The 57,671-nt window shown below is 45.9% G+C and carries 47 protein-coding genes and 2 tRNA genes (1 of these 49 running past the window's edge); 43 read left to right on the top strand and 6 right to left on the bottom strand.

Annotated elements, in window-relative coordinates; genetic code table 11:
• From ACTNDQ_RS02885 to ACTNDQ_RS02760, 26 genes are all read left to right on the top strand, one after another.
• Window positions 1–3,222 carry the 3' portion of a phosphoribosylformylglycinamidine synthase gene (locus tag ACTNDQ_RS02885; protein ID WP_441063637.1) on the top strand. Its footprint begins 534 nt before the window's first position, so only the last 3,222 of its 3,756 coding nucleotides appear in the window; its start codon lies beyond the left edge, outside the window; its stop codon occupies window positions 3,220–3,222.
• Between the two features lie 193 nt (window positions 3,223–3,415).
• Window positions 3,416–3,488: transfer RNA gene (locus tag ACTNDQ_RS02880), tRNA-Val, on the top strand.
• A 16-nt stretch (window positions 3,489–3,504) separates the two neighbouring features.
• Window positions 3,505–3,578 (top strand) — tRNA-Met (locus tag ACTNDQ_RS02875).
• A 179-nt stretch (window positions 3,579–3,757) separates the two neighbouring features.
• Entirely contained in the window at window positions 3,758–4,723 is a 966-nt protein-coding gene (locus ACTNDQ_RS02870; protein ID WP_278796004.1) for a diacylglycerol/lipid kinase family protein, read from the top strand.
• A 93-nt stretch (window positions 4,724–4,816) separates the two neighbouring features.
• Window positions 4,817–6,934 (top strand): glutamine synthetase III family protein, encoded by a 2,118-nt coding sequence (locus ACTNDQ_RS02865; RefSeq protein ID WP_110102533.1) that lies wholly within the window; start codon window positions 4,817–4,819, stop codon window positions 6,932–6,934.
• Between the two features lie 204 nt (window positions 6,935–7,138).
• Window positions 7,139–8,056 (top strand): AAA family ATPase, encoded by a 918-nt coding sequence (locus tag ACTNDQ_RS02860; RefSeq protein ID WP_441063634.1) that lies wholly within the window; start codon window positions 7,139–7,141, stop codon window positions 8,054–8,056.
• Entirely contained in the window at window positions 8,049–9,848 is a 1,800-nt protein-coding gene (locus ACTNDQ_RS02855; RefSeq protein WP_441063632.1) for a cobaltochelatase CobT-related protein, read from the top strand. The genes ACTNDQ_RS02860 and ACTNDQ_RS02855 overlap by 8 nt, the downstream gene beginning before the upstream one ends.
• 216 nt (window positions 9,849–10,064) lie before the next feature.
• On the top strand, window positions 10,065–11,963 hold the full coding sequence (locus ACTNDQ_RS02850; protein ID WP_278796008.1) for an OPT family oligopeptide transporter: 1,899 nt from the start codon (window positions 10,065–10,067) through the stop codon (window positions 11,961–11,963).
• Complete coding sequence (locus ACTNDQ_RS02845) at window positions 11,963–12,337, top strand: PqqD family protein (protein WP_021650789.1); 375 nt, start codon at window positions 11,963–11,965, stop codon at window positions 12,335–12,337. The genes ACTNDQ_RS02850 and ACTNDQ_RS02845 overlap by 1 nt, the downstream gene beginning before the upstream one ends.
• Window positions 12,338–12,528: 191 nt before the next feature.
• Window positions 12,529–13,398 carry a YitT family protein gene (locus ACTNDQ_RS02840; RefSeq protein ID WP_278796009.1) on the top strand — a complete coding sequence of 290 codons (870 nt, stop codon included), beginning with the start codon at window positions 12,529–12,531 and terminating at the stop codon, window positions 13,396–13,398.
• A 136-nt stretch (window positions 13,399–13,534) separates the two neighbouring features.
• Complete coding sequence (locus tag ACTNDQ_RS02835; RefSeq protein WP_015526970.1) at window positions 13,535–14,626, top strand: PucR family transcriptional regulator; 1,092 nt, start codon at window positions 13,535–13,537, stop codon at window positions 14,624–14,626.
• A gap of 456 nt (window positions 14,627–15,082) precedes the next feature.
• Window positions 15,083–15,766, top strand: coding sequence for a cell division ATP-binding protein FtsE (ftsE, locus tag ACTNDQ_RS02830; protein ID WP_278796010.1), 684 nt, complete (start codon window positions 15,083–15,085; stop codon window positions 15,764–15,766).
• Window positions 15,756–16,661, top strand: a complete 906-nt coding sequence (ftsX, locus tag ACTNDQ_RS02825; RefSeq protein ID WP_015526973.1) for a permease-like cell division protein FtsX — start codon at window positions 15,756–15,758, stop codon at window positions 16,659–16,661. The genes ftsE and ftsX overlap by 11 nt, the downstream gene beginning before the upstream one ends.
• 172 nt (window positions 16,662–16,833) lie before the next feature.
• A complete protein-coding gene (locus tag ACTNDQ_RS02820; RefSeq protein WP_441063628.1) occupies window positions 16,834–18,021 on the top strand; it encodes a S41 family peptidase in 1,188 nt (395 codons plus the stop codon).
• 21 nt (window positions 18,022–18,042) lie between these two features.
• Entirely contained in the window at window positions 18,043–18,966 is a 924-nt protein-coding gene (locus tag ACTNDQ_RS02815) for an AEC family transporter (protein WP_441063626.1), read from the top strand.
• A 206-nt stretch (window positions 18,967–19,172) separates the two neighbouring features.
• The gene (locus ACTNDQ_RS02810) at window positions 19,173–19,820 is read left to right on the top strand and encodes an L-rhamnose mutarotase (RefSeq protein WP_441063624.1); all 648 of its coding nucleotides are present in this window, start codon (window positions 19,173–19,175) and stop codon (window positions 19,818–19,820) included.
• A gap of 477 nt (window positions 19,821–20,297) precedes the next feature.
• Window positions 20,298–20,996, top strand: coding sequence for a phosphatase PAP2 family protein (locus tag ACTNDQ_RS02805; RefSeq protein WP_441063623.1), 699 nt, complete (start codon window positions 20,298–20,300; stop codon window positions 20,994–20,996).
• A complete protein-coding gene (locus ACTNDQ_RS02800) occupies window positions 20,996–22,018 on the top strand; it encodes a lysylphosphatidylglycerol synthase transmembrane domain-containing protein (RefSeq protein ID WP_441063621.1) in 1,023 nt (340 codons plus the stop codon). The genes ACTNDQ_RS02805 and ACTNDQ_RS02800 overlap by 1 nt, the downstream gene beginning before the upstream one ends.
• A gap of 110 nt (window positions 22,019–22,128) precedes the next feature.
• A complete protein-coding gene (locus ACTNDQ_RS02795) occupies window positions 22,129–22,812 on the top strand; it encodes a CDP-alcohol phosphatidyltransferase family protein (RefSeq protein ID WP_441063619.1) in 684 nt (227 codons plus the stop codon).
• Entirely contained in the window at window positions 22,809–23,675 is an 867-nt protein-coding gene (locus ACTNDQ_RS02790) for a phosphatidylserine decarboxylase (RefSeq protein ID WP_279199354.1), read from the top strand. Before ACTNDQ_RS02795 ends, ACTNDQ_RS02790 begins: the two co-directional genes overlap by 4 nt.
• Window positions 23,676–23,899: 224 nt before the next feature.
• Complete coding sequence (locus ACTNDQ_RS02785) at window positions 23,900–24,580, top strand: response regulator transcription factor (protein ID WP_015526981.1); 681 nt, start codon at window positions 23,900–23,902, stop codon at window positions 24,578–24,580.
• Window positions 24,577–26,094 carry a sensor histidine kinase gene (locus tag ACTNDQ_RS02780; protein ID WP_022426553.1) on the top strand — a complete coding sequence of 506 codons (1,518 nt, stop codon included), beginning with the start codon at window positions 24,577–24,579 and terminating at the stop codon, window positions 26,092–26,094. The genes ACTNDQ_RS02785 and ACTNDQ_RS02780 overlap by 4 nt, the downstream gene beginning before the upstream one ends.
• 146 nt (window positions 26,095–26,240) lie before the next feature.
• Window positions 26,241–26,870, top strand: coding sequence for an imidazole glycerol phosphate synthase subunit HisH (hisH, locus tag ACTNDQ_RS02775; RefSeq protein WP_021650803.1), 630 nt, complete (start codon window positions 26,241–26,243; stop codon window positions 26,868–26,870).
• Between the two features lie 2 nt (window positions 26,871–26,872).
• The gene (hisF, locus tag ACTNDQ_RS02770) at window positions 26,873–27,631 is read left to right on the top strand and encodes an imidazole glycerol phosphate synthase subunit HisF (RefSeq protein ID WP_059085355.1); all 759 of its coding nucleotides are present in this window, start codon (window positions 26,873–26,875) and stop codon (window positions 27,629–27,631) included.
• Between the two features lie 21 nt (window positions 27,632–27,652).
• Window positions 27,653–28,327, top strand: coding sequence for a uracil-DNA glycosylase (ung, locus tag ACTNDQ_RS02765; RefSeq protein WP_021650805.1), 675 nt, complete (start codon window positions 27,653–27,655; stop codon window positions 28,325–28,327).
• A 15-nt stretch (window positions 28,328–28,342) separates the two neighbouring features.
• Window positions 28,343–29,968 (top strand): putative polysaccharide biosynthesis protein, encoded by a 1,626-nt coding sequence (locus ACTNDQ_RS02760; protein ID WP_092069576.1) that lies wholly within the window; start codon window positions 28,343–28,345, stop codon window positions 29,966–29,968.
• A gap of 183 nt (window positions 29,969–30,151) precedes the next feature.
• On the opposite strand, the gene pepT is transcribed toward ACTNDQ_RS02760, so the two are convergent.
• Window positions 30,152–31,378, bottom strand: a complete 1,227-nt coding sequence (gene pepT, locus ACTNDQ_RS02755; RefSeq protein WP_279199374.1) for a peptidase T — start codon at window positions 31,376–31,378, stop codon at window positions 30,152–30,154.
• 188 nt (window positions 31,379–31,566) lie between these two features.
• Between pepT and uraA the strand changes: the two genes are divergently transcribed.
• From uraA to xerD, 6 genes are all read left to right on the top strand, one after another.
• Complete coding sequence (uraA, locus tag ACTNDQ_RS02750) at window positions 31,567–32,817, top strand: uracil permease (RefSeq protein WP_441063614.1); 1,251 nt, start codon at window positions 31,567–31,569, stop codon at window positions 32,815–32,817.
• 264 nt (window positions 32,818–33,081) lie between these two features.
• Window positions 33,082–34,134 (top strand): recombinase RecA, encoded by a 1,053-nt coding sequence (gene recA, locus ACTNDQ_RS02745; protein ID WP_015526986.1) that lies wholly within the window; start codon window positions 33,082–33,084, stop codon window positions 34,132–34,134.
• A 3-nt stretch (window positions 34,135–34,137) separates the two neighbouring features.
• Window positions 34,138–34,626, top strand: a complete 489-nt coding sequence (locus ACTNDQ_RS02740) for a regulatory protein RecX (protein ID WP_173722591.1) — start codon at window positions 34,138–34,140, stop codon at window positions 34,624–34,626.
• 140 nt (window positions 34,627–34,766) lie between these two features.
• Window positions 34,767–36,326 carry a ribonuclease Y gene (rny, locus tag ACTNDQ_RS02735; protein WP_021650814.1) on the top strand — a complete coding sequence of 520 codons (1,560 nt, stop codon included), beginning with the start codon at window positions 34,767–34,769 and terminating at the stop codon, window positions 36,324–36,326.
• A gap of 132 nt (window positions 36,327–36,458) precedes the next feature.
• Complete coding sequence (locus ACTNDQ_RS02730) at window positions 36,459–37,067, top strand: stage II sporulation protein M (protein WP_021650815.1); 609 nt, start codon at window positions 36,459–36,461, stop codon at window positions 37,065–37,067.
• 179 nt (window positions 37,068–37,246) lie between these two features.
• Window positions 37,247–38,131 (top strand): site-specific tyrosine recombinase XerD, encoded by an 885-nt coding sequence (gene xerD / locus ACTNDQ_RS02725; protein ID WP_015526990.1) that lies wholly within the window; start codon window positions 37,247–37,249, stop codon window positions 38,129–38,131.
• A gap of 139 nt (window positions 38,132–38,270) precedes the next feature.
• On the opposite strand, the gene ACTNDQ_RS02720 is transcribed toward xerD, so the two are convergent.
• Window positions 38,271–39,302 (bottom strand): 3-deoxy-7-phosphoheptulonate synthase, encoded by a 1,032-nt coding sequence (locus tag ACTNDQ_RS02720; protein ID WP_015526991.1) that lies wholly within the window; start codon window positions 39,300–39,302, stop codon window positions 38,271–38,273.
• A gap of 42 nt (window positions 39,303–39,344) precedes the next feature.
• Entirely contained in the window at window positions 39,345–40,679 is a 1,335-nt protein-coding gene (locus ACTNDQ_RS02715) for an oligosaccharide flippase family protein (protein ID WP_278796019.1), read from the bottom strand.
• 122 nt (window positions 40,680–40,801) lie between these two features.
• Between ACTNDQ_RS02715 and ACTNDQ_RS02710 the strand changes: the two genes are divergently transcribed.
• The 4 genes from ACTNDQ_RS02710 (at window position 40,802) to ACTNDQ_RS02695 (ending at window position 45,566) form a co-directional block, all read left to right on the top strand.
• Window positions 40,802–41,230, top strand: a complete 429-nt coding sequence (locus ACTNDQ_RS02710; protein ID WP_441063609.1) for an RrF2 family transcriptional regulator — start codon at window positions 40,802–40,804, stop codon at window positions 41,228–41,230.
• Between the two features lie 25 nt (window positions 41,231–41,255).
• A complete protein-coding gene (gene nifS / locus ACTNDQ_RS02705) occupies window positions 41,256–42,443 on the top strand; it encodes a cysteine desulfurase NifS (protein ID WP_021650819.1) in 1,188 nt (395 codons plus the stop codon).
• 28 nt (window positions 42,444–42,471) lie between these two features.
• A complete protein-coding gene (nifU, locus tag ACTNDQ_RS02700) occupies window positions 42,472–42,918 on the top strand; it encodes a Fe-S cluster assembly scaffold protein NifU (protein WP_015526995.1) in 447 nt (148 codons plus the stop codon).
• A gap of 89 nt (window positions 42,919–43,007) precedes the next feature.
• Window positions 43,008–45,566, top strand: a complete 2,559-nt coding sequence (locus ACTNDQ_RS02695; protein ID WP_441063606.1) for an HAD-IC family P-type ATPase — start codon at window positions 43,008–43,010, stop codon at window positions 45,564–45,566.
• Between the two features lie 142 nt (window positions 45,567–45,708).
• Here ACTNDQ_RS02695 and ACTNDQ_RS02690 read toward each other — a convergent pair whose 3' ends face one another.
• Together ACTNDQ_RS02690 and ACTNDQ_RS02685 are read right to left on the bottom strand one after the other, a co-directional pair.
• The gene (locus ACTNDQ_RS02690; protein ID WP_441063604.1) at window positions 45,709–47,823 is read right to left on the bottom strand and encodes an alpha-amylase family glycosyl hydrolase; all 2,115 of its coding nucleotides are present in this window, start codon (window positions 47,821–47,823) and stop codon (window positions 45,709–45,711) included.
• 75 nt (window positions 47,824–47,898) lie between these two features.
• Complete coding sequence (locus tag ACTNDQ_RS02685; RefSeq protein ID WP_278796024.1) at window positions 47,899–48,717, bottom strand: histidinol-phosphatase HisJ family protein; 819 nt, start codon at window positions 48,715–48,717, stop codon at window positions 47,899–47,901.
• A 304-nt stretch (window positions 48,718–49,021) separates the two neighbouring features.
• Here ACTNDQ_RS02685 and gap point away from each other — a divergent pair, with 304 nt between their 5' ends.
• From gap to tpiA, 3 genes are all read left to right on the top strand, one after another.
• Window positions 49,022–50,041, top strand: coding sequence for a type I glyceraldehyde-3-phosphate dehydrogenase (gap, locus tag ACTNDQ_RS02680; protein ID WP_118513051.1), 1,020 nt, complete (start codon window positions 49,022–49,024; stop codon window positions 50,039–50,041).
• 187 nt (window positions 50,042–50,228) lie between these two features.
• Window positions 50,229–51,425 (top strand): phosphoglycerate kinase, encoded by a 1,197-nt coding sequence (locus ACTNDQ_RS02675; RefSeq protein WP_278796025.1) that lies wholly within the window; start codon window positions 50,229–50,231, stop codon window positions 51,423–51,425.
• Between the two features lie 44 nt (window positions 51,426–51,469).
• Complete coding sequence (gene tpiA, locus ACTNDQ_RS02670) at window positions 51,470–52,219, top strand: triose-phosphate isomerase (RefSeq protein WP_015527001.1); 750 nt, start codon at window positions 51,470–51,472, stop codon at window positions 52,217–52,219.
• Window positions 52,220–52,335: 116 nt separating this feature from the next.
• Here tpiA and ACTNDQ_RS02665 read toward each other — a convergent pair whose 3' ends face one another.
• Window positions 52,336–52,614 (bottom strand): helix-turn-helix domain-containing protein, encoded by a 279-nt coding sequence (locus tag ACTNDQ_RS02665; RefSeq protein ID WP_278796026.1) that lies wholly within the window; start codon window positions 52,612–52,614, stop codon window positions 52,336–52,338.
• 101 nt (window positions 52,615–52,715) lie between these two features.
• Between ACTNDQ_RS02665 and ACTNDQ_RS02660 the strand changes: the two genes are divergently transcribed.
• From ACTNDQ_RS02660 to gpmI, 4 genes are all read left to right on the top strand, one after another.
• Window positions 52,716–52,937, top strand: a complete 222-nt coding sequence (locus tag ACTNDQ_RS02660) for a hypothetical protein (protein ID WP_021652279.1) — start codon at window positions 52,716–52,718, stop codon at window positions 52,935–52,937.
• A 183-nt stretch (window positions 52,938–53,120) separates the two neighbouring features.
• A complete protein-coding gene (locus ACTNDQ_RS02655; protein WP_288786823.1) occupies window positions 53,121–54,239 on the top strand; it encodes an Mbeg1-like protein in 1,119 nt (372 codons plus the stop codon).
• A 53-nt stretch (window positions 54,240–54,292) separates the two neighbouring features.
• Window positions 54,293–55,588 carry a homoserine dehydrogenase gene (locus tag ACTNDQ_RS02650; RefSeq protein WP_021652282.1) on the top strand — a complete coding sequence of 432 codons (1,296 nt, stop codon included), beginning with the start codon at window positions 54,293–54,295 and terminating at the stop codon, window positions 55,586–55,588.
• A gap of 211 nt (window positions 55,589–55,799) precedes the next feature.
• On the top strand, window positions 55,800–57,341 hold the full coding sequence (gene gpmI, locus ACTNDQ_RS02645) for a 2,3-bisphosphoglycerate-independent phosphoglycerate mutase (RefSeq protein WP_278796029.1): 1,542 nt from the start codon (window positions 55,800–55,802) through the stop codon (window positions 57,339–57,341).
• Window positions 57,342–57,671: the final 330 nt, after the last annotated feature.

The following is a 57,671-nucleotide window of genomic DNA, read 5'->3' as shown; positions in this document are numbered from 1 at the left end:
GATCTGAAGGAGCTGTACTCTTCTCTGAACCTCGCCATGACATTTAAGGACTTCCAGCATATCCAGAATTATTTCAGAAATGAAGAGAAACGCGATCCTTCCATGACAGAGATCCGTGTTCTGGATACCTATTGGTCTGATCATTGCCGTCATACTACTTTCTCCACAGAGCTTACCAGCGTGAAGTTTGACGAAGGTGATTATAAGACTCCTATTGAAAAAACATACAAAGAATATCTGGATGCCCATAAGGATATGTACAAGGGCCGTGATGATAAGTTTGTCTGCCTGATGGATCTTGCACTTATGGCAATGAAGAAACTGAAAGCAGAAGGCAAGCTTGCAGACCAGGAAGAGTCTGATGAGATCAATGCCTGCAGTATCGTGGTACCGGTGGACGTGGACGGGAAAGAAGAAGAGTGGCTGATCAACTTTAAGAACGAGACACACAACCATCCGACGGAGATCGAGCCTTTTGGTGGTGCGGCAACCTGCCTTGGCGGAGCTATCCGTGATCCGCTTTCCGGACGTACCTATGTATACCAGGCAATGCGTGTGACAGGTGCAGCAGATCCTACCGTATCCGTAAAGGAAACTCTGAAGGGTAAACTTCCGCAGAAGAAGCTTGTCCGCAGCGCAGCCCACGGCTACAGCTCCTACGGAAACCAGATCGGTCTTGCAACCGGTGCTGTAAAAGAAATCTATCATCCGGACTACGTTGCAAAACGTATGGAGATCGGTGCGGTTATGGGTGCGGCTCCGAGACGTGCGGTCATCCGTGAAAATTCCGACCCTGGAGATATCATCATCCTTCTTGGCGGACGTACCGGCCGTGATGGTATCGGCGGTGCAACCGGTTCCTCCAAGGTCCACACAGAGGCTTCCATCGAGGTCTGCGGCGCTGAGGTGCAGAAAGGTAACGCGCCTACCGAGCGTAAGATCCAGAGGATGTTCCGCAGAGAGGAAGTCAGCCATATCATCAAGAAATGTAACGACTTCGGCGCAGGCGGTGTTTCCGTTGCCATCGGTGAGCTGGCACCGGGACTTCAGATCGACCTCGACAAAGTTCCGAAAAAATACGCAGGTCTTGACGGCACTGAGATCGCCATCTCTGAGTCTCAGGAGCGTATGGCTGTTGTAGTTGACCCGAAAGATGTGGATACTTTCCTGAAATTTGCAAATGAAGAGAATCTCGAGGCAATTCCGGTTGCAGTTGTAACGGAGGAGCCACGCCTTGTCCTTAACTGGAGAGGAAAAGAGATCGTAAATATCTCCCGTGCATTCCTGGATACCAACGGTGCACATCAGGAGACCTCCGTTGAGGTTGAGATCCCGTCAAAGGACGGAAATCTTTTCGAGGAACGTCCGGATATAACAGATGTAAAGAAAAAATGGATGGATACTCTTGCTGACCTGAATGTATGCTCACAGAAGGGTCTTGTGGAGATGTTTGACGGCTCCATCGGCGCAGGCAGTGTATTTATGCCTCACGGTGGCAAATATCAGCTGACAGAGACACAGTCCATGGTTGCAAAGGTTCCGGTACAGAACGGAAAAACAGAGACTGTTACCATGATGAGCTACGGCTTTGATCCATACCTTTCCTCATGGAGTCCGTATCATGGAGCTGCCTACGCAGTAACCGAGTCTGTTGCCAAGATCGTTGCAAACGGTGGTGACTATAAGAAGATCCGTTTCACCTTCCAGGAATACTTCCGTCGTATGACAGAAGATCCTAAGAGATGGAGCCAGCCGTTCTCCGCACTGCTTGGCGCTTATGCGGCACAGATCGGATTCGGCCTTCCTTCTATCGGCGGTAAGGACAGTATGTCCGGAACCTTCAATGACATTGATGTTCCTCCGACACTGGTGTCCTTCGCAGTGGATGTTGCAAAGGTAAAAGATGTGATCACACCGGAGCTCAAAAAAGCAGGAAGCAAGCTGGTATGGCTCCGTGCACCGAAGGATTCCTATGATCTTCCGGATTATCCGGCTCTTATGGAGCAGTATGATAAATTACACCAGGATATCCAGGCAGGCCGTGTGATCTCCGCATATGCACTTGACCGTCATGGAATTGCTGCTGCAGTCAGCAAGATGGCCTTTGGTAACGGCATGGGTGTAAAGATCGAGCATAACCTTGATCCAAGAGATTTCTTTGCTCCGGCATTCGGCGATATCATCTGTGAGGTTCCGGATGGAAAAGTCGGTGAGCTTGCCATTACCTATACTGTGATCGGTGAGGTTACGGATAATGCGAAGTTCACCTACGGTGATACAGAGATCACTCTGAAAGAGGCGCTTTCCACATGGGAAGGAACTCTGGAGAATGTATTTAAAACAGCAGCAGGAACCGAGGACGTCAAGGCAGATGACGGTTCCCTTTACAAAGCAGACAGCATCTATGTATGCAAACATAAGGTTGCAAAACCGCGTGTATTTATTCCGGTATTCCCTGGAACAAACTGCGAGTATGACAGTACCCGTGCATTTGAGAGAGCAGGCGCCGAGGTAGACGTAAAGGTATTCAAGAACCTTACAGCAGAAGATATCCATGATTCTGTAGAGCTCTTTGAGAAAGCCATCGATCAGGCACAGATGATCATGTTCCCGGGCGGCTTCTCAGCCGGAGATGAGCCGGACGGATCCGCGAAATTCTTTGCTACCGCGTTCCAGAACGAGAAGATCAAGGAGGCAGTTATGAAGCTCCTCAATGAGCGTGACGGTCTTGCTCTTGGTATCTGCAACGGATTCCAGGCACTGATCAAACTGGGACTGGTACCGTACGGTGAGATCTGCGGACAGAAAGAGGATTCTCCGACACTGACCTACAACACCATCGGACGCCACGTATCCAGGATGGTTTACACCAAGGTTGTCAGCAACAAGTCTCCATGGCTTCAGAAAGCACAGCTTGGCGGCGTATACTGTAATCCGGCTTCTCATGGTGAGGGACGTTTTGTCGCAAATGATGAGTGGCTGAAGAAACTCAAGGAAAACGGACAGATCGCAACGGAGTATGTACCGGTAGATGAGACTGGATATGAGGGTGAGTTTAACGTAAACGGCTCTTATATGAACATCGAGGGAATCACAAGCCCGGATGGACGTGTTCTCGGAAAGATGGCACACAGTGAGCGTCGTGACGCAGGCGTGGCTGTCAATATCTACGGAGAGCAGGATATCAAGATTTTCGAATCTGGTGTTGAGTACTTTAGATAATACCAGGATTGCGTGAGGTGTATGCAGTGGCAGGGGATTTCAGACCGCCCTGCCACTGTAAAAATACAAAAAAGCATATATTTTTTAAAAAATTAAAAAAAGTGAAAAAAACTGTTGACACAAGTCACAAACCATTATATAATAGCAAAGCGAGTTGCGGAACGGAAGAGTTCCTAAGACGAACAACTGTTATGGGATCTTAGCTCAGCTGGGAGAGCATCTGCCTTACAAGCAGAGGGTCATAGGTTCGAGCCCTATAGGTCCCATGTTACAAAAGAATATGGCGAGATAGCTCAGTTGGCTAGAGCACACGGTTCATACCCGTGGTGTCGAGGGTTCGAATCCCCCTCTCGCTACTTAACAAAAGGTCTGAAGATTCAATTTTATTGGGTTTTCGGACTTTTTTTGTTATAAAATTCCGGCTGCCTGTGGTAAGACCAGATGTGAAAAGTTAAGATTGACATTTTACATCGTTTTTTTTATCATAGTAAAAGAATAGACATAACGAATCATTTCGGGAAATGAGGATTGTATAATGAAAAAAAGAATGCTTTTTGTTTTCAACCCCAAAGCAGGAAAAGGAAGAATCAAGATGCATCTGCTGGACATTGTGGATATCTTTAATAAAGGTGGGTACGAAGTGATCATCCGTGCCACGCAGGGACCGAAGGATGCTTATGAACATGTGAAGGAATATGCAGATCAGGTAGATCTGATCGCCTGCAGTGGAGGTGACGGTACACTGGATGAGGTGGTTACCGGAATCGTGGAAGTGGGCAGCCAGACACCGATCGGGTATATCCCTGCAGGAAGCACCAATGATTTTGCCAACAGTCTGTTTATGCCGAAGAGTATGACTGCAGCTGCCTCCATGATTATGGAGGAGCAGATCTATCACTGTGACATCGGTAAATTTAATAACCAGACATTTGCCTATGTGGCTGCGTTTGGACTGTTTACCAATGTTTCCTATGAGACAGACCAGGATCTGAAAAATATCCTGGGACATGTTGCCTATGTGCTGGAAGGGATGAAGCAGCTTTTTGAGGTGAAATCCTATCATCTGAAGGTAACCTCCGATGAGCTGACTGTGGAGAATGATTTTATCTACGGTATGATCAGCAATTCCAGATCTGTAGGCGGATTTAAGAATCTTACCGGAAAAAACGTGGATATGAATGACGGACTGTTTGAGGTGACACTGATCACCAATCCGAAGAATCCGCTGGAGCTTCAGGAGATCATGACTGCGCTTCTTACTGCAGAGGATAATACAGATCTGATCTATTCTTTTAAGTCTGCGCATGTTGTGATAGAGTCAGAGGAGGCTGTTCCGTGGACGCTGGATGGAGAGTTCGGTGGAGATCAGACCCGTGTGGAGATCGATAATCTTCATGAGGCCATGAACCTTTATCTTACCAGCAGTAAGAAACAGAAAAAAAGCCGGCTGAACCAGAAAATGCAGGAGATCAAGGAGATTACCCAGAAGAGCGAAGAATGATCCGGGTATCCGAAGACAAGGTGATCATACAGAGGTGAAAATGTCTTTCCTCATAAGAAAGACTGGATATACAGGAACGAAAAGGAGGAAGAAATGGGAGATTATATCAACGTAAAGGAAATCTTTGGCTGCGATGTATTTAACGATTCTGTTATGCAGGACCGTTTGCCGAAGAAGGTATACCGCGAACTGAAAAAGACAATAGAAGAGGGTAAGGAGCTGTCCATGGAGATCGCTGATGTGGTTGCACATGAGATGAAGGAATGGGCTATTGAGAAAGGTGCTACTCATTATTGTCACTGGTTTCAGCCGCTGACAGGTGTTACTGCCGAGAAACATGACGCATTTGTCACAGCGCCAAGAGAGGACGGCAAGGTACTCTTAAGCTTTTCTGGCAAGGAGCTGATCAAGGGTGAGCCGGATGCATCCTCATTTCCATCCGGAGGACTTCGTGCAACATTCGAGGCAAGAGGCTATACAACATGGGATTGCACATCACCTGCCTTTGTACGTCATGACGCAGCCGGCGGGATCTTATGTATCCCCACAGCATTCTGCTCCTATACAGGAGAGGCGCTTGACCAGAAAACACCGCTTCTTCGTTCCATGGAAGCGGTCAATACACAGGCGCTTCGACTTCTTCGCCTTTTCGGAAATACAACATCAAAAAAAGTAACTCCTTCCGTTGGAGCTGAGCAGGAGTATTTCCTGGTTGATAAGGAGAAATGGCTCCAGAGAAAAGATCTGATCTATACAGGAAGAACTCTTTTCGGTGCTATGCCGCCGAAGGGACAGGAGATGGATGACCACTATTTCGGAACCATCCGTCAGAGAATCTCCGCATACATGAAGGAAGTCAACGAGGAGTGCTGGAAGCTGGGCGTAACAGCAAAGACACAGCACAATGAGGTTGCACCTGCACAGCATGAGCTGGCACCGATCTACGCACCGGTAAATATTGCAGCAGATCACAACCAGATCATGATGCGTATCCTCAAAAAAGTTGCAAGTCGCCATGGTATGCGCTGCCTGCTTCATGAGAAACCGTTTGCAGGAGTTAACGGTTCCGGTAAGCACAACAACTGGTCCCTGACAACGGATGACGGGATCAACCTTCTTGAGCCGGGAAAAACTCCTCATGAGAATATCCAGTTCCTTCTTGTTCTCACCTGTATCCTGAAAGCCGTTGATGAGCATGCAGATCTTCTGAGAGAGTCTGCAGCAGACGTTGGAAACGATGAACGTCTCGGAGGAAACGAGGCACCGCCGGCAGTTATCTCCGTATTCCTTGGTGAGCAGCTTCAGGATGTTCTGGAGCAGCTGATCAGCACAGGTACCGCCACACACAGTAAGACCGGCGAGATCCTGGATACCGGTGTTAAGACACTTCCGGATTTCATGAAGGATGCTACAGACCGAAACAGAACATCACCATTTGCGTTCACAGGAAACAAATTTGAGTTCCGTATGGTTGGTTCCCGTGATTCCATTTCCGAGTGCAACGTAGTTCTGAACACGATTGCAGCAGAAGTATTCCGCGATGCATGCGACCGTCTGGAAGCAGCAGACGATTTTGATACTGCAGTACATGACCTGATCAAGGAGTATGCGATCCAGCATCAGCGTATTGTATTCAACGGAAACGGATATGCACCGGAGTGGGAGGCAGAGGCAAAGAGACGTGGACTTCCGATCCTTCCGTCCATGGTAGATGCCATTCCTGCGCTGACTACAGATAAGGCTGTGAAGCTTTTTGAATCCTTTAATGTATTTACAAGAGCAGAGCTTGAGTCCAGAGCAGAGATCCAGTATGAAGGCTATGCAAAGGCTATCAACATTGAGGCCAAGACCATGGTGGATGTAGCTACCAAGCAGATCATCCCGGCAGTGATCCGTTATACAACGGTTCTTGCAGAGTCCATCAATTCTGTGAAGGCAGTGAGCGCAGCGCTTGATGTCAGTGTACAGACAAGTCTTCTGGAAAAATCCTCCGCACTTCTTGCTGAGACCAAGACAGCTATGGATAAGCTTTCCGGACTGATCGCTGAGTCGGAATCCCATGAAGAGGGACGTGACCGTGCTGTATTCTTCAGAGAGAGCGTGGTACCGGCAATGCAGGCTTTAAGAAAACCTGTAGACGAGCTTGAGATGATCGTAGATAAAGATATGTGGCCGATGCCATCCTACGGTGATCTGATCTTTGAGGTATGATCGGTTAAATAAAATACAGGAAATAAGAGATGTTCCCTGGGTGTAGCGGCATCTTTGAGATCAAATGACGGGACAGATGTAAGATCTGTCCCGTTTTTTACCTGACGGAGAAAGAATCTGTAAGCGGTTATCCGTCATAGGATCATATAATAACTGCGGATGAGGATATCTGCGGCATTCAATCAGATTCAGGAGTAAGTATATATGATAGAATTAGAATTTTTAAAAGAACAGAACGTTTCCGAAAGCCTGATCCACGGTATCGAGGAATTTCGGAAAAATTATGGCGTTGATGAAGGGGCTGCAGCCAGAGTTACCAGACCGTCCATACCGTTCTACGGAAAAGAAATCCTGGAAATGTCCATTGCAGGACTTCTGGAAGGAGAAAATCTTCTTCTTGCAGGCCCAAAGGCCACGGGAAAAAATATCCTGGCAGAAAATCTGGCATATGCTTTTGGCCGCCCGGTTTATAATGTATCTTTCCATGTCAATACAAACAGCGGAGATCTGATCGGAACGGATACCTTTGTAAACAATGAAGTCTGCCTCCGAAAGGGCAGCATCTATCAGTGTGCCGAGTATGGTGGCTTCGGTATTCTGGATGAGATCAATATGGCAAAGAACGATGCGGTCTCTGTCCTTCATGCGACTCTGGACTATCGCCGCTACATTGATGTTCCGGGCTATGACCGGATCGACCTTCATCCTGCGGCACGTTTTATCGGAACCATGAACTACGGATATGCAGGAACAAAGGAGCTGAACGAAGCTCTGGTTTCTCGTTTCCTGGTGATCGATATGCCAGCGCAGACAGAAGAAACCCTGGGATTTATTTTCCGCAAAATGTTCCCGGAGGCAAAGAAAAAGGCAGTGGAACAGTTTATCGGTGTATTTATGGATCTTCAGAAGAAATCCGTAAACAGTGAGATCTCCACAAAAGCGCTGGATCTTCGAGGTCTTCTGGCTGCTATGAAGATCGTTCGTGCAGGACTTTCTCCCCTGGCAGCAGTGCAGATGGGAGTGGTGAACAAAACCTTCGATATTTTTGAAAAGGAGATCGTGGACGATGTAGTCCGTACAAGGATCCCGGAAGAGTGGACAAAGGACGATGTCTATGCATAAAGATCTGACAGAAGAACTTTCTATAGAAGATTACAAGATGGAGCTGGAAAACCGGATCCGTAATCTCCTCTGGACGGTAAGCGGCGACTATACACTGGATGTGAAGCCGGATGTATCGCTGTTTCTCCGCTCAAAAGAGATCGCTCTTTACGATGGAATCAAACAGGGGGCTTTTGCCAGATATTTTGACAAAAATCTTCTTGGCCTTTATCTTGTAAAAAAAATCTATCTGGATGCCTCTGAGACGGAGCTGACCGGGCTGACACAGCTCTGTATCGAAGCGGCAGTGGGAGAGCGGATCTGTGAAGAGCGCCCCGGGGTTCGCCGTATGAGAAAAAAAGCTCTGGAAGATATCCTGGATCAGGAATATGAAACCCTGCCTTCCTACGATAAGCTGTTAGACAGGCTGAAAATTGCAGTATTCCGTGATATACTTACAGGAAGCGTACAGCCTCTGGAGAAAAAACTGTCTGCATTCCGGAATCAGATCTATGCCTGCGCAGAAAGCGGAGACACCATGGAACTGATTCGGATCATCGACAGCCTCTATAATGCGGTCATCGATCCGGACTTTGAGAAAAAAAACGGTTCCCTTGAACGGGTAATGGCGGTGACGCTGGAAGAACTGACGGAATTTGGCTGGGAAGACTACCTTAATGAAGAGATGTATGAGGAAGCTCTGGAAAATTATGTGGAAAAGCTCACAGACCGGATGACAGATATTGAAGATTCCTCGCTGACACAGGATATGGAAGAAAAACGTAAGGTGAAAAACAAGATCACGGTGATTTCAGAGGAAGCTCTTCAGAAAGCTCATACCTATGTGGAACTGAATTTTGGAAAAACCTATCTCACACCTGCGGAAGAAAAAAGAATGAACCATCTTATGTGCCGGGGAATACACGGAGACTGCAGCCTGTATTTTACAGAAGGAATCCTGAAAAATCCGGTTCGTGATAATTATCAGTACCAGTATGCAAAGCGTCTGCGTAATAAGAACATATGGATCTATCATGACAAGCACAGAATTGCAAAACGAAATATTGCCATATTGACTGAACTCCTGAAAAAAGCACTGGTGATCCGAAGTGAAAACCAGGAAGTCCTATCAGACCGGGGAACTATCGTTCCTTCCAGGCTGTGGCGTATAGGCAGAAGCGGTGAGGCAAATCTTTTTAAGAGGATTCTTCGTGGAGACAATACGGATTTTGTGGTGGATATACTGATCGATGCCAGTGGTTCACAGATGAGCCGACAGGGAGATGTGGCACTGCAGGCTTATATGATCAGCTCTGCCCTGAGTAATGTGGATATTCCTCATCGGGTTATGAGCTACTGCACATTCTGGGATCATACGATCCTGCACAGGTTCCGGGAATATGATGATCCGGTTTCGGCGGATGAGGATATTTTCAATTATGTGACTTCCTCCAATAATCGGGACGGGCTTGCCATAAAAGCAGCGGGATACAGTCTTTTGCAGAGGGAAGAGGAAAAAAAGATCCTGATCATCTTAAGTGACGGACGCCCCTACGATGTGATCATAAACCGCCCCAATGCAAAAAATCCGGCCCCTTATCAGGGGAAATATGCCATTTCAGATACTGCAACAGAGGTGCGGCGTCTTCGGAGCCAGGGCGTCAGTGTTCTGGGGGTATTTGCAGGTGAAGAGAAGGATCTTCCGGCGGAAAAGAAGATTTTTGGAAAGGATTTTGCCTATATCCGGGATATCGGAAATTTCTCGAAGATCGTAGGGCGATATCTGACAAAACAGCTGGAAACGGACAACTGAAAAAAAAGTATTTTATTTTAAATGTATAATATTCAATTGTAAGGAATAAGGTCACTATGTTAGCATAAAAGCTGCATAGTGACCGATTATTTGCTTATAATTATACAGAAAATTGTAAATAATATATAATATCTCAGATATAATTTCTTGCAAAATACTGCGAAATTTGCTATACTATATAGCGTTACTAATTTACTAGATAAAGGGAGAGGAAATATGAACAAAAACACAGAGTTCAAACCTTACATTCCTGCGGAGAAAATCACTCCGGAGCTCACAGTTACATCTGTGATCATGGGATGTATTCTTGCTGTCATCTTCGGCGCAGCCAATGCTTACCTTGGTCTTCGTGTTGGTATGACAGTATCTGCCTCCATTCCGGCGGCAGTTATCTCCATGGGTGTTATCCGCGTGATTCTTCGCAGAAACTCCATTCTGGAGAGCAATATGGTCCAGACTATCGGTTCAGCCGGTGAGTCTCTTGCAGCAGGTGCTATCTTCACCATGCCTGCACTGTTCCTCTGGGCAGAGGAAGGACTTACAAGCAAACCAGGCATCGTTGAGATCACTCTGATCGCACTTTGCGGTGGTATCCTTGGTGTACTTTTCATGGTACCCCTTCGTAATGCCCTCATTGTTAAAGAGCATGCAACTCTTCTCTATCCGGAAGGAACTGCCTGCGCAGACGTTCTTCTTGCCGGTGAGGAAGGCGGAGCAAATGCTTCCACAGTATTCTCCGGTATGGGACTTGCTGCCATCTTCAAATTTGTTGTTGATGGACTGAAGCTTCTTCCGGCAGATGTTTCTGCAGCATTTAAATCCTTTAAGGGTGAGATCGGTATGGAGGTTTATCCGGCACTTCTAGGTGTTGGTTATATCGTAGGACCGAAGATCGCATCCTACATGTTTACAGGTTCTCTTATCGGCTGGATGGTCATCATTCCGCTGATCTGCCTGTTCGGACCTGATACATGGATGTATCCGGCAGCAGAGGGAACGACCATTGCCCAGCTTTACGCAAACGGCGGAGCAGCAGCAATCTGGTCTACTTATGTTAAATATATCGGCGCAGGTGCTATCGCAACAGGTGGTATCATTTCCCTGATCAAATCCCTGCCGCTGATCGTTACAACCTTCCGTGACTCCATGAAGAGCATGAAGGGAAGCAAGAACACAAGCACAGAGAGAACCGCACAGGATCTTCCGATGCAGTTCATCTTTCTCGGTGTTATAGCAATGGTATTTATCATCTGGGTCGTTCCGGCAATCCCGGTAACTCTTCTTGGTGCATTTATCATCGTAGTTTTTGGATTCTTCTTTGCAACAGTATCTTCCCGTATGGTAGGTCTTGTAGGAAGCTCCAACAACCCGGTTTCCGGTATGGCTATCGCTACTCTTCTGATCGCTACATTTGCGATCAAGAGCTCCGGTAAAACAGGTATCGACGGAATGACAGCAGCGATCGCTGTTGGTTCTGTTATCTGTATCATCGCAGCGATCGCCGGTGATACCTCTCAGGACCTTAAGACAGGATACCTTCTTGGTGCTACACCTAAGAAGCAGCAGATGGGCGAGATGCTCGGTGTTGTTGTTTCCGGTCTTGCTATCGGCGGTGTTCTGTATCTTCTGGATGCAGCATGGGGCTACGGTACAGCAGAGATCCCTGCTCCGCAGGCTCAGCTTATGAAGATGATCGTTGAGGGAATCATGGGCGGAAACCTTCCATGGGGACTTGTATTTGTAGGTGTATTCCTTGCGATCTGCCTTGAGATCCTCCGTATCCCGGTAATGCCTTTCGCAATCGGTCTTTACCTTCCAATCTACCTGAACGCAACTATCATGATCGGTGGTATCGTTCGTGGATTACTTGACCGCAGAAAGGGTGTTGACGAAAAAACCAAGACAGCTCAGGCTACAGATGGTACTCTGTACTGTGCTGGTATGATCGCCGGCGAGGGTCTTGTTGGAATTCTTCTTGCGATCTTTGCAGTTGTCGGTATCAGTCTTGATATGTCCGGCGTTGTAAACCTTGGAAATATCGGCGGTGTTGTGCTGATGATCATCATGATCCTGTCACTGCTTAAATTCTCTATCTGGAGAAAGAAGAAAGCCTGATGAGAAAAAACAAAAAGGATAAGAAACAGGATATCAACTATCTTGATCTGATCCCGGAAACAAACCAGTCGATCCGGTGGCACCGGGACCTGAAGCAGCGGATCATTCTTGAGATAGAGAATAAGGGTATGTTCAATACCATCGCGCAGAAGGTTTTTGGCAAGCCAAGGTTTTCCAAGGTTCATCTTGATGAAATGGGAACTTTTATCTGGCCTGAGATCGATGGAGCCAAAACCGTGCAGGAGCTTGCCCTGCTGGTGAAAGAGCATTTCGGAGATAAGGCAGAACCGCTTTATCCGAGAATCGTAAAATACTTTCAGATAATGGAAAGCTATGAATTTGTTCATTTTATAAATAAAAAGACAGAAAAATAGCATGGAGAACGGGAACGGACGCAGAATAGTGTACGGTCCCGTTCTTTTTATGACACGTCAGTGCGGGAAACTGATGCAGTTGTCATATGATACTATAGCATTTTCGGGATTTTCACAGCGGAATAGAAATATTGAGGACATTTCAAGACATAAATTCCGGGAATTGCTGTAAAAAATGAAAGGAGCACTTTATGAGTCTTGTGAAAAAAAAGGACTGGTATCTGGATTATCTTCTGATCATAGTAGGAACCGGGCTGATGGCACTTGCCATCAATTCCGTTTTTGATGCAACCGGGCTGGTAACAGGCGGCTTTTCCGGTATAGCGATCCTGGTGAAGCACTGGACCGGTGAGATCATAGATGGCGGGGTTCCGCTGTGGCTTACCAATATCACGCTGAACATTCCGCTGTTTTTTCTGGGATGTCGGATCAAAGGCTTTTCCTTTGTAAAAAAAGCTCTGGTCGGTGAGATCTCCCTTTCAACCTGGCTTGCCATTCAGCCGGTGTGGAATATTGCGGGAGATGATCTCCTTCTGGCCGCTGTATACGGTGGTGTGATCCTGGGAATCGGCATTGGAATGGTTTTCCTTGGACAGGGAACCACAGGCGGAACGGATATGATGGCAGCACTGATCCAGAAGTATATGCGTCATTATTCCATCGCACAGATCATGCAGTTTATTGATGGACTTATTGTGATCGTAGGAATGTATGTGTTCGGTATCCAGCGGGCCCTGTATGCCATCATTGCGGTTTATCTGGTAACAAAAGTATCCGACAGTCTGATCGAAGGTCTGAAGTTTTCCAAACAGACATTTATCATCACGGAGAAGCCGGATGAGGTTGCCAGAGTCATTATGGAAGACCTAGATCGCGGAGCGACAGGGATCTGTGGCAAGGGGATGTATACCGGTCAGGAGAAGACGATCATCTTCTGTGTGGTAAACAAAAAGGAAATTGTGAAGCTGAAAGAGCTGGTAGATGATATTGATCCCAACGCTTTTGTGATCGTTTCCGATGCAAGAGAAGTTCATGGAGAAGGTTTTATAGAGAAAAATTAGGCGGATTTCAACAAAAATTTGTAAATTTTTTCAGTTTTACTCTTTCATTTTTGGTGATTTTGTATTAAAATAGCCATAGATAGAGAGGGAAAGACAGAAGATAAGCATACACATAAGTGAGAAGGGATTGAACGGAATGATATCGAATCAGGTGTTACAGAATACGCTCGAGGGACTTAAAGAAATATCAAGGACGGAATTTTGTGTCATTGACACAGACGGCAAGGTACTTGCGTCTACCTTTTCTGATTTTGAGATCCAGCCGGCAGATATCCAGGCTTTTGTAGAATCCCAGGCGGACAGCCAGCTTGTCAAGGGATTTCAGTACTTTAAGGTCTGTGATGATTATCAGTTGGAATATGTCCTGGTAGCCCACGGAGATGATGAGGATACTTATATGGTAGGCAAGCTTGCAGCCTTCCAGATCCAGAATCTGATCGTTGCGTACAAGGAGCGTTTTGACAAAGACAGCTTTATCAAGAATCTTCTTCTTGATAATCTTCTTCTGGTGGATATTTACAACAGAGCGAAGAAGCTTCATATTGAAGCAGATGTCCGTCGTGTAGTTATGATCCTGGAACTGAACCAGGAGAAAGATCACAGCTCTGTAGAGAGCGTGAAAAGCCTTTTTGGCGGAAAGAGCAGAGATTTTATCACTGCTGTTGATGAGAAGAGCATCATTATAGTCAAGGAACTGGAAGAGGGAGAGGGCTATCCGGAGATGGATAAGCTGGCTCATACGATTATGGATACTCTGGATCTGAATAAAGATGGTGAGGATGTCCACATGGCATACGGTACCATTGTTAATGAGTTGAAAGAAGTTTCACGTTCCTACAAGGAAGCGCGTATGGCCCTTGATGTAGGCAAGATCTTCTTCGGAGACAGGGAAGTTATCGCATACAGCTCACTTGGAATCGGACGCCTGATCTATCAGCTGCCTATTCCTCTGTGTAAGATGTTTATCCGCGAGATCTTTGACAACAAATCTCCGGATGATTTCGATGAGGAGACACTTGTCACCATCGATAAATTCTTTGAGAACAGTCTGAACGTATCTGAAACTTCACGTCAGCTGTATATCCACAGAAATACGCTGGTATATCGTCTGGATAAACTCCAGAAGAGTACAGGCCTTGATTTGAGAGTGTTTGAGGATGCCATTACATTTAAGATCGCGCTGATGGTTGTTCGATATATGAAATATATGGAAACCTTAGAGTATTAATAGCATTCGGAATGCAGGATGATAGTTTGCTATATTAAGGCAACATATTAGAACTTTTAAACTGCCGCTTATTCCTTCCCGGAATAGGCGGCAGTTTTTGTATGAGCGTTTTTCATCATGGAATATTGTTGTAAATGTCCCTCCTGTTTGGAAGCATTCACGAAGTGTGTTACTGAGAACGGAGTGAGCAGTAACGAATTCACATGAACTTCACAGATAACATCCATGACTCTATTGTAATTTTGGTATTTTTACGTTAAAATAAATAATTTGAAGAGGGCTGTTGATTACTGTTCACTGGTAATATTACGCGGAGCGCATTACTGAGAATGGAGTGAACAGTAACAGTTGTAGGGCCCGGGAAATTTATTCTTGCATTTAAACAGAAAATATATTACAATAATGTTACAAAAAAATTAAGAGAATTATGCTTTTATAATATAGAGGAGGATATATATGATCGATCTTGTAGATGTGAGCAAATCTTACGGCCCGGGTCTTCCGGCTGTGAATCATGCGAACTTACATGTTGATAAAGGGGAATTCGTATTTGTAGTAGGAAGCAGTGGCTCCGGTAAATCCACACTGATCAAGCTTCTGATGAAAGAACTGGATTCTACCAGCGGAACGATCACAGTCAGCGGGGAACGTCTGGAGAAGATGAAACACAGACGCGTTGCAAAGTATCGCAGAAAGCTTGGGGTAGTATTTCAGGATTTCCGTCTTTTAAAAGACCGTAATGTATATGAGAATGTAGCATTTGCGCAGCGTGTCATAGGAAGACCCACCCGTGTGATCCGCAAACGTGTGCCGGAGGTTCTCCAGGAGGTAGGACTTGCAGGAAAGTATAAGGCATACCCGGATGAGCTTTCCGGTGGTGAGCAGCAGAGAGTTGCTCTTGCCAGAGCACTGGTAAACCGCCCGGACATCCTTCTGGCAGATGAGCCGACCGGAAACCTGGATCCGAAAACCTCCGAAGAGATCATGGCCCTGATGGAGCAGATCAATGAAAGAGGAACCACAGTTCTGGTAGTCACCCACAATAAGGACATCGTCAATGCCATGCGCAAGCGAGTAGTCACCATGCACAACGGCAAGATCATCAGCGATGAGAAAGAGGGAGGATATCATGAGGCCTAGTACGATCTGGTATACCCTGAAGCAGGGCTTTAAGAATATAAAAAGAAACTGGATGTTTTCCCTGGCATGTATCATCACGATGGCAGCCTGCATTTTTCTGGTAGGCATTTTCTATTCCATCGTGAACAACGTCGGTAATATTGCTCATAAGGTGGAAGAAGAAGTACCGATCACAGTATTCTTTGATGAGGGCACTTCAGAGGAAGAGATCCAGGCGATCGGCGATGCTATTCAGTCCAGGCCGGAAGTGGCCAGGATGGACTATCAGTCCGCAGATCAGGCATGGGAAGAATACAAACAGAAATATTTTGGAGATGAAGATGCGGCAGATGGATTTAAAGATGATAACCCTCTTGCCAATTCATCCAATTATCAGGTATATCTCAATGATATCACCAAGCAGACAGAACTGGTGAATTATATCCAGGGACTGGAACATGTCCGGAAGGTAAATCAGTCTGAACAGGCCTCCAGGACACTGGGTTCCATCAACAAGCTGGTTTCTTATGTGTCGATTGCCGTGATCGCAATCCTTTTGATCATTTCCATATTCCTGATCAGCAATACAGTATCTATGGGTATTTCTGTCCGCAAGGAAGAAATCGGAATTATGAAATACATAGGAGCTACAGATGCTTTTGTACGACTGCCATTCCTTCTGGAAGGTATGATCCTCGGTGTGATCGGTGCGGCGATACCGCTGATCTGCCTGTTTTTCCTGTATAATTCCGCTGTAGAGTTTATTCTGACAAAATTCAATGTATTGACAGGAATCGTGGATTTCATTCCGATCTGGCAGATTTATGAGGGTCTGGTTCCCATGGGACTTGGACTTGGTGTGGGAATCGGTCTTTTGGGAAGCTTTTTCACAACAAGAAAACATCTCAGAGTATAACCAAATAGCAGAGAATCTTATGTATCCGCATGATGTGTGATCATAAGATATACAGCGGCTGTCGGAATATCGGCAGCCGTTTTCGGTATATAAAAACCGAACGGCGCACAGAGGAGTACAGAAAATCTGTGATCTTATCGGCTTTATCGGCTGTGCAGAAGAAAGGAAAAATATGAAAAATAAAGAATTCAAAAAAGGTATAGCCATTGGAGTGGCAGCAACGCTGGTTGTGACAGGCGCTGTTTTTACCAGCTATCAGAAAGTACTGTTTCCGAAAGGCAATGCGCTTTCCGATGTGAAAACGGTTCAGAAGCTGAATTACCTGGAAGAACTGATCGATGAAGAATATCTGGATGAAAAAGACGAAAGCAGCCTGCGTGAGGGGCTTTATGCTGGCCTGCTTGCCGGCCTGAAGGATCCGTACTCCACCTATTACACAGCAGAACAGTATAAAGAGCTGAATACTTCCAATGAAGGCTCCTACGTAGGGATCGGTGCCGTTCTTCAGAAGGATGACACCGGAGGGGCAAAGATCATACAGCTTTATGAGGGCGGCCCTGGAGAACAGGCGGGACTGAGAAAGGGAGATGTGATCAAGGCAGTAGATGGAGCTGATGTTACAGACAAAGAAACTTCAGATATTGCTTCCATGGTCCGTGACAGTGAGAAAGCTTCCGTAATGCTGACCATACAGCGGGAAAACGAAGAGAACCCCCGGGATGTCAAAGTGGAGATCCGGGATGTGGAGATTCAGACCGTTTCCCATGAGATGCTTTCCGAAGACACCGGCTATATCCGGATCTCCGAATTTTCTGAGGTGACCAGCGATCAGTATAAAAAAGCATTTGCAGATCTGAAGGATCAGGGAATGAAGAAGCTGGTTGTGGATCTCCGTGATAATCCGGGAGGCCTTCTTACTGCAGTCTGCGGCGTACTCCGCCAGATACTTCCGGAAGGACTGATCGTCTATACAGAAGACAAAAACGGAAAAAGGGAAGAGGAAACCTGCGACGGAAAAAATGAACTGGACATGCCGCTGGCTGTTCTGGTAAACGGAAACAGTGCCAGTGCATCGGAGATCTTTGCGGGGGCGGTAAAGGACTACGGGATTGGAACGATTGTAGGAACAACTACCTATGGGAAGGGCGTGGTGCAGACCATCCAGCCTCTTACCGATGGCAGTGCGGTAAAGATCACCATCGCAAAATATTTTACGCCAAAGGGCAATGATATCAACAAAAAAGGAATCACTCCGGATGTGGAAGCAGAGCTTTCCGGAGATATCACAGACTGGACAGAACTTACACATAAAGAAGACGCGCAGCTTCAGACAGCCCTGAAAGAGATAGGACAGAGCTGACGCGTTCGAAGGGGAGAAAAAATGATAACTTTACAATTATTGCAGCAGATCATCGTATTTTTTCTGATGATATCCTGTGGATTTACAGTGGTAAAATGCGGACTTATCGATGCAAAAAGCAGCAAGACACTTTCAGTCATCTGTATCTACATCATCATGCCCTGTGTAATGATTAATGCTTTTCAGATCGAATATTCCAGAAGCATCAGGAATGGCTTCCTTCTGGCAGTGGCAGCAGCCATCCTGATCCATATTTTTCTTCTGGTATTTGTACAGATCATCGGCAAGCCACTGAAATTAAGTGTGGTAGAAAAAGAATCCATCATCTATTCCAATTCCGGAAATCTGGTGATCCCTCTTGTAACGGTAGTTCTTGGTGAAAAATGGGTGATCTATGCCAGTGCTTTCCTGAGTGTGCAGATGATCCTGATGTGGACCCACGGACAGTCGCTGATGGAGGCGAAGGCCGGCATCAACTGGAAAAAAATCCTCTGCAACATCAATCTGATCGCTATTGTCCTTGGAATCGTTCTGTTCTTCACGCAGATCAGACTGCCGGTGATCCTTGGAAACACCATGAGCCAGATTTCAGCCACCCTGGGACCTGTATGTATGATCATGCTTGGAATGACCATGACGGAGGTAAAATGGAAAGATATTTTCAGCCATTCCAGGATCTATCTGGTCACGATCTTGAAAATGGTGGTGACTCCGCTGCTCATACTGTTGTTTTTGAAGTATCTGCCCTTGGCTTCAATGGTAAAGGATGGAAAAACCATTCTGCTTATCAGTCTGATGGCAGTGATCACACCGTCGGCAACAACGATTGTACAGCTGGCACAGCTCTACGATCAGGACCCGGTCTATGCCAGCACCATCAATGTAATGACAACGCTGGTAAGTATCATAACCATGCCACTGATGGTCATGTTGTATCTTGCCTGAGCATCTCAGGGAATCGTTACGGATAACTTTGTGTCAGGCAACATGCTTTGCGGATATTACCTGTGAACAGTGAACGGAAATCCTGCCCTCATAATTGTAAAAACAAAATAAAAGTGATAGAATCAAATCATATGAGGGCAGAAGAACTACATCTGCTCATAGTGGAAAACATAGCACAGGATCATCAAAACAGGAGGATAGCATAAATGGAACGACATGCTTTTGCAATGAAAGTAAAAGAAGGAAAAATGAATGATTACCGTAAGACCTTAGGCGAGATCTGGCCGGAGCTTACTGCATATCTTGACCGTAACGGCATCCATAATTTCAGCATCTGGAATGCGGCAGACCTGATCTTCGGATATTACGAAAATGCAGACGGAGAGGTGATCTCTCCGGAAGAGGAGAAAGTAAAGGCAGCATTGACTGAAAAGATCGGAGATACCTTTACCTGGATCTCTACTCCTGGAAAAGACATGCGCCTGATGTATCATAATTTTGGTGTTGTGAGAGAAAACAAAGAGCTGATCCGCCACAGAATGTTCATGACAAAATTAAAAGACGGCTGTGAGGAAGAATATAAAGCCCGTCATGACGGACTTGTGGCGCAGAGAGGCGAAACAATAGATCCGGGCCCGGACAGCAACTTCAGCATCTGGAGTGCAGGCGGATATATTTTTGGATATGATGAGATCGACACAACCATGGAAGTGGAAGAAACACCGGAAGCAAGAGAGGCAACCATCGCATGGGAGACACGCCAGCTCGGGATCATGGACTGGATCACCAACGATGTGGACTGGATGACAAAAGAAGTACATCCGTCCAGTATACGTCTTGCATGGCATAATTAAAAAATGGGAAAATAAAAAGGAAGGAGGCCGGGGCTTTGTTTGGAGGCAGCCCCGGCAGTATGAAAAAGAAAAAAGTGTTATCAAAGGTAGTACCCTTTGCACATCTAATAATATACTCATATTTTGTGGTTATTCTGTGACGTCATTCTGAAAAAAGTATGAACAAAAAAGAAAAAATAACTGAACTCAAAGTTGCTGTTCACTGGTAATATTCGGCAAGGTGTTTTTTGTGAGCGAAGGTCACAGAAAACCCGAGACATACCGCGCGAATTTATGTGATTAGCATAAATTCTGTGCATCGCGAAGCGTGTTACTGAGAACGGAGTGAACAGTAACAACTCAAATCTTAACAATTCTTAAACTTTCCATATTCAGTTGAAACCATACGCCCCGACTGTTATACTGTGACTAGCAGATGTTAGCAGGAGAAGAATATGTTTTATTCCTGATATCAATAAAATAATGAGGCGTGAATTTATGAAACGTTTTTGGAAATATGTAACAGGGATCGTACCTGCGTACGGGCTTTTTCCCCTTGTTTTTTCATTTGTAATTAACTGTCTTGTATATTCCGGTTCAAGGGCGATCGCAGGCGGTTGGTATCATCACAATATAGAAAGTAATCTTGATCTGCGGCTCCCATTTGTGCCGCAGTTTTTGATTATCTATTTTGGCTGTTATGTATTCTGGGCAGTGAATTATATCCTTGCGGCAAGGCAGGAGCGGGAACAGGTTTACCGTTTTTTTACTGCGGATATTATATCCCGTTGTGTGTGTCTGATCATATTTCTGGCATATCCCACTACCAATACAAGACCGGTGATCGAAGGAAACGGAATCTGGGATCTGCTGGCCGGCTGGCTGTATTCCATTGATGCGGCAGATAACCTGTTTCCATCTATCCATTGTCTGGTAAGCTGGTTCTGTTTTCTGGGGATCAAGGATCAGAAAAGAATTCCGATATGGTATAAGGGGGTATCGTTTACACTGGCTGTGCTGGTTTTTCTGTCTACCATTTTTACCAAGCAGCATGTACTTGTGGATGTGGCAGGTGGTGTGATCCTGGCTCAGGTATGCTTTATTCTGGGACAGAAAACAAAACTCTGGCATATTTATGAACGGTTTGGAACTAAAATTGAAAAGAAGATCAACAGCTATACAGAAGGTGTCAAGTGATGAAGAGCAGAAAAAAGATCATATTTAACGGAGTGTTCCTGGCAGTAGTTTTTGCCCTGACTATCTACGGCGTTTTTCACGGAGAAGACCTGTCTTCCATGATGGATGCCATACATAGGGCAGATAAACGGTGGCTGTTTCCGGGAATTGCACTGGTAGCATTTTTTATCTGGGGTGAATCCATCATTATCTGGTATATGATGCGTTCCAGCGGGATCCATCTGAAAAAAAGAACCTGCTTTCTGTTTTCGTCTGTAGGATTCTTTTTCAGCTGTATCACACCATCCGCCAGCGGCGGACAGCCCATGCAGATCTACTATATGAAAAAAGAGAAGATTTCCATTCCGGTGTCAACGGTGATCCTGATGATCGTGACGATTACCTATAAGCTGGTGCTTGTGGTGATCGGTATTGGAATCGCGATTTTCGGAAGAGGATTTCTTCACAAATATCTGGAAGGAATCCTGCCGGTGTTTTATCTGGGGCTGATGCTGAATATCTTCTGTGTCACTTTTATGACCATTCTGGTATTTCATCCGCTTTTGGCAAAAGCGATCCTGATGAAGGGAATGAAGCTTCTGGAACGGTTTCATCTGATGAGGAAAAAAGAGGGACGGCTGAAAAAACTGGAAGCTTCCATGGATACTTACCGAAATACTGCGGCATATCTGAAGAATAATCCGCTGGTGATCGTTAAAGTAATAGAGATCACTTTTATCCAGCGTATGGCACTGTTTGCAGTAACCTGGTTCGTATATCAGGCTTTTGGACTCCATGGAACCGGTTTCTGGGATATCCTTTTTCTCCAGGCAGTGATATCGGTATCTGTGGATATGCTGCCGCTTCCGGGAGGAATGGGAATCAGTGAGACTTTGTTTCTTACCATTTTCAGTCCGGTATTCAGTGGCCTGCTGCTTCCGGGAATGGTGCTTAGCAGAGGGCTGGGATATTACGGAGAGCTGCTGATCAGTGCGGTGTTTACTGCGGTGGCTCAGCTCACTATCGGAAAAAAGGAATCCTGAAAAGATTTGATCGAATGCAGATCGCGGAGATCTGCTTGACCCAGATCAGGTAAGTCCCCTGTGGGACTGTGAATATAGCCTGACATGAAAAAGAAAAAAGAGGTGTGCAAATGATAGGATTTTATGATTACACGGTAATAATGACTTACATAAGCGTAGTTTCTTCCATGATCGGAATCTTCTGTGCTGTGACGGACCATATTTCAGCAGCGGTGTGCTGTCTTGCATTTTCCGGACTGTGTGATATGTTTGACGGAAAGATCGCAAGAACTAAGAAGAACAGAACGGAGGAAGAGAAATGCTTCGGGATCCAGATCGATTCCCTTGCAGATATCGTCTGTTTCGGGATCCTTCCCATTGTGCTGGGATTTAAGCTTGGAATGTGTCATATTTACGGAATAGCTATTCTTTTATTTTACGGTCTGGCAGGCCTGATCCGTCTGGCATACTTCAATGTTATGGAGGAAAAACGTCAGAATGAAACCTCCGAAAACCGAAAATATTATCAGGGACTTCCCATCACATCCATGTCTGTGGTCCTGCCGCTTCTATTTGTGGTATCCCTGCTTTTTCCGGAGTATAAATGGTTTGTGGTGCTCCTTCATATTGCAATGCTGACGGTAGGACTTCTGTTTATCCTGGATTTTAAATTCCGTAAGCCCACCAACAGGGAGCTGGTGATCATTGTTGCGGTAGTTGCTGTGGCAGTTCTTCTTGTACTTTTCTACAACGAAGGATGGTGGAAGTTCAATTATCGCTATAAACTTTCCATGGAGAGAGGTGGTAATCTATGATCCGGACAGCGGACAGAATGGGGCATATTACAGAGGAGGATTCCTTTCAGAACAACCTTCTGGAAAAAATCTACGGTTCTGTGGCCGGACGCATGCTGATCCGGCCGCTGGTCACTCCCGTTGTTTCCATTGCCATGGGATGGATTCTGGATTCCAGGCTTTCGGCAGCAGCGGTGAAACCCTTTATACGGTTCAATCATCTGGATATGAGTGATTATGAAAAGCGTAAATATACTTCCTACAATGATTTTTTCAAGCGGAAGATCCGGGAGGGTGCCCGCCATATTGATATGGAACCGGGACATTTTATCAGTCCCTGTGACTGCAGGGTGAGTGTGTATCCGGTAGATGAAAAAGCCTGTCTTCATATCAAACAGACCGAATATACCATAGATGGGCTTCTCAGGAATCCTTCTCTTGGAAAAAGATATCAGGGCGGCTATGTGTGGGTGCTTCGTCTCTGTGTTCAGGATTATCACAGATATATTTATCCGGACAATGCGGCGGAGTCCGGACGCATCAGGATCCCGGGAATCCTGCATACAGTCAACCCCGTGGCCAACGATGCCTATCCGATCTACAAGGAAAACAGCAGAGAGTATTCTCTTTTGAAAACAGAGAATTTCCGTACCGTGCTGATGATGGAGGTAGGTGCTCTTCTTGTCGGAAGGATCGAAAACCGGCCAGGGAAAGCATTTGTGAAACGGGGAGACGAAAAAGGAAATTTTGCTTTCGGCGGCTCCACCATTGTGCTGATCACCGAAAAAAATGCGGTAAAGCCGGATGAAGATATTTTAAACAATTCCCGTGAAGGAATTGAAACAAGAGTACTCATGGGAGAAAAGATCGGAGAATCCTTTTAGAGGGTTCTCCTTTTTGGGCGGATAAAATAAAAAAAATGAAATTACGTTCACACACACAACACAAACCTGTGATATATTATGAGCAGTAGCAAAGCGGAATGGAAATATCCGCTTTAGATGAACCGGAAGTAAAAGCTCAGCTTTTTATAAAGAGGGATGATACAGAGCATTTCGGGCTGTCAACAGCTGCCCGGAACAGCGACTGAGAAACGGAGGAAGATAGAATGGATGCATTAAAAATTCTTGTAGTAGATGACGAGAGCAGAATGAGAAAACTGGTAAAGGATTTTCTCACCAAAAAGAATTTCCAGGTACTGGAAGCCGGTGACGGTGAGGAGGCCATGGATATTTTTTATAAAGAAAAGGACATTGCGCTTCTGATCCTGGATGTGATGATGCCGAAGATGGATGGCTGGGAAGTATGTCGTGAGATCCGCAAAAATTCCAAGGTTCCCATCATTATGCTGACAGCAAGAGGAGATGAGCGTGATGAGCTTCTGGGATTTGAACTCGGGGTGGACGAATATATCTCCAAACCCTTCAGCCCCAAGATCCTTGTAGCACGTGTAGAAGCCATTCTTCGAAGAACGGGACAGAGCAACCCGGATGAGATACTTTCAGCAGGTGGGATTGTCATTGACAAGGCAGCGCATCAGGCAACGGTAGATGATAAACCGATGGATCTGAGCTTCAAGGAATTTGAGCTTCTGACTTATTTTCTGGAGAATGAGGGAATCGCTCTTTCCAGAGAAAAGATCCTGAATTCTGTGTGGAATTATGATTATTTCGGAGATGCCAGAACCATTGATACTCATGTCAAAAAACTGAGAAGTAAAATGGGCGATAAGGGCGAGTATATCAAGACAGTCTGGGGGATGGGCTATAAGTTTGAGGTAGGAGAATGAAAAAACCGAAGGAAAAAATAAAAAAGATCCACAGTCTCCGCCATCAGATCACAGCATACTTTATCGGTCTGCTGTTTTTATCCATTCTGACTATTACCGTGATCAACGGAGCCTTTCTTGAAAAATATTATGTGACAAAAAAGATCGATGTACTTCTGAATCTCCGAACAACTCTGGAAAATACAGATATTGACAAGATGATGAACAGCAACAGCTCGAAAGGTATGGAGAGTATTCCCGATGAGATCCAGAGAGCCTGCTCCAGAAACAATCTTTCCTGGGTTATCATTGACAGCAGCAATACCAGCTGGCTTTCCTGGGGCGAAAATGAAAAAATGCTTCAGAGCAAGCTGTTCGGATATGTCTATGATCTGGATGAGGACGGAGATAAGAGCCGGACCTTGAAGCAGGGTGACAATTATACCATTCAGCAGTCGCATGACCGGTTTGCGGGAATGGATTATGTGGAATGCTGGGGACAGCTGGATGAGGAACATTATTTTATCATAAGGACACCCCTTGAGAGCATCCGGGAGAGCGCTGATATTTCCAATAAGTTTTACTTTGCGGTAGGTCTGATGATCATAATCTTAAGTGGTCTGGTCATTATGGTCGTGACCAGGAGGATCACCCGTCCCATCAGTGAGCTTACGGAACTTTCCAGAAAAATGTCAGATCTGGATTTTGAGGCAAAATACGAGAGCAAGGTCGGCAATGAGATCGATGTTCTGGGAGATAATTTCAACCGGATGTCCTCACAGCTGGAGACTACCATCAGTGAACTGAAATCTGCAAATAATGAACTGCAGCGTGACATTGAGGACAAGATCAAGATCGACAAGATGCGAAAGGAATTTCTGGATAACGTGTCCCATGAACTGAAAACTCCCATTGCCCTGATCCAGGGCTATGCAGAAGGCTTAAAAGAAAATATTTCTGATGATCCTGAGAGCAGAGAGTTCTATTGCGATGTCATTATGGATGAAGCCTCCAAGATGAATAAACTGGTAAAAAATCTTCTCACACTGAATCAGCTGGAATCCGGCAAAGATGCAGTTGTAATGGAGCGGTTTGATATCGTATCCCTGATCCGCGGCGTGCTTCAGACCATGAATATCATGATCGGACAGAAGAATGCAAAAGTGATCTTTGAGGCGGAGAAGCCGGTTTATGTATGGGCCGATGAGTTTAAGATCGAAGAGGTTGTGACAAACTATGTAAGCAATGCCCTGAACCATCTGGAGGGAGAGAAAGAAATCGAGATCAAGCTGCAGGATGAGGGTAACCGTGTGAAGATCAGTGTGTTTAACACAGGGACTCCGATCCCTGAGGCAGATGTACCGAATCTCTGGAATAAATTTTATAAAGTTGATAAAGCGAGAACCAGGGAATACGGCGGAAGCGGTATCGGTTTATCCATTGTAAAGGCCATTATGGAAAGCATGAACCAGGAATATGGCGTACAGAACTTTGATAATGGTGTGGAATTCTGGTTTACACTGGACCGGAAATAATAAAACTTTACCGTGATAATGTGAAAAAATGGGCGGCAGCAGAGAAAAGTCTTTGCAACCGCCTGTTTTTGCGTTATACTAAAGCAATGTAAATCGAAGGTGAGAGAGGAATATCGAGATACAAAAGAGCAGGAGGAAGCATTATTATGATAGGAATCATTGACTACGATGCAGGAAACATCAAAAGTGTGGAAAAAGCACTTCAGTATCTGGGACAGGAGACTGTCGTCTCAAGAGATCCCCAGGTGCTTCTGAAAGCAGATAAAGTAATTCTTCCGGGAGTTGGAAGCTTTGGTGATGCTATGGAAAATCTCAAAAAATACGGACTTGTTCCGGTAATACATGAGATCGTGGAAAAGGGAACGCCCTTTCTTGGGATATGCCTGGGACTGCAGCTGCTTTTTGAGAGCAGTGATGAGACACCAGGAGTGGAAGGTCTTGGAATCCTGAAGGGGAAAATCCTGCGCATCCCGCCAAGTCCGGGACTGAAGATTCCGCATATGGGCTGGAATTCCCTGCATATTCAGAACAGCGGAAGATTATTTAAGGGTATTCCGGAAAACACATACGTTTACTTTGTACATTCCTATTATCTTCAGGCAGAGGAGGAAGAGATCGTGAAAGCGACCACTCAGTACAGCACATGCATCCATGCGTCTGTGGAGAAGGGAAATGTATTTGCGTGTCAGTTCCATCCGGAAAAAAGCAGCCGGTGGGGCTTGAAGATCCTTGAGAATTTTGCGGCACTTGAGTCAGGCACCGGAAAGGAGGCATAATCATGTTTACAAAAAGAATCATTCCATGTCTGGATGTAAATAAAGGACGTGTAGTAAAAGGCGTGAATTTTGTTGATCTTAAGGATGCCGGAGATCCGGTGGAAATTGCCAAAGCTTACGATGCAGCCGGTGCGGACGAGCTTGTTTTTCTTGATATCACTGCCTCCTGCGAGGAGCGTGATACCGTGGTGGATATGGTAAGAGCTGTTGCAGCCAACGTATTTATCCCGTTTACCGTAGGCGGAGGAATCCGTACCGTAGATGATTTCCGGAAGCTTCTCCGTGAAGGTGCAGATAAGATTTCTGTAAATTCCGCAGCTATCGACCGTCCGGAGCTGATCCATGAGGCCGCACAGAAATTCGGAAGCCAGTGTGTAGTAGTTGCCATTGATGCCAAGAGAAGACAGGATGGCGGCTGGAATATCTACAAACATGGCGGAAGACTGGATACCGGTATTGATGCTCTTGAATGGGCAAAGAAGGTGGAAGAACTTGGCGCAGGTGAGATCCTTCTTACCAGCATGGACTGTGACGGAACCAAGGCCGGGTATGATATTGAACTTACAAGAGCCGTTGCAGATGCGGTTTCCATCCCGGTGATCGCCTCCGGTGGTGCCGGAACCCTGGAGCATTTTTATGATGCACTGACAGAAGGCGGAGCAGATGCGGCACTGGCAGCATCTCTGTTCCACTACAAAGAGCTGGAGATCCGGGAAGTGAAGGATTACCTTGCGGAAAAAGGAATTTCCGTGAGAAGATAAGTTGGATGAGAGGTGATAGATATGGCTCCTATAGCAGGAGACTGGCAGGAGGCACTGAAAGGTGAGTTTCATCAGCCCTACTATGCCAAACTTTATAAAACCGTGATGACAGAATACAGAACAAGAAAGATTTTTCCGCCGCCGGAAGATATGTTCAATGCGTTTCATTTTACGCCTCTGCATCAGGTAAAGGTTGTGATCCTGGGACAGGACCCCTATCACAATGACGGACAGGCTCATGGGCTTTGCTTTTCCGTAAAAAAAGGTGTGGAAACACCGCCATCTCTGGTGAATATTTATAAGGAACTTGAGGATGATATGGGATGTTATATCCCAAACAACGGTAATCTGGAAAAATGGGCAAAGCAGGGCGTGCTTCTTTTGAACACAGTGCTGACTGTACGTGCACATCAGGCCAATTCCCACAGAGGGATCGGCTGGGAACAGTTTACCGATGCGGCCATCCGGATCCTGGACCAGGAGGATCGCCCGATCGTGTTTCTTCTCTGGGGGCGGCCTGCTCAGATGAAGGCATCCATGCTTCATAATCCGAAGCATCTGATCCTGGAAGCACCACATCCAAGTCCCCTTTCTGCCTACCGGGGATTTTTCGGATGCAAGCATTTCAGCAAGGCTAATGAATTTTTGAAAGCCAATGGGGTAGAACCTGTTGACTGGCAGATTGAGAATATTTAAGTTAAGGAAAGTAAAATGGGTAAAAAAAATGATAACACACTTGTGAAAAACGCATCTTTTCTTATGGTTGCGGCGCTGATCTCCAAGATCATCGGAATGCTGTACAAGAGTCCGCTTTCAACTACACTGGGAAGTCAGAGCTTTGCACTTTTCCAGTTTGCACAGAATGTATATTTTATCCTGCTGATGATCGCGTCCTTCAGTATTCCTCAGGCTGTATCCAAGATCATGGCGGAGAAGATCGCTTTTCACAGATATAAGGATGCACAGAAGGTATTTTACGGTGCACTGATCTATGCGGCAGTTGCCGGCGGTATCGTGGCGCTGATCTGTGTATTTGGTGCAGGGATCCTGGTTCCGGACAGTATGGCTAACGCCCGTCTGGCACTGCAGATGCTTGCGCCCACAATTTTCATGTCCGGTCTCTGCGGTGTATTCCGTGGATATTTCCAGGCATACCGCAATATGATGCCTACATCGATCTCGCAGATCATTGAGCAGATCTTTGTGGCAACCTTTGCGCTTCTGATGTCACATGTATTTATCCAGCATTTTTCCGCAACAGGAGATATGGATCTGGTCCATCGCTGGGGTGCGGCAGGTGCTACCATGGGTACCGGAGCAGGTGTGGCTTCCGCGCTGATCTTTATGCTGATCGTTTATGGGGTAAACCGTAAGATCATCCGGAAAAGGATCGTCAATGACCGCCATTCTATAAATGAGAGTATGGGTCATGTAATGAGTAATATCGTGCTCATCATCATGCCGATCATTCTCAGTGCTTTTATTTATAATGTAAACGGATATATCAACAGCTATATGTATTCCGGTATCATGGATATCAAGGGTGCTGCCAAGGACGTGATCCAGACCTTGTATTCCGAGTACGGATATTATATGACGCTGATCAATATCCCGCTTACCCTGGCAAGTACAGCACCGACATCTATGATCCCTGAGGTTTCCGCGCATTATGCAATGCACGATATTGAAGGTGCAAATATGAAGACAGACCGTGCCACATGGATCAGTATGCTGATCTCCATTCCGGCGGCAGTAGGTCTTGCAGTTCTTTCCGGACCGATCACGAGACTGATCTTCCCGGGAACCAATGGCGTAGGCGGACAGCTTCTGATCCTGGGAGGAATCACCATTATCCTGAATGGCAACTCCAATATCACCAACGGTGTACTTCAGGGAATCGGCAAGCCGAAGCTCCCGATGATCCATGCAGCCATTGCACTGGTGGCAGATGTGATAGCCATGGCCCTGCTTTTGGTATTTACCAATCTTGGTGTTTATACCATTGTCATCGCCCAGATCGTTTATGCAGTTGTGATGTGTCTTCTCAATGACCGTTCCATCAAGAAATATATGGGCTATAAGAATCCGTGGAGAAGTGCTTATTTAAGCCCGTTCCTGGCATCTATCCCGATGGGGGTTGTTGCGGGAGTGGTGTATTACGGATTGTATGCACTGATCCATTCCAATGTGATCTGTCTTGGTATTTCCGTGATGCTGGCAGCAGGTGTATACTTTATTGTATATCTGTTTGTAAGCAAGCCCGGTGAAGATGAGCTGGGTATGATGCCTGGTGGAAGATATATGAAGAAGCTGGCGAGAATGATGAAGATTATCTGATCTGTAAGTCCGATCAGTAAACGGCAATACAGTTATTCGGTGCAGAACTCAAAGTGAACACAGCTAGCACAGGAAAAAATACTCACAGATTTGTTCCGGCAGATTTCCAGCCGGAGGATCTGTGAGTATTTTTTTATTATATCAGTTCTCTGGAAATGCAGGCTTTTGAAGAATGGATTCCTTTTAGCCTTTTTTCTGTGAAAACAGTCTTATGATCTCCAGAGTAACGTTCACAGCGGCATCCATTCCTTCTGCTGTAATATGCTCATAAGGCCCGTGATAGGCATGTCCGCCGGTTCCGAGATTCGGGCAGGGCAGTCCCATAAAGCTTAACTGTGCACCGTCTGTGCCGCCGCGGATAGGCAGGATCAGCGGTGTGACACCGCAGCTGTGGCAGGCTTCCTCTGCCAGAGATATCAGCCATGGGCAGGTATCGATGATCTCTTTCATATTGCGGTATTGCTGGGTGATGGTAAGAGTTACGGTACCTTCCCCCCATTTTTCATTGAGGATCTCCGTGATATGTGTAAGCGTTTTCTGACGGATCTCAAAAGAAGCGGCATCGTGATCCCGGACAATATACTGAAGCTCAGCCTGGGAAACATCTCCTTTCATGGAACACAGATGGAAAAATCCTTCGTAGTCTTCTGTATTCCTGGGAGTGTCCGCTGCCGGAAGCATGGAGTTAAATTCCATGGCAACGAGGGCTGCGTTGATCATAGTATTTTTGGAAGAACCGGGATGTACATTAACACCCTGGAAGGTTACTTTTGCACTGCAGGCGTTAAAGTTTTCGTACTGGATCTCGCCTTCCGTATCACCGTCCAGGGTATATGCATAATCCGCACCGAATTTTTTTACATCAAAGTGGGCCGGTCCCATGCCGATCTCTTCATCCGGAGTAAAAGCAACGCAGAGAGGTCCGTGAGGTATTTTTTCCGTAAGGATATGCTCCAGCGCAGTGAGGATCTCTGCAATGCCGGCCTTGTCGTCTGCGCCCAGGATCGTGGTTCCGTCTGAGGTGATCAGGGTACGCCCGGCAAGTGAAGCAAGATGGGGGAACATTTCCGGGGAAAGAGTTCTGCCGCTTGTGCCGAGAGGGAGCTCTTTTCCATCGTAATCTTCTGTGACCACCGGTGTGACTGCATGGTCGCAGAAATCGGAAACTGTATCCATATGAGCGATAAAGCCCAGTGCTTTGCAGTGCTCCAGACCTTCTGTAGCAGGAAGATGTGCATAAACGTAACAGTGTTCATCCAGAGACACATCAGAGATCCCAAGGCCTTTCAGTTCCTCCACAAGAAGCCGGGCCAGGTCAAACTGGCACTGGGAAGAGGGGGAAGAAGAGCTTTCTTCATTGCTGGGTGTGGATATTTTTACATAGGATAGAAGTCGTTGGTATGCTTTCATAGAAGAATATTCCTTTCTGAAAAATTCCTTCCGGAACAGACGGCAGCTGTATTTATGGAATCCGCCTGTTTTTACGGAGATAATAACAGTATAACACACAATATCTGCATATTTGTGTAAAAAATCTCCCACGATGTGAAAACCTGTGCTATAATCTGTGAGATAATAAAAAACAGGAGGATTTGAGAGTGGAAAAAAGAATCATACAGGTCGAAGAAAAAGTACCTGCAAAGATGCTGATACCGTTAAGTATCCAGCACATGTTCGCCATGTTCGGAGCATCCGTACTGGTGCCATTCCTTTTTGGTATCAGTCCGGCTATTGTGCTTCTGATGAATGGTGTGGGAACACTCCTTTTTATTTTCATCACAAAAGGAAAGGCACCGGCTTATTTGGGCTCCAGTTTTGCCTTCCTTTCACCGGCTCTTCTGGTGATCAGCAAGTATGGATATGAGTATGCCCTTGGTGGTTTCGTTGTTCTGGGTATTGCTGGTATGTGCGTGGCATTGATCGTCCGCCAGTGCGGAACAGACTGGATTGATATCGTGCTTCCTACAGCGGCAATGGGACCGGTAGTGGCACTGATCGGTCTGGAACTTGCGGGAAATGCAGCAAGTACGGCAGGACTTCTGGACGAGAAGGTAGATCCGAAGAATGTGATCGTATTTCTGGTCACACTTGGAGTTGCGGTATTCGGGCAGATCCTGTTCAGGGGCTTCCTTTCTGTTATTCCGATCCTGATCGCGATCATTGCGGGATATGTGTCAGCAGGTGCATGCGGGCTTCTGGATTTTACACAGGTAAGGGAAGCGGCATTTTTGGCTCTTCCCAACTTTACATCTCCGAAATTTAATTTTGAGGCCATTATGACGATCTTTCCGGCATTGCTTCTGGTAACCTCCGAGCATATCGGCCATCAGATCGTAACCGGAAAGATCGTTGGAAGAAATCTTCTGAAAGATCCGGGTCTCCACAGATCCCTGTTTGCAGATTTCTTCTCTACCACAGTTTCCGGATGCCTTGGTTCTGTGCCGACAACTACTTACGGTGAGAACATCGGTGTCATGGCAGTGACAAAGGTTTACAGTGTACAGGTGATCGGTGGTGCGGCAGTGCTTTCTATCTGCTGTTCCTTCCTTGGTAAACTGGCAGCCCTGATCAGTACCATTCCCGGTCCGGTGATCGGTGGGATTTCCTTCCTTCTTTACGGAATGATCGGAACCTCAGGCCTTCGTATGCTGGTTGACAATCACGTGGATTACAGCAAGTCCAGAAATCTGACGCTGACAAGCGTTGTCTTTGTTGTAGGTCTTTCCGGAATTGCCCTGAAGCTTGGAAATGTTGAGCTTACCGGTATGGTGCTGGCATGTGTGGTTGCCATGGCATTAAGCCTTGTATTCTATATTCTGGACAAACTGAAGCTGACCAACGATCAGTGACAGGAAATATATTGCATAAAAAGCAGATGAAGAGGGAAATCTTTTTATCTGCTTTTTTGCATTCAGAGAGGAAAAAGAAATCATGTATGGGAAGCTTTTTGTCGGATTTTCAGAGATCCTGTCAACAAAAAAAAAGAGGGATTTTCAAGTATCTTATTGACAATCATTCCGTTTTATAATACTATGTAATACAGAAAACACGAACAAAGGTTCGGATTAAAAGAAACCTGATTAGAAAGAGAATAAAGAATAGGAGATTACATAATGATCAGTGAAGAGAAGCAGAAGGCGCTGGAAGCGGCTCTTGGAAATATTGAGAAACAGTTCGGTAAAGGCTCTGTCATGAAGCTTGGAGATTCCAGTTCCCATATGCAGGTGGAGGCAGTTCCCACAGGATGCTTAAGCCTGGATATCGCCCTTGGTGTAGGTGGTGTTCCCAAGGGACGTATCGTGGAGATCTACGGGCCGGAGTCCAGTGGTAAGACAACGGTAGCCTTACATATGGTCGCTGAAGTGCAGAAGAGAGGCGGAATTGCAGGATTTATCGATGCGGAGCATGCTCTTGATCCTGTTTATGCCAAGAGTATAGGTGTTGATATCGACAACCTTTATATTTCACAGCCGGATAACGGAGAGCAGGCGCTGGAGATCACAGAGACTATGGTACGTTCCGGTGCTGTGGATATCGTGATCGTGGACTCTGTTGCAGCCCTGGTCCCCAAGGCTGAGATCGAAGGAGATATGGGAGACAGCCATGTAGGTCTGCAGGCCCGTCTGATGTCACAGGCACTCCGTAAACTGACGGCTGTTATCAGCAAGTCCAACTGCGTGGTGATCTTTATCAACCAGCTTCGTGAAAAGGTTGGAGTGATGTTTGGCAATCCGGAAACTACAACCGGTGGACGTGCGCTGAAATTCTATGCATCTGTCCGTATGGATGTACGCCGTGTGGAAACATTGAAGCAGGGTGGTGAGATGGTTGGAAACCACACCCGTGTGAAAGTAGTTAAGAACAAGGTGGCTCCGCCATTTAAGCAGGCAGAGTTTGATATCATGTTCGGAACCGGTATTTCCAGAGAGGGAGATATCCTGGATCTGGCTGCAGAATGTTCCATCGTAAACAAGAGCGGAGCCTGGTATGCATATGAAGGGGATAAGATCGGACAGGGACGTGAGAATGCCAAATTATTCCTGAGAGAGCATCCGGAGATCCGCGATGAGATCGAGAAGAAGGTTCGTGTACATTATCATCTGGATCCGGCAGATGAGACAGCAGAAGCAGCAGTACAGGCAGAAGATACAGAGAAGGAAGAGTAATCCATGCTGGATCTGGAAGAACGAAACCGTGCAAGAAAGAAAGCCATGCGGCTTCTGGAACATATGGACCGCACAGAGAAAGGCCTGACGGATAAACTCCGTCAGGCTGAATTTTCACCGGAGGCAGTAGAAGATGCCATTGCTTATGTGAAGTCCTATGGGTATATCAACGATGCCCGTTATGCCAGAACCTATATCTCCTTCCGCATGGAAACCAGGAGCCGTCAGAAGATCCTCTCGGAACTTCAGTTAAAGGGTGTGGACCGTCAGATTGCCCTGGATGCCTGGAATGAGATGGAAGAGCTTATGGAACCGGACGAGCGGGAGGTATTACGCAGGACGATCGAGAAGAAATATGCGCCGGACACAGAGCTTGATGAAGGACAGATGCGAAGGCTGTATGGGTATCTGGCCAGACGAGCGTTCCGGTATGAGGATATTTCCCATACCCTGGAAGAAATGAACATCCGGGTGAACCGTGATATGGAATAACTCTGCGGAGAAAAAGAGCCAGTTTATATATGCTAACCAAAATCTGCTTTTTCATGAGAAAAACTTGACATAAATGTGAAAAACAGCTAAACTTGTATTGTTGTATTTGTACAATGAAAACTAAATAAGGAGGTGCTCCTGTGGCAGGCACAATTATCGGTGTTATTGTCGCTGTGGTAGTCACGCTACTTATTGCAGTTCCTGTTACTTGCAAGGTTGCTGTTGACAAGAAAGTACGCAAGGATGCGGAAATCATAGGTACAGCAGAGGATAAGGCAAGGAATATTCTTGATGAAGCATTGAAAGCAGCAGAGACCAAGAAACGCGAAACTTTACTTGAAGTAAAGGAAGAATCTCTGCGAACCAAAAATGAACTGGAAAGGGAAACCAAGGAACGGAGAAACGAGCTGCAGAGATACGAAAAGCGAGTTTTGTCAAAAGAGGAATCTGTTGACAAAAAAGCCAATGCAGTGGAGAAGCGTGAGCTGGAATGTACAGCGAAATTTAACGAGTTACAAGAAAAAGAAAAACGAGTAAATGAACTTGAGGAAAAAGGAGTACAGGAACTGGAACGAGTTTCAGGTCTTACCTCCGAACAGGCAAAAGAAGAATTACTGAAATCTGTAGAAGATGACGTAAAGGTGGATGTTGCAAGACTCTATAAAGAGCTTGAGAACAGAGCCAAGGAAGATGCCAATAAGAAAGCCAGGGAATATGTAGTCAATGCCATTCAGAAATGTGCAGTGGATCATGTTTCCGAGACAACGATTTCTGTGGTACAGCTTCCAAGTGATGAAATGAAGGGAAGGATCATCGGTCGTGAAGGCCGTAACATCCGTACACTTGAGACACTTACCGGTGTGGATCTGATCATTGATGATACACCGGAGGCAGTGGTACTCTCCGCATTTGATCCGATCAGGAGAGAGATCGCCAGAGTGGCTCTTGAGAAACTGATCGTGGATGGACGTATCCATCCGGCAAGAATTGAAGAGATGGTAGAGAAAGCCCAGAAAGAAGTGGAAGCACAGATCCGGGAAGACGGTGAGAATGCTGCCATGGATGTAGGGGTACATGGAATCCATCCGGAACTTCTGAAGCTTCTTGGACGTATGAAATTCCGTTCAAGCTATGGACAGAATGCTCTGAGACATTCAATTGAGGTTGCACAGCTTTCCGGACTTCTTGCAGGAGAAGTTGGTGTGGATGTGCGTATGGCCAAGCGTGCCGGACTTCTTCATGACATTGGTAAATCCATTGACCATGAGGTAGAAGGTTCTCATATTCAGATCGGTGTGGATCTCTGTAAGAAATACAAGGAGTCCCCGATCGTTATCAACACGGTTGCGTCTCATCATGGTGATGTGGAGCCGGAATCTCTGATCGCGTGTATTGTACAGGCTGCTGATGCAATTTCCGCAGCAAGACCTGGAGCAAGACGTGAGACCTTGGAAACCTATACCAATCGTCTGAAACAGCTTGAGGATATCACCAATGAATTCAAGGGCGTAGAGAAATCTTTTGCTATTCAGGCAGGAAGAGAAATTCGTGTTATGGTCGTGCCGGATCATGTAAGTGATGCAGATATGGTTCTCCTTGCAAGAGATATTGCAAAGCAGATCGAGGCAGAGCTTGAGTATCCTGGACAGATCAAAGTTAATGTGATCCGTGAAAGCAGAGCGGTTGACTACGCAAAATAAGCTTTCAATGGAAGAAAGTTCTGGAAATACCAAAGGCCGGACAGCTTTTTAGCTGGCCGGCCTTTTTTTGTCATGTGGAAAAAACGGTCATATTACCGGAAAAACAGGCGTAAACTGGTACAGGGTGAGTAAATGGAGAGTAAGACAGAGAACCGGAAGTGGAAAAATGCCGGACGTTTTCCGGCGGAGCTTCTTTTTATGACCGGAGTTTTTGCGGGAAATGTGTTGCCGAATCTGATCTGGAAAATGGAGTGGAAGCAGAAAACCCTGGCTTCTTTTTATCTGATCCGCAGCTTTGCAGGAAAAGATATTTCCGGCGGAGCTTATTTCCTGGAAGTGCTGCGACGAAGAGGAGGTTTTTTTCTTCTGTTGTTTTTATGCGGATTTACAATATTCGGAGTGCCTTTGACGGTCGCATATATGCTGTTTTTGGGAATGGAGACAGGAATGATCCTGGCATTATCGGTTCTGGAATTTGGTATTTATGGCGGTGTGGCCGGCGCCGGACTTCTGATGCCGCAGTATCTGGTCTATATTCCGGCGTATTTTTATCTTGCAGGTATCGTATACAGACAATCGTATGGGATCTGGAAAAATTATGGACTTGTGCCGCAGAAAACAGGGGCTTATTTTCGGCAGGGGATCACAGTTTTTCTGCTGTATACAGGAGGAATCCTTGCAGAAAGTTTTCTGAATCCCTGGATCGTAGAAAAAGTTATAAAGGGCCTGAAATTTTTTTGAGGAAAATTTCCACAATATCTAGTGATGGTTTCCATAAAATCTGCGATATTTGGTGGTTTGTGCCGGAAAGTGTTGAAATTGTGCGGTTTTACGATGAAAAACTGTTTGATTTTATGTAAAATTCACAGTATAATTCAGTCATAAACGAGTATGATTTTAGAGAAACGGGATGCAGAGAAATGGACATAGAGATACGGGAATTCATTACATATTTACATAATAGAAAAAGGACGTCACATAATACAGAAGTATCTTACCAGAGAGACCTGAAGAAGATGGCAGTGTATTTTGCAGATCGTGGGATCTATGATATCCGAGATGTAGGAGAACTGGAGCTGGAAGGCTATCTCAGCTATATGGAGAGAGGACAGTTCGCTTCCTCAACGATCTCCAGAAATGTAGCATCTATCCGTGCCTTGTTTCAGTATCTTTATCAGGAGAACAGGATCGAGAGGGATCCGTCTCTGGAACTGAAGCCGCCCAAGGTTGAGAAGCGGATGCCGGAGATCCTTACTGTGGATGAGGTAGACCGCCTTTTGAAACAGCCGGATCTGAATACACCGAAGGGAATCCGGGACAGTGCCATGCTGGAGCTTTTGTATGCTACAGGAATGCGTGTCAGTGAACTTTTGCGGCTGAATCTGGAGGATCTCAATCTGCGGCTTGGTTATGTAGTCTGTCACGATGAGGATAAGGAACGGGTGATTCCGATAGGAAATGTATGCAAAACAGCCATGGAGAAATATCTGAAGGAAGCCCGTGGAAAATTTGTGAAAGAAAATGAGACGGAGAGTCTTTTTACCAACTGTTCAGGAAAATCCATGAGCAGACAGGGATTCTGGAAGGTTCTGAAGGGATATGCAGAGGAAGCCGGGATCCAGCATGATATCACGCCGCATACACTGAGACATTCTTTTGCCGCACATATGCTGCAGAATGGAGCGGACGTGAAGAGTGTGCAGGAAATGCTTGGACATTCGGATATTTCCACCACACAGGTCTATCTGAATTTTGGCGTTGCGAAAATGCGAGACGTATATATGAAAGCACATCCGAGGCATTGATCTGTAAGAAATAATATAAAAAACGCGTTCAAAAAAGAACCGGCAGCTTCCAAAATGGAAGAATGCCGGTTCTTTTTTTGAACATAAATTGTAGAATGATCACAAATGTCTGTTCCCTGAAGTGCAGATCAGACAGAACTTAGCAATTTTCAGCGATCGTGTAAAGCAGCTTCTCAGACTCATCCCAACCAAGGCAGGCATCTGTGATGGATTTTCCGTAGATGTGATCTCCACCGATCTTCTGGTTGCCTGGTTCGATATAGCTCTCGATCATGAGACCCTTTACCATTGAGTGAAGCTCAGGATCTACCTGACGGCTGTGAAGAACCTCACTTGCGATACGAACCTGCTGCTCGTAATGCTTGTTGGAGTTGGAGTGGTTGGTATCCACGATCACTGCCGGGTTGGCAAGGTTCTTTGCATGGTATTTGTCATAGAGAAGACGAAGATCCTCGTAATGGTAGTTCGGGATCGCTTCCCCATGCTTGTTTACTGCACCACGAAGGATTGCGTGAGAGAGTGGATTACCGGTGGTCTCAACCTCCCAGCTTCTGTAAATAAAACGATGAGCACCCTGTGCTGCAACAATGGAGTTCAGCATAACGCTGTAGTCACCACTGGTAGGATTCTTCATACCAGCCGGAACATCCATGCCGCTGACAGTGAGTCTGTGCTGCTGATCTTCAACAGAACGTGCGCCTACAGCAACGTAGGAAAGCAGATCAGAGAGATAACGGTAGTTCTCCGGGTAAAGCATCTCATCTGCACAGGTGAAGCCACTTTCGCGGATAGCACGCATGTGCATCTTGCGGATCGCGATCAGTCCGGCAAGAAGGTTCGGTTTTTTTTCAGGATCCGGCTGATGGACCATTCCCTTGTATCCTTCACCGGTCGTACGTGGTTTGTTTGTGTAAACACGCGGGATGATAAGGACTTTATCCTCGATCTTTTCCTGAACTTTGCGAAGTCTTAAAAGATAATCGCATACGGCATCTTCGTTATCTGCAGAACATGGTCCGATGATAGCGAGGAATTTATCGGATTTTCCGGTGAAAACGTCGCGAATCTCAGCATCGCGTTTCTCCTTGAGCGCCTGAAGTTCAGCATCGAGCGGATACTGATTGCGGATTTCCTCAGGAGTTGGCAGTTTTTTTATGAATTCAAAACTCATAGTACTTCATTCCTCCATAACTATAGACATTTTAATTATTTATTATAAACGATTATTGGCCGATTGTCGATAGGGAAATTTTAGCGCTTTCACGTGTAGAAGAGTAAGCAGCAGCTCACCCAGAAAAATTCCGTAAAAATAGCCTCGTATCCCTGTTGCCGGAATTATAAAAACAACGGAGAAAATACGGATGAGAATGCCGGCAATACTGTGGATCAGACAGAGCCCCGGTTTTCCAAGTCCCTGCAGGATGCTGGTGAGCATGGTGTTTGTATAAAGAAAAGGACAGATAAAAGACAGATACCGTATGTAGGTTCCGGCAGTCTGGCTGTGAAAAAGCAATGTTCCGAGGAATGGGCCAAAAAGAAAGAATCCGCTTCCGCATAGAAATCCCAGGAACATGCACAGAAAAAAGGTCTGATCTGTGACACGGCGGATCTGCTGCTGCTTTCCCAGTGCATCAAGCTGTGCGATGGAAGGCATCAGCATTACAGCGGCGGAAGACGTAAGTGTGGAAGGAAACAGGAGCAGGGGCAGTGCCATTCCTGTAAAGATTCCATAGATCTTCAGTGAGTCTGAGGCTGTCATGCCGGAACGCAGAAGCATCTGTGGGATCAGGACCGCTTCTATGCTGCCGAGAAGTGTCAGAAGGATCCTGTTCAGGGAAATGGGAAAAGACAGTGTGAAAAGGTCCTTTATCAGCGGAAAGATCCTGACGGGAGTCTTTTCGTGTACAGGGTGATTTCCGAAATGAAAGGAAACTACCAGCAGCGACACCAGCGAAGCGGCAGTCTCTCCGGCAAGGGAACCTCCCGCTGCGATCAATGCAGTGATCGGACGTCCTTCGGAAAGAAAGATCAGATACAGGATATAGGTAGTGCCGATCCGTGCAGACTGCTCCGAAAGCTGCACGGCTGCCGGAACAGAGGCTTTTTTCCGGGCATAATAATAGCTGTCAATGCAGGAATGAATGGCACAGAGAGGAATACTGACAGCTGTTATGCGAAGAAGACCGGCAGTCTGCGGTGTTTTCAGAATTGCGGAAGCAAAAAAATATGCGTGCTGAAAAAGCAGAAAACCGGCTGCAGCAGAAAAAAAGACAGCCATAAGTGTTCCTGTGACCAGCGAAAAACGTGCCTCCTTTTTCTCCTGAAGGGCAAGTCTGGACGCGATCAGGCGTGAAAGGGCAGACTGGATCCCTGTATAGGACAAAGCGGCCATAAGTCCCTGGAGAGGAAGAACCAGCTGATACAAACCAAGACCTTCCGCACCAATGGCATGGGAGAGGAATATTCTATAAAAGAAACCTGCGATACGGCTGATAAGGCCTGTGCAGGCAAGAATCAGGGTTCCTTTGAGAAATATTTTTTTTGACATGGATAACCTTGAGTCTTTTTTGTCAGTATATGAAGAAGTTAGTCTTGACAGAACCATATGTTTCTGATAGAGTAAACATGAAATCCGAGGAAAACACTGGGAATTGAAAAAGAGGTGAGCGGATGAAACTGTCAACAAGAGCAAAATACGGACTTAAGGCTTTGATAGACCTTGGTCTTTACAGTGAAAAAGAAGCGGTCTCGATTCAGAGTATTGCGGGCCGTCAGAATATATCAGTCAGCTATCTGGAGCAGCTGATGGCACTTTTGAAGAAAGCGGGCCTTGTGAAGAGTGTCCGCGGTGCAGCCGGAGGATACTTCCTTGGAAGACCGGCAGAAGAGATTTCAGTGGGAGATATCCTTTGTGTCCTGGAGGGTGGCCTGGAGGCTGCAACATGTCCGGGAACAGAAGGTGACGGTGGCTGCCAGGGTTCTGATCTCTGCGTGGCTAAATTAGTGTGGAAGAGGATCAACGACAGCATCACAGATGCAGTGGATACCCTGATGCTCAGTGAGCTGATCGAAGAAAGCCGGAGAATACACGAAAAATAATTATCCTGAACAGGAGGAAAAGAAAATGGGAAAAATGATATATCTGGACAATGCGGCTACCACAAAGACCGCACCGGAAGTTGTGGAGGCTATGCTGCCGTATTTTACAGAGTTTTATGGAAATGCTTCAACCGTTTATGATTTTGCGGCAAACAGCAAGGCTGCCATCGCAAAGGCAAGACAGCAGATCGCAGATGTGATCGGAGCCAAAAAAGAGGAGATCTATTTTACTGCAGGTGGTTCCGAGTCTGATAACTGGGCTCTGAAAGCGACCTTTGAGGCATATAAAAATAAAGGAAACCATATCATCACAACAAAGATCGAGCATCATGCCATCCTTCATACCTGCGAGTACCTTGAAAAAGAGCGTGGTGCCAAGGTCACATACCTGGATGTAGATGAGAATGGTTTCATTGACCTGGATGAGCTTCAGAAAGCCATCACACCGGAGACCATCCTGATCTCTGTTATGGCTGCAAACAATGAGATTGGTACTCTTGAGCCGCTGAAAGAGATCGGACAGATCGCACATGAGCATGGAATCCTGTTCCATACAGATGCTGTTCAGGCATTCGGCCAGATCCCGATCAATGTAGATGAGTTCAATATCGATATGCTCAGCTCCAGCGGACATAAGATCAACGGACCGAAGGGAATCGGCTTCCTCTATATCCGTAAGGGCGTTAAGATCCGCTCCTTCGTACATGGCGGAGCACAGGAGAGAAAACGTCGTGCAGGTACAGAGAACGTTCCTGGTATCGTAGGATACGGTCTTGCAGCAGAGCGTGCAAACAAGTCCATGAAAGAGCGTACTGCAAAAGAAATCGAGATCAGAGATCATATGATCAGCAGGATCCTCACAGAGATCCCGTACGTACGTCTCAATGGAGATAAAGTAAAACGTCTTCCGAACAACGTAAATGTAAGCATCCAGTTCATCGAGGGAGAGTCACTTCTTCTGATGCTTGATAATTTCGGAATCTGTGCATCCAGCGGTTCCGCATGTACATCCGGTTCTCTGGATCCGTCACACGTTCTGTTAGCTATCGGTCTTCCTCATGAGATCGCACACGGATCTCTCCGTATGACCTTAAGCGAGGAGACGACAATGGAGGATGTTGATTTTGTAGTAGATAAGCTGAAAGATATTACTGCAAATTTAAGAAGCATGTCTCCATTATATGAAGATTTTATTAAAAAGCAGAAAAAATAATAAAAATACTTGCCAGGAGGAAAAAATAATGTATAGTGAAAAAGTAATGGATCATTTTCAGCATCCACGTAATGTCGGTGAGATCGAGAACGCAAGTGGCGTGGGTACTGTAGGAAATGCAAAATGCGGTGATATTATGAGAATATTCCTTGATATCGATGACGAAACTCATATTATCAAAGACTGCAAATTTAAAACATTTGGATGCGGTGCAGCAGTTGCAACAAGCAGCATGGCAACAGAACTTGTAATGGGCAAGACCATTGAGGAAGCTATGGAAGTAACCAACAAGGCCGTTATGGAGGCTCTGGACGGACTTCCGCCGGTAAAGATCCACTGTTCCCTGCTTGCTGAGGAAGCAATTCATGCAGCTCTCTGGGATTATGCAGAGAAACATCACATTAAGATCGAGGGTCTTTCCAAACCGAAGTCTGATATCCACGAGGGTGAAGAGGATACAGAAGAGGAGTATTGATCCATTTTATTTACGATCATAACCGGGGCATGAGCAAGCTTCAGTTGAACAGAACCGTAAGCCATTGAAAGGACAGGTAAGTAAGAAGCATGACAGGACTTACGAACGAAGAAGTTCAGGAAAGAATTGCGCAGGGCCAGGTAAATAATAACGAAAACCCCAACACCAGGACATATAAGCAGATCATTCTGGAGAATACGTTGACATTCTTCAATTTTCTGAACCTGGTGCTGCTGGTTCTCGTACTGCTGGTTGGTTCCTACAAAAACTCCATGTTTGTAGGAATCATTTTTATTAATACCGTGATCGGGATCATTCAGGAGGTCCGTGCTAAGAAGACGATTGACAAGCTGGCCATCCTGACAGAATCCAAGACGGTTGTTCTGCGTGAAGGAAAAAAATGGAAAATTTCTACAGAGAAGCTGGTTGTCGATGATCTGATATTCCTGAAGGCCGGAGAACAGGTTCCGGCAGATGCGAAGATCCTGGAGGGAAGTCTTGAGGTCAATGAATCCCTGCTTACCGGTGAGGCAGACAATCTTCCGAAGAATCCGGGAGATGAGCTTTTTTCCGGAAGCTTTGTGACGGCGGGACAGGCCTGCTGCCAGACCATCCATGTGGGAAGTGACAACTATGCGTCAAGGATCACCAGCGAGGCCAAGGAATTCAAACGCCATAATTCAGAGCTTAGAAATTCCCTGAATGCCATTCTGAAGGTGATCAGTATCATTATCGTACCAATGGGTGCGCTGCTTTTTTATAAACAGTATTATTTTGTGGGAGACAATATCCGGGATTCTGTTGTCAATATGGTTGCAGCGGTCCTGGGAATGATTCCGGAGGGACTGGTCCTTCTTACCAGTGTGGCACTGACTCTGGGTGCGCTGAAGCTGGCCCAGAAGAAGACGCTGGTGCAGGAGCTGTACTGTATAGAAACTCTTGCACGCGTGGATACGCTCTGCCTGGATAAGACAGGAACTATCACAGAGGGTACCATGTGTGTGGAGGCGGTGGAGAGCTATCCGCCGGTGTATGATGAGATTTCAGAGAAAATATCCGGAAAAGATCCTGAATCCGGCGAAGGTAACAGCAATGGAACTGAGAGTTCTGCGACTTCTGCAGTTTCAGCAACAGATGCGATCGCAAAGGAGGATGGAAGTGCGAATCTCGTATTACAGGAAAAGTCAGAAGCTGACCCGGAGAAACATAGTCAGGAAGATCCGGAGAAGACCTGGGAGATCGAGCATATCATGGGAAATCTGCTTTCTGTGCTGAAGGATCAGAATGCCACTGCCGATGCACTCAGGGCAAGATTTAAAGTATCTCAGGATATGGAGCTGGATCATGTGATCCCGTTTTCTTCTGACAGGAAGTACAGCGGAGCTGCATTTACAGATACAGGTACTTATCTGATGGGGGCAGCGCAGTTTCTTTTTCCGGAAGGGAACCCGGAGCTGATGGAGTATTGTGGCAGATTTGCAGAGGAAGGTCTTCGTGTGCTGGTTCTTGCCCATAGTGTAAATGTGAGTGAGGGAGCGGAGCTTCCGGAGGGACTGGAACCTGTCGGACTTTTGCTTATTACAGATGTGATCCGTGCAGAGGCACCGGATACGCTGGCATATTTCGAAAGTCAGGGTGTTGATCTGAAAGTGATCTCCGGTGATGATCCGGTGACGGTTTCTGCCATTGCCAGACGTGCCGGTCTTAAAAATGCTGAGCATTATATCGATGCAACAACCATCACAACCCAGGAACAGATGGACGAGGCAGTTGCAGAATATAGTGTGTTCGGGCGTGTAACACCTCAGCAGAAGCAGGCAATGGTGAAGTCTTTACAGATTCAGAAGCATACGGTTGCCATGACCGGTGATGGTGTCAATGATGTTCTGGCGCTTAAAGAGGCGGACTGCAGTATTGCCATGGCTGAGGGCAGTGATGCGGCCAAGAATATTGCAAATGTGGTATTGCTGGATTCTAATTTTGCAGCAATGCCGGAAATTGTGAATCAGGGACGCCGGGTTGTAAATAATATCCGTACTGCGGCATCTATGTTTCTGATCAAAACGATTTTTTCCGTGTTGCTGTCACTGATCACGATCTTCTTCGGGGATTCTTATCCCTTTGAGCCGATCCAGATGTCTCTGATCAGTGCCTGTGCTGTTGGTATTCCTACATTCCTTCTGGCACAGGAGAATAATTATGAGAAGATTGACCATACATTTTTGCGTCATGTATTTATGAATGCATTTCCGGCTGCTGTGACCATCACGGGCTGTGTGTTCAGTGTGATGCTGGTATGCCAGAATGTATACCATTCCAATGCTATGCTGAATACAGCCTGTGTGCTTGTAACAGGATGGAATTATATGGCGGCACTTAAGACAGTTTACGCACCTCTGAATAAGTATCGAAAGGTGATCATTTACAGTATGCAGGTGATCTTTTTCGGTGCGGCGGTGGTTCTGCAGAATCTTCTGACACTGGGATCGCTGGAATTCGGAATGATCATTCTGGTGTTCCTTCTGATGACATTTTCTCCGATCCTGATCGATGTGATCACGGCCTGGCTCAGAAATATTTACAGTCGTTCGCTGGATAGTGGGGAACAGGGGAAATTTGCTGCATTTATTGATAAACTGAGAAAATAATAATATGAGAAATAAAAAAGGACACTGCCCGTTGAAAATGGCAGTGTCCTTTTTTGCAAATAAACTGTGAAGCAGTTATCCAGTTATCCGGTGCAGAGCTGTGTAGAGAATGCAGATTGTGGATATCCGCCTGACAAAGCTATTATTTTGTGTGCATAAGCCAGATAAATCCGAAGGCCGGGATCTCTACAGCCTGTGCGTCTCTCTGAACTCCTGTGAGAAGATCTGTGTAGGTACCGTCCTGTTCGTTGATCCAGGCTACCTTATCCTGGTCGCTGAAGTTGTAGATGCAGATCAGCTTTTCTTCAGAAGTTTCTCTTACCAGGGCAAGGAGAGCTTTTTCCCAGGTTTCCAGTGTATGTGCAGAAACTTCAGGTGCAAATACCGGATGGCTGGCACGGATGGATTCCAGCTGCTCAAGGCTGTTGAAAATGCGTCCCTGGATCGTTTCGGTATCGGCTCTGTTCCGGGCAAGTGCCCAGTTGAAACGTCCGTTGTGGAGCCAGCGGGGATCAGCTGCTTTGGAAATGTCGGCTTTATAGGTGTAGTCATTCAGCTGTCCGACCTCGTCACCGCTTCGAAGTACCGGAATTCCGGGGAGGGAAAGAAGCAATGCATGAAGTGCTACGTCATAGCGGATTCCCCGGCTGACACCCTCCATATTTCCTTCATAATCAAAACGCTCGATTCCTGCAAGAGATGCGGTTGTTCCGCAGAGCTCCGATTCCTCGGTTTCCGGATTCACATAAATATCACCCCGGGCAAAGGAATCAGGGAAAATACCTGCCAGGAATTCATTCAGATAATCTCTGTGAGGCCCTTCTGTGATAAAGCTTCCTTTCAGGAAATCATAGTCCAGATTCCAGCGTACCGTGTTGCGGTTACGGAGGTAATTCTGGAATACCGGTGCCTGCGGAAGGTCTGCAGCTCTGTCGATTCCCCGTCGGAGAAGGGCAGTGTCCTTTGTGGCAACGGTATGCCAGAGATCGGACATCAGCTGGGTGCTGTTTACAATGTGAAGTTCCGGCATATCGGAAGTTCCGCCAAATGCAGCAGCCTCTGCAGGTGGGCGGTCTGTTTCGCCAAGGAGAAGAATTCCGGGGCATACGATCTCACACACCATTCGGGTCATACGCAGCAGAGAGTGAAGCTTCCAGAGATTTTCTTCCGGCATCATCGGAAGGACACCAAGGCTGAATATAGAAGCACCTTCATTTGCAAGCTCCAGGATCTGAAGAAGCATTGCATTGAAATAAGCCGGAGTCTGGAGCACACATGGCGCACCGGACTGTGGGTCATCCACAGAAAGACTTAACGGGATCTCAAGAGCCAGGCGGATACCTGCTTTCCTACAGTTAGCTGCAAGTGTGTACAGATCTTCGGAGGTTCCGATCTCCGGGATAATGCGAAGGGAGCAATTGGAGGTTGCCTGGAAAAGATCTGTCAGGTACAGAGTGTCTGCGTTACATTCGCTGATATAGTCCAGCTTATCGGACAGCCCGGAAAGAGTATCTGCGAAGTCAGCAGGATTTACAGCCATTCCGGTGAAAGTAGTCTTACGGAACCAGTCAGGATCTGCAGCGCAGTTCTGGTCGGCTTCCTTCATGAAAAGAGAACGCTCACGGTAGATTTCTTTCATCTTTTTTGTGAGGCTTGAGAATGTGCCGGCAACTTCCGGATGATTGCGGAACAGCTCACAGTAGAGCCATTTCAGATCATTGTAGTAGTATTTCAGACGTTTCTCGTAGAGGGCATCGTAAGCTGTGTCCTCCTTGGAAGTTTCGACTTTCAGAGGCTCGGTCTTGGAAGTAGTAACTTTCGCCGGTTCAGTCTTTGAGGTCTCAACCTTGATCGGCTCGGTCTTGGAAGTCTCGACCTTGATCGGTTCGGTCTTGGAAGTCTCGACCTTGATCGGTTCGGTCTTGGAAGTCTCGACCTTGATCGGTTCGGTCTTGGAAGTCTCAACCTTGATCGGCTCGGTCTTTGAGGTCTCAACCTTGATCGGTTCGGTCTTGGAAGTCTCAACCTTGATCGGCTCGGTCTTGGAAGTCTCGACTTTGATCGGTTCAGTTTTGGAAGTTTCGACTTTAAGCGTTTCCTTCTTTACGGTTTCAAGTTTTTTCACTTCGGCTTTAGCATTTTCAACAGATTTGGCAGCACTGGAACTGGTGCCGGCAGCAGAGGTATTTTTTTTCAGCTGCTTTTCTTTTTTTGCCTGCATGGCAGCTTTCTTTTTCTGGAGTCTTTTTGTTGACATATAGAGTTCCTCCTTAGATAAAATGATATTTTCGGTATAAAAATGTAAACTCTCTCACCGGAGAGAGAAACAGAGCTACAGCTTATGAAAAACAGGACGGCGGTTTTTAAATACAGCATAATAGGAAAAACCACATTCACGGAGAACATCAGCCGACTTGTCAAAAGCATAGCCGATCTTATCCGGAGTATGGGCATCTGCACCGATGGTGATGATCTCACCGCCAAGCTCACGGTAACGTCGGATAATATTGACACATGGATTCGGTTCACCAAGCCCGTAGTGATAACCGCCTGTGTTCAGCTCGATTCCCACATTTTTGCGGATCAATGTCCGTAGGATCTCGTCCAGGATCTCCTTATATCTTCCATAAGAATACTGACGGTTCTGATTTGGACCATAACGTACTACATAGTCGATATGTCCGTACACATCCATCTCGTCAAAAGCAGCGATATTTTCCAGGATGGATTCAAAATATTCCATGTAGCATGCGGATTCCTTACGGCCCTCAAAATAAGAAGGATAATAAGGATCGTATCCGTGCACCACATGGGAGGAACCAATAACGAAATCAAAGGGAACTTCTTTCAGAAGATCGGAAAAAGATTCTGCAAGCTGAGGCTGAAGTCCAAGCTCGATCCCGAAGTTAACCTGGATCTGGTCTTTAAAAGCATCCGCAAGACTCTCAAGTTTCTGGCGGTATGCAGGGATGTTCAGGGAAAAATCAAGATTTTCCGGAGTATCGGGATAATCCGGATCAAAATGTTCAGTAAAACAGATTCCCGTGAGACCCTGGTCTGCGGCAGTCTGGATCATTTCTTCCATCGGTGTATCGGAATCTGCGGAAAAAGAGGAGTGCATATGGCAGTCCCATAAAATTTTCTGGTCCATTTTGTACCTCCATATTCAAGCTTTTATATTCTGTGACAATGATCGTATCTGCCTGTTATGAATCCGGGAAAGTCAAACTCCCAGCGGGAATATAGATATCCGTTTTGGGAATCAGCAGGACAGAACTTTCTATCAGAGAATTATAGCACATTTTTCAGAAATTTTCTTAATATTTATTTTAATGTTCTTTTTTATAAATAGCTCTTGAATTTTTGTTTGGAATTAGGTACAATATGAAACAGGTTGATGTTTCTTTAACAAAGGAACGATTTAATCACCATTCAATTCATAGGAGGAATTTATCATGGCAGTAAAAGTTGCAATTAATGGTTTTGGACGTATCGGTCGTCTTGCATTCCGTCAGATGTTTGGAGCAGAGGGATTCGAGGTTGTAGCAATCAATGACCTTACATCTCCTAAAATGCTTGCTCACTTATTAAAATATGATTCTACACAGGGAAGATATGCTCTTGCTGATACAGTTAAAGCAGGAGAGGATTCCATCACAGTAGACGGAAAAGAGATCAAAATCTATGCTAAGGCTAACGCTGCAGAGCTTCCATGGGGAGAGATCGGTGTAGACGTAGTTCTTGAGTGCACAGGTTTCTACACATCTAAAGACAAAGCTCAGGCTCATATCGATGCAGGTGCTAAGCACGTAGTTATTTCCGCTCCGGCTGGAAACGACCTTAAGACAATCGTTTACAACGTAAACCATCAGGGTCTTACAAACGAGGACAAGATCATCTCCGCAGCTTCCTGTACAACAAACTGCCTTGCACCAATGGCTAAGGCTCTTAACGATCTTGCACCGATCAAATCCGGTATCATGTGCACAATCCACGCTTACACAGGCGATCAGATGACACTTGACGGACCGCAGAGAAAAGGCGATCTGAGAAGATCCCGTGCAGCTGCAGTTAATATCGTTCCGAACAGCACAGGTGCTGCTAAAGCTATCGGACTTGTTATCCCAGAGCTTAACGGCAAACTTATCGGTTCTGCACAGCGTGTTCCTACCCCAACAGGTTCTACAACAATCCTTACAGCAGTAGTCGAAGGAAATGTTACAAAAGAGCAGATCAACGCAGCTATGAAAGCAGCTTCTAACGAGTCCTTCGGATACAACGAGGATGAGATCGTATCCAGCGATATCGTTGGTATGAGATTTGGTTCCCTCTTCGATGCTACTCAGACAATGGTACTTCCACTTGAGAATGGCACAACAGAGGTTCAGGTAGTTTCCTGGTATGACAACGAGAACTCCTACACAAGCCAGATGGTTCGTACAATCAAGCATTTCGGAAGCCTTCTGAACGCTTAATTTTCAGCGAACGAGTGTAGAAGAATAGACTCAGAAAGGGTCCGGTCTGAAGAGGACCGGGCCCTTTTTTTCCAAAAGATCAAACAAAAGAATATCTGAGGAAATGACTGTTGACAGAGCGGACAACAATACCGCTCGCCCTTATTGATCTGCTTCCGGCAGAAATAAAAGTTAAGGAGATATAGAAATGCTGAACAAAAAAAGTGTTGACGATATCAATGTAAAAGGACAGAGAGTACTTGTAAGATGTGACTTTAACGTTCCGCTTCAGGATGGAAAGATCACAGACGAGAATCGTCTTGTAGCTGCTCTTCCTACAATCAAGAAACTGATCGCAGACGGCGGAAAGGTTATCCTCTGCTCCCACCTCGGAAAACCGAAGGGAGAGCCGAAACCGGAGCTTTCTCTTGCACCTGTAGCTGTTCGTCTTTCTGAGCTTCTTGGACAGGAAGTGAAATTTGCAGCAGATCCTGAGGTAGTAGGACCAAACGCAAAAGCTGCTGTAGCTGAGATGAAGGATGGCGATGTAGTTCTTCTTGAGAATACACGTTACCGTGCAGAAGAGACAAAGAATGAAGATAAGTTCAGCGAAGACCTTGCTTCTCTTTGTGATGTATTTGTAAATGATGCATTCGGAACTGCTCACAGAGCTCACTGCTCTAACGTAGGTGTTACCAAATATGTAAAAACAGCAGTTGTAGGATATCTGATGCAGAAAGAGATCGATTTCCTCGGAAACGCTGTAAACAATCCGGAGAGACCATTCGTAGCAATTCTTGGCGGTGCTAAGGTTTCCAGCAAGATCTCTGTAATCAACAACCTTCTTGACAAGGTAGATACACTGATCATCGGTGGTGGTATGTCCTATACATTCTCCAAGGCTATGGGCGGACATATCGGAACATCCCTCTGCGAGGATGATTACCTTCAGTATGCTCTTGACATGATAAAGAAAGCAGAGGAGAAGGGCGTGAAGCTTCTTCTTCCTGTAGATAACAGAATCGGTGATAACTTCTCCAATGACTGCAACATCCAGGTTGTAAAACGTGGTGAGATTCCGGACGGATGGGAAGGAATGGATATCGGACCGGAGACTGAGAAGCTTTTTGCAGACGCTGTAAAAGATGCCAAGACTGTTGTATGGAACGGACCGATGGGATGCTTCGAGATGCCGAACTTCGCACATGGTACAGAGGCAGTTGCAAAAGCTCTTGCTGAGACAGACGCAACAACAATCATCGGTGGCGGCGATTCCGCAGCAGCTGTAAATATCCTCGGATATGGCGACAAGATGACACACATCTCCACAGGTGGCGGTGCTTCTCTTGAGTTCCTTGAGGGCAAAGAGCTCCCAGGTGTAGCAGCAGCTAACGATAAAGACTGATAAAAAATAAAGTGTTCCAAGAACACAAAAAAGGAGATAAAACCATGGCAAGAAAGAAAATCATTGCTGGAAACTGGAAAATGAACATGACACCAAGCGAGGCTGTAAAGCTGGTTGAGACTTTAAAACCGCTTGTTGTTAACGACGAAGTTGATGTAGTATTCTGCGTACCGGCTATCGACATCATTCCTGTTGTTGAGGCAGCTAAAGGAACAAACATCCAGGTTGGCGCTGAGAACATGTACTTCGAGGAGAAGGGTGCTTACACAGGCGAGATCGCTCCGGCTATGCTCGTAGATGCTGGCGTTAAGTACGTAGTACTTGGACATTCCGAGAGAAGAGAGTATTTCGGTGAGACAAACGAAGACGTTAACAAAAAAATGCTTAAAGCTTTCGAGCATGGTATCACACCGATCATGTGCTGCGGTGAGACACTTACTCAGAGAGAGCAGGGCGTGACAATGGACTTCATCCGTCAGCAGGTTAAGGTTGGATTCCAGGGTGTTACAGCTGATCAGGCTAAGACAGCAGTTATCGCTTACGAGCCGATCTGGGCTATCGGAACAGGTAAGACAGCTACAACAGAGCAGGCTCAGGAGGTTTGCGCTGATATCCGTAAATGTATCGCTGAGATCTATGATGATGCTACAGCAGCAGAGATCCGTATCCAGTACGGCGGATCTGTAAACGCTGCAACAGCTCCTGACTTATTCGCTCAGGCTGACATCGACGGCGGACTTGTAGGCGGCGCTTCCCTGAAACCAGATTTCGGAAAGATTGTAAACTACAAATAAGATCCATTTAAAAAGGGGCTTCGGCCCCTTTTTTTATATCTACTTATAGAAAAAATCAGAAAAACTCTCCCTGACACGGATAACACAGCCAACAAAAAAGCTGCATCTGATCACAGTCAGAGAGAGTTTTTCTTATCTTCAGAGTAAGGATTGTTTTTCTCTGAAGCTTTTTCTGTATGTTCGTTCCTTTCGTCAGGCTCGGGAATGTGTTCCACAATGTCCTCGATCTCGCAATGGAGAATGGAACACAGCCTGTCTATGGTATAAATTTCAACATTTTTATTTTTTCGAAGTCTGTCCAGAAGTGAACGGGTGATCTGGTAATGTTCATAAAGATCATACTGAGTGATCCCACGCTCCTTCATCGTGACCCAAAATCTGTCATATTTTATCATATATATATCCTGTCCGATTCATCCTTGAATTAATCTTATTATGAAGGTAAAATTGGAATTACAACAGTGTCCTTATATCGACACTACAGAAAGGAGAAGCAATGAGGAAGTTTTTTAAAATCTTAATTTCAGTGGTGATCACACTGTATTTTTCAGCTACCATGTTCTACTGCTTTGTGGCAGGAACACCGGATGACGGAAAAGGGGCGGTGATCTATATGATGTCAGCAGCAGGCCTGTCGATACTGTTTCCGGCTTTTACCTGCGGCTGCATTCATTACATCCTTTATCTAAGAAAAAAAATGGATGAAAGGAGCAAATGATCAGGATTTATGGTATGATAACAATAAATATCTGGCAGGGTATGTCGTTTCAGAAGACGGTTATCTGATAACGGCAGAAACGCATCAGATGGCTGTGCTGTGATGCAGCCGTTACGTATTATAATAGAAAGAAAGCCTGCAGCTGTGCGTAAGACGCTTATATGATCATTTGCGGAGGATTTTATGGGGAATATTCTGGATTATCTTGACTGGAGAGGAGATCTTACCTTTGAGCAGTCACCCTTTAATGAAGTTGACAATCTGATACTGGCGTGTTTTTCCTATCTTGATCTGGATGAGATGGCAGAAGTAAAAAACGGAAATACTCTTTCTGTAGAAGAACTCTTTGCGGCTTTTTCCAGACAGGAAATGAAGAAGGATCTGAAAGCAGAAAGCGCCTTTCTGCAGAATACACCGATGCTCCTTGAAAAAATGGCCTGTGCGGAGAGATTCCGGAAATGTACAGTAGGAGGCTTTGTCAATGAAATCCTTTCCAGTCAGGCTCAGCAGTTTGCGGCAGTGACTATAGGACTGGATGATGGAACCACATATATTTCCTTTCGGGGAACCGATGATACTATTGTGGGATGGAAGGAGGATTTTAACTTAAGCAACGGAGTTGTTCCTTCGCACAGAAAAGCGTTGGAATATCTGGAAACGCATGGAACTTATATACAGTCCATGCTACGGATCGGTGGTCATTCCAAAGGAGGAAATCTGGCTATGTATACAGCGATGCAGTGCAGTGACATCCTGCAGGAAAAGCTTCTTTCTGTCTATGATAATGATGGCCCGGGTTTTCCGGAAGGATTTTTCAGTCCCGGAAGAGTGGAAAGTGTTTTGCCAAAAGTCACTCGTATCATTCCCGAGGCATCTGTGATCGGTATGCTGCTCAGCCATCAGAAAGATCCGCGGATCGTAGCCAGTACACAGAAGGGGATCCTGCAGCATGATGCTTTTACCTGGGAGGTAATGGGGCCATCCTTTATAGAGAAAGAAAGTTTGACAAGAAGAGCTGCGGCGTCAGATCGAAGTCTTCATAAATGGATCGACCATATGGATGAAAAACAGAGAGAGCATCTCATCGGGGAACTCTTTTCTGTGTTGGAAGCAACCGGAGCAGATACCATTTCCCAAATCCAGGAAGGTGGTCTGAAAAGTCTGGCTGCCATGGTGCGCCAGCTGGATAAACTGGATCCACAGTCAAAAGCTATGGTGCAGGAACTGATCACCGGACTTTTTGGCAGCTGGCTGGAATTACTTCCTCTGCCGGAACTTGACAAAAAGCGTTTTCTGCCATAACATAGGAGTTACTCTGATAAAAATTGGAAAAAACGGAAAGGGGACATCAGAAAATGAACGAAAAAGTCGTAAATGCGGCCCTTCTTGGTCTCGGAACAGTAGGAACCGGTGTATATAAAGTGATCAAAAGCCAGGAGCAGGAAATGACAGCCAAGCTTGGATGCCAGGTAAAGATCACAAAGATCCTGGTGCGTAACCTTGAGAAAGCGTCCGGGAAGGTAGACGATCCTTCTGTTCTTACAACAGACTGGGCAGATATTGAGGGAGATCCTTCCATTGATATTGTGATCGAGCTGATCGGCGGGATCGAGCCGGCACGTACTTATATCCTTGCAGCACTGAAAGCCGGCAAGAACGTTGTAACTGCAAACAAGGATCTGATCGCAGTCCACGGAAAAGAGATCCTGGAAACTGCCAGGGCAGCGCAGAAGGATTTTCTGTTTGAGGCAGCAGTTGCCGGAGGAATCCCGATCATCAGCCCGTTGAAGAACAGTCTTGAGGCCAACCATGTAACGGAAGTTATGGGAATCGTAAACGGAACTACGAACTTTATCCTTACCAAGATGTCCCAGGAGGGAATGGAATTTTCAGATGCTCTTGCTCTTGCTACAGAACTTGGATATGCAGAGGCAGATCCTACCGCAGATATCGAGGGAATTGATGCTGGAAGAAAGGTTGCCATCCTTGCATCAGTTGCCTTTAATTCCAGAGTTACCCTTGATAATGTTCATATAGAAGGAATCACAAAGATCACGGCAAAGGATATCCGTTACGCAAAAGAAATGGGCTGCGAGATCAAGCTTCTGGGTGTTGCACGCTGTCAGGAGGACGGCGTTGAGGCCTATGTCTGCCCGATGCTGATCCCGGCAGAGCATCCCCTTGCATCCGTCAATGATTCTTATAATGCAGTTTTTGTACACGGAGATGCAGTAGGAGATACCATGTTCTACGGACGTGGAGCAGGTGAGCTTCCTACAGCAAGTGCGGTTGCCGGTGATGTATTTGAGGTAGTCCGTAATATGAAGGCAGATTGCTGCGGAAGAGTAGGCTGCACCTGCTATAAGACACTTCCGGTAAAAAATATGGCAGATACCCATAACCGTTATTTCCTCCGCCTGCAGGTAGAGGACCGCTGCGGTGTGCTGGCTGAAATCCTGGAGCATTTTGCAAAATATCAGGCAAGCGTGGCACAGATCATGCAGAAAGAAAGCAAGAGACCGGATACCGCAGAGGTTGTTGTGATCACCAAACTTGTAAGCGAGGGCGCTTTCTTTAAGGTTAAGGAAGAACTGGAAAACAGCGCATCTGTAAGAAAGATTTCTTCTATGATCCGTGTATACCAGAAATAATATCTTTCGCGTAAATTTACAGATCAGCCGTATCAGTTGTCGGGAAATTGAAAACAGACAAATTTTTGTCAAAGAAAACGTTGCAAAATTTCTGGATTTTGGTACTATATAAAATGGAAAACAAAAGAATCCTGAATGGTACAGAGGGTTTCAGAATCAGTGAAGAGCTGTGCCGGACAGATTTTCGATCAAAGATAAGAAGGGGAAAATTATGAGCAAAAAACCAACAGTTTTAATGATCCTTGATGGATACGGACTCAATGACAGACATGACGGAAATGCTGTATATGAGGCAAAAACACCGGTTATGGACGGACTCATGAAAGATTATCCGTTTGTAAAAGGCAGTGCCAGCGGTCTTGCGGTAGGTCTTCCGGACGGACAGATGGGTAACTCTGAGGTTGGTCATATGAACATGGGCGCAGGCCGTATCGTATACCAGGAGCTTACAAGGATCACAAAAGAGATCCAGGACGGCGATTTCTTCAAGAATGAGGCACTTCTTACTGCTATGAAGAATGCAAAAGACAACGATTCCGCGATCCATTTTATGGGACTTCTTTCTGACGGTGGAGTACACAGCCACAATACACATCTCTACGGACTTCTTGAGATGGCAAAGAGAGAGGGACTCAAGAAAGTTTACGTACACTGCTTCCTGGATGGTCGTGACACACCGCCTGCATCCGGTAAAGAGTTTGTAGAGCAGCTGGAAGCTAAAATGAAAGAGATCGGCGTTGGTGAGATCGGTGTGATCTCCGGACGTTATTATGCAATGGATCGTGATAACCGCTGGGATCGTGTTGAGCTTGCATATAAAGCTCTTACACAGGGCGAAGGCGTAAAGGGAACAGATGCTGCAGCAGCAGTTCAGGCTTCCTATGATGATGACAAGACAGATGAATTTGTGCTTCCGACTGTTATCGAGAAGGACGGCAAACCGGTTGCAACTATTTCCGATAAGGATTCCGTTGTATTCTTCAACTTCCGTCCGGACCGTGCAAGAGAGATCACAAGAGCTTTCTGTGATGACGATTTTAAGGGCTTTGAGAGAGCAAAGAGACTGGATACCACATTCGTATGCTTCACAGAGTATGATGATACCATCCAGAATAAGCTGGTAGCATTCCACAAGGTTCTTCTTCACAATACCTTTGGTGAGTACCTTGCAGCTCACGATATGACACAGGCACGTATCGCCGAGACAGAGAAATATGCACATGTTACATTCTTCTTTAACGGTGGTGTTGAGGAGCCAAACAAAGGAGAGGACAGAATCCTTGTAAAATCCCCGAAGGTTCCGACCTACGATATGCAGCCGGAGATGAGTGCACCGGAGGTTTGTGAAAAGCTTGTAGAGGCGATCAAATCTGACAAATATGATGTGATCATCATCAACTTTGCGAACCCGGATATGGTTGGCCATACAGGTGTTGAGGCAGCTGCGATCAAGGCTGTTGAGACTGTTGATGCGTGTGTTGGTAAGGCTGTAGAGGCAATCAAAGAGGTTGACGGACAGCTCTTTATCTGCGCTGACCATGGTAACGCAGAGCAGCTTGTAAATTATGAAACAGGTGAGCCATGGACAGCTCATACAACTAACCCGGTACCGTTTATCCTTGTAAACGCAGATCCGAAATACACACTTCGTGAGAACGGATGTCTTGCAGATATCGTTCCGACTCTGATCCAGCTTATGGGTATGGAGCAGCCGAAGGAAATGACAGGAGAGTCTCTTCTTGTTGAGAAATAAATAAGCTTCACGGAATCCCGGCAGATTTTTACGGATCTGCCGGGATTTTTTCATCCGATTGTTTCTGTTTTCACACATGAAAAAAATTTTCAAAATCATCTTGTAAAATCATTCCATTTCAACTATAATCCCTCTGATACATAAAAACAGGTAACTTTTGAGCAACTGTAAAGTTACAGAAAGAATAATAAAAAGAATAACAAAAAGCAGCACAAAGTTTATGAACGATCAAATTAAATGGGGAGACTGTCCGAAAACTCGGATAATCTAATCTGATGAGAAAAAGATTGATATGCTCTTGTGAGCGTTCAATATAAATTAAAATTGCAC

This window comes from Blautia massiliensis (ex Liu et al. 2021) (genome assembly GCF_052064225.1).
Taxonomy (GTDB): Bacteria; Bacillota; Clostridia; order Lachnospirales; family Lachnospiraceae; genus Blautia_A; species Blautia_A fusiformis.
The sequence above is the reverse complement of the archived record's forward strand: the minus strand, read 5'-3'. Positions and strand labels throughout refer to the sequence as shown.

Coding starts and splice junctions, on each gene's coding strand:
- ACTNDQ_RS02870 (WP_278796004.1), top strand. CDS start 3,758: ATGAAAAAAAGAATGCTTTTTGTTTTCAACCCCAAAGCAGGAAAAGGA.
- ACTNDQ_RS02865 (WP_110102533.1), top strand. CDS start 4,817: ATGGGAGATTATATCAACGTAAAGGAAATCTTTGGCTGCGATGTATTT.
- ACTNDQ_RS02860 (WP_441063634.1), top strand. CDS start 7,139: ATGATAGAATTAGAATTTTTAAAAGAACAGAACGTTTCCGAAAGCCTG.
- ACTNDQ_RS02855 (WP_441063632.1), top strand. CDS start 8,049: ATGCATAAAGATCTGACAGAAGAACTTTCTATAGAAGATTACAAGATG.
- ACTNDQ_RS02850 (WP_278796008.1), top strand. CDS start 10,065: ATGAACAAAAACACAGAGTTCAAACCTTACATTCCTGCGGAGAAAATC.
- ACTNDQ_RS02845 (WP_021650789.1), top strand. CDS start 11,963: ATGAGAAAAAACAAAAAGGATAAGAAACAGGATATCAACTATCTTGAT.
- ACTNDQ_RS02840 (WP_278796009.1), top strand. CDS start 12,529: ATGAGTCTTGTGAAAAAAAAGGACTGGTATCTGGATTATCTTCTGATC.
- ACTNDQ_RS02835 (WP_015526970.1), top strand. CDS start 13,535: ATGATATCGAATCAGGTGTTACAGAATACGCTCGAGGGACTTAAAGAA.
- ftsE (WP_278796010.1), top strand. CDS start 15,083: ATGATCGATCTTGTAGATGTGAGCAAATCTTACGGCCCGGGTCTTCCG.
- ftsX (WP_015526973.1), top strand. CDS start 15,756: ATGAGGCCTAGTACGATCTGGTATACCCTGAAGCAGGGCTTTAAGAAT.
- ACTNDQ_RS02820 (WP_441063628.1), top strand. CDS start 16,834: ATGAAAAATAAAGAATTCAAAAAAGGTATAGCCATTGGAGTGGCAGCA.
- ACTNDQ_RS02815 (WP_441063626.1), top strand. CDS start 18,043: ATGATAACTTTACAATTATTGCAGCAGATCATCGTATTTTTTCTGATG.
- ACTNDQ_RS02810 (WP_441063624.1), top strand. CDS start 19,173: ATGGAACGACATGCTTTTGCAATGAAAGTAAAAGAAGGAAAAATGAAT.
- ACTNDQ_RS02805 (WP_441063623.1), top strand. CDS start 20,298: ATGAAACGTTTTTGGAAATATGTAACAGGGATCGTACCTGCGTACGGG.
- ACTNDQ_RS02800 (WP_441063621.1), top strand. CDS start 20,996: ATGAAGAGCAGAAAAAAGATCATATTTAACGGAGTGTTCCTGGCAGTA.
- ACTNDQ_RS02795 (WP_441063619.1), top strand. CDS start 22,129: ATGATAGGATTTTATGATTACACGGTAATAATGACTTACATAAGCGTA.
- ACTNDQ_RS02790 (WP_279199354.1), top strand. CDS start 22,809: ATGATCCGGACAGCGGACAGAATGGGGCATATTACAGAGGAGGATTCC.
- ACTNDQ_RS02785 (WP_015526981.1), top strand. CDS start 23,900: ATGGATGCATTAAAAATTCTTGTAGTAGATGACGAGAGCAGAATGAGA.
- ACTNDQ_RS02780 (WP_022426553.1), top strand. CDS start 24,577: ATGAAAAAACCGAAGGAAAAAATAAAAAAGATCCACAGTCTCCGCCAT.
- hisH (WP_021650803.1), top strand. CDS start 26,241: ATGATAGGAATCATTGACTACGATGCAGGAAACATCAAAAGTGTGGAA.
- hisF (WP_059085355.1), top strand. CDS start 26,873: ATGTTTACAAAAAGAATCATTCCATGTCTGGATGTAAATAAAGGACGT.
- ung (WP_021650805.1), top strand. CDS start 27,653: ATGGCTCCTATAGCAGGAGACTGGCAGGAGGCACTGAAAGGTGAGTTT.
- ACTNDQ_RS02760 (WP_092069576.1), top strand. CDS start 28,343: ATGGGTAAAAAAAATGATAACACACTTGTGAAAAACGCATCTTTTCTT.
- pepT (WP_279199374.1), bottom strand. CDS start 31,378: ATGAAAGCATACCAACGACTTCTATCCTATGTAAAAATATCCACACCC.
- recA (WP_015526986.1), top strand. CDS start 33,082: ATGATCAGTGAAGAGAAGCAGAAGGCGCTGGAAGCGGCTCTTGGAAAT.
- ACTNDQ_RS02740 (WP_173722591.1), top strand. CDS start 34,138: ATGCTGGATCTGGAAGAACGAAACCGTGCAAGAAAGAAAGCCATGCGG.
- ACTNDQ_RS02730 (WP_021650815.1), top strand. CDS start 36,459: ATGGAGAGTAAGACAGAGAACCGGAAGTGGAAAAATGCCGGACGTTTT.
- xerD (WP_015526990.1), top strand. CDS start 37,247: ATGGACATAGAGATACGGGAATTCATTACATATTTACATAATAGAAAA.
- ACTNDQ_RS02720 (WP_015526991.1), bottom strand. CDS start 39,302: ATGAGTTTTGAATTCATAAAAAAACTGCCAACTCCTGAGGAAATCCGC.
- ACTNDQ_RS02715 (WP_278796019.1), bottom strand. CDS start 40,679: ATGTCAAAAAAAATATTTCTCAAAGGAACCCTGATTCTTGCCTGCACA.
- ACTNDQ_RS02710 (WP_441063609.1), top strand. CDS start 40,802: ATGAAACTGTCAACAAGAGCAAAATACGGACTTAAGGCTTTGATAGAC.
- nifS (WP_021650819.1), top strand. CDS start 41,256: ATGGGAAAAATGATATATCTGGACAATGCGGCTACCACAAAGACCGCA.
- nifU (WP_015526995.1), top strand. CDS start 42,472: ATGTATAGTGAAAAAGTAATGGATCATTTTCAGCATCCACGTAATGTC.
- ACTNDQ_RS02695 (WP_441063606.1), top strand. CDS start 43,008: ATGACAGGACTTACGAACGAAGAAGTTCAGGAAAGAATTGCGCAGGGC.
- ACTNDQ_RS02690 (WP_441063604.1), bottom strand. CDS start 47,823: ATGTCAACAAAAAGACTCCAGAAAAAGAAAGCTGCCATGCAGGCAAAA.
- ACTNDQ_RS02685 (WP_278796024.1), bottom strand. CDS start 48,717: ATGGACCAGAAAATTTTATGGGACTGCCATATGCACTCCTCTTTTTCC.
- gap (WP_118513051.1), top strand. CDS start 49,022: ATGGCAGTAAAAGTTGCAATTAATGGTTTTGGACGTATCGGTCGTCTT.
- ACTNDQ_RS02675 (WP_278796025.1), top strand. CDS start 50,229: ATGCTGAACAAAAAAAGTGTTGACGATATCAATGTAAAAGGACAGAGA.
- tpiA (WP_015527001.1), top strand. CDS start 51,470: ATGGCAAGAAAGAAAATCATTGCTGGAAACTGGAAAATGAACATGACA.
- ACTNDQ_RS02665 (WP_278796026.1), bottom strand. CDS start 52,614: ATGATAAAATATGACAGATTTTGGGTCACGATGAAGGAGCGTGGGATC.
- ACTNDQ_RS02660 (WP_021652279.1), top strand. CDS start 52,716: ATGAGGAAGTTTTTTAAAATCTTAATTTCAGTGGTGATCACACTGTAT.
- ACTNDQ_RS02655 (WP_288786823.1), top strand. CDS start 53,121: ATGGGGAATATTCTGGATTATCTTGACTGGAGAGGAGATCTTACCTTT.
- ACTNDQ_RS02650 (WP_021652282.1), top strand. CDS start 54,293: ATGAACGAAAAAGTCGTAAATGCGGCCCTTCTTGGTCTCGGAACAGTA.
- gpmI (WP_278796029.1), top strand. CDS start 55,800: ATGAGCAAAAAACCAACAGTTTTAATGATCCTTGATGGATACGGACTC.